This window comes from Peribacillus sp. Bi96, assembly GCF_918698115.1.
Lineage (GTDB): Bacteria > Bacillota > Bacilli > Bacillales > DSM-1321 > Peribacillus.
Map to the genome: position 1 here is coordinate 1 of NZ_CAKKLV010000014.1, position 57,671 is coordinate 57,671.

The window sequence follows — 57,671 nt, forward strand, 5'->3', positions numbered from 1 at the left end:
GAATGCCGAAGAATCCTGTTTGGCTTCCCAAAGCAACAACTAGGGCATCATAAGATAAAGTGGATCCATTGGAAAGTTTCACTTCTTTTTTATCAACTGAGAAAGACTCCACTTTTGAAATGGCAAGATCGATATCTTTTCCTTTGAAAAGTTTTTCCAAAGGAATGGAAATGGCTTGCTCAGAAATGGAACCGCCTGCAAGACGATGCAATTCGGTGATGATTTGGTGTGTTGGAAATTGATTCACCACTGTAACCTGCACTTCATCCTTATTGTAATATTCACGTACGGATAACGCAGATAGTAAACCAGCGTATCCTGCACCTAAGATGACGATTTGTTTTGACATAGTTAATCCCCCGTCCTTACTGATTGAATGTTCATGAATTTATTTTTGGTTTTTATGTTCTGAAGAGATTTCAAGGAAAGCTTGGGCGAAACGGAAAAGTTTTTGTGCTTGTGGGTCTTTCATCATTTTTAACAGACCAAATAGACCAATTACATCTTTATTCACTTCAGCACGATCTTTAGCTTCGACGGCAGTAGCCGCAAGCCCTTTCACTGAATCGACTACAGGTGTCGCGATTTCTGAAATCGCGCTGACTGTATCATTTTTCAGTACATCATCAGTCGCTACCGATTGAGCAAAATCATAAGACTTTGTTAAAATATTCACTAACTCAGTCAGCTTTGGTAATTGCTCAACTAAAGTGTTCAAGGATTCCTGTACCTCAGGCTTTAAAAGCTGATCAAGAATATCCAATTGTCCTTGGTTTGCAGAATTATTAAGTGTTTCATGTTCAGGTTTTGAGACTACTTCTACCATATCTAATTCCCCTTTAAACTTCATTTATTTTGGTTTATATGTTTTCCGCCGATACTACTAATCATACGACTCTAATCTCTTAATTTCAAATATATTTTTAGTGATATGAATATAATTTTATAGTTATAAATATGAGTTAGTAGGTGAGCTTTGTGATTTATCTTAATATTTCAAAAAAACATTAAGATTATTCTGCATGTAATATCTTTAATAGAGAGTTACTTTCAGCTTTTACTTCTGGCATATATAGCAAACTGAAGACAAACTCGATGATGATTGATAGTAAAACTTGAACGTTGTGTTGGACTCCAGGCACTCGCTTTCCGCCCGCGGCGCCTCCCTAGGACGCGTATTCCCGCAGGAGTCTCGCACACCCGTTCCAAGCAACTTTGTTTTTGAAGTTTGATAGATCTCTTTTTGACTATAAACAGTTATAATTTCACCTATTTGTTTGTTTTGCTATAATGTCCATAATCTCCTGTATATGCCATGTCTTGCCCTTGTTCCAAGAATATTTCATCTGATTTAGGGTAAATAATATTATCGGAAATGGAGATGATGCCTTTGGTAGAACGCAGAATGTTAAAGGTACGTGGAGAAATGATCGAAGTATCCTCCAGGTATTGTACGAAATATAGTAAATGGAATTGTACTGCTAAACTTCCTAATAGTTCTATAATAGCTTATTGTCGGGATAAGAATAAGCTCCGCGCTGAGACAGTTTCTATGAGTAGGCTATTAATCACTTATGATGACTATAAAATTGTTTGAAAGATTAATAAAAAAAGGCACACAAACCTGAAAATGGTTAGGTGCCTTTTTTATTGATTATTTCTGTAAGTTTAATTATTCACTTTCAAATGCGTTGTACGATTATTAATTCGGATGAAACGCCCTTGTTTATTGTATTCAGGAAGATGTATCAATGTATCGCCAGTATAGAAATAAATATGCATAACAGGTATTTGAAGAAAGCGCATGCGATACAATGGCAATATGTCCATGCCCCCATTATGTCCTCTGCCTACAATTTTTCTGCAATCCACACATTCTTTTAATGAAGAGAAAATGTCTTTTTAGCAGCGCTAATTCCTTAATGAAAAAAGAATGAAACAGATTGTTCAAAAAAAATATCAGAAAATACTGAAATAAATAGTAAAATTATGTTAATATATTTAAAAAAGTGTAATTTTTCTATTCCTAATGAATATTTTATGTTCTAAGGATCTGCATGGAGAAAATGTCGTTTTGAATACCAGAGTTGTAATCAGAAAGTGAAGTTCCAATAGGCTGAGAATAATCAGTAAATCCTTGGCCGGTTTATAAACCGCAATAACAAGTGAATAGGGTTATTATCTAGTGGTGATTTAGTTTAGTAGGTTGCTACAATAAATGAAATGGAGTTGGTAGAATGGTGAATATTACTGGATACGGCAAAGCCACACAAGAAGCATTGAATGATTTTCAGGGATTTGTAGGTTTTGAAATTCCTGCAGATTATAAACAATTTCTCCTTAAGTATAATGGCGGCTCACCTGCAGTGCAAAACAGTAAGTTTTATGTAGATGCATTAGACACCCTCGTTTGCTTAAATGTACTTTATGGATTAGATCTTGAGGAAAAAGAGTTGGATTTACAAAAATGGCATGAAGAATACAATGAACGCTTACATAAGAATTGTATTATCATAGGGAATGATACGTGTGCAGGTAAAATCTTGTTAATAAATAACGAAGAGGAAAAGGGAGTTTACTTCTGGGATCAAGGGTGGTATTCGGATCCTTCAAACCAGGAAGAAAATATTTATAAAGTTGCAGCGAGTTTTAAATCATTCATTGAGGGACTGAAAATCCCGGATGAAATCTAATTTAATGTGAATCTCCTTGATTGGTTCCTGCCATTCAAGGTTTTTTATTTATGTATTTATTAGCAATAAATGGGGTGTTATTGCATGTGCAAAAGGGGACCGCGTCATTTTATAGAGGAGGAAAAGATGTATAAAATCTTATTGGTTGAAGACGATGTAAAAATAGCTGGAATCTTGGTCAATTATTTAAAAAGGTATGGGTATGAGGTTTTTGAAGTTAAGCAAATGGAAAAAGTCTTTGCAGAGTTCCAAGAGATAAGGCCGGATTTGGTTTTATTGGATATCAATCTACCCTATTATGATGGTTTCCATTGGTGCCGACTGATGAGGACGGTTTCAAAGGTTCCCATCATTTTTATTTCTGCAAGGACAGATGAAATGAACCAGGTCATGGCCATTGAATATGGGGGTGATGATTATATAACGAAACCGTTTCATTTGGAAGTCGTACTTGCAAAAATAAAGAGTGCCCTTCGCAGGGTTTATGGCGAATATGCCGAAACATCCTCATTCCATCATCATGTAAAGGAAATGGATGGATTAACACTATATTTGGAGAAAGCGATGATTGAATATCAACACAAACAGGTACTGTTATCCCAAAATGAGTTGAAATTATTGAATTGTTTACTAAAACAGTATGACACCATTGTCTCGCGGGAAGATTTACTTGAAGCGCTATGGAATGATGACTCATTTGTTGATGATAACACTTTGACTGTCAATGTCACTAGAGTACGGAGGAAACTAGAGGATATTGGAATCAAGTCCGCCATAACAACAAGCAGGGGAAAAGGATATCGGCTTAAAATCATGCAAGGTGAAGAAAAGTGAAGTTCAAATCCTACATAAAAGACCGTCTCTATTTTATATTTTATACTGTTCTATTAGGAAGTTTGCTCATCATTACTTATGCGTTCTCCGTTCTGGAAGCGGGGAATCACATATCGATTTCTAATATTATCTATCTATTTACCCTTGCAATGTTTATGATGTTACTATTTTTAGCGATTGATTACATAAGGCATTATCGTTTTCTTAATCAGTTAGGAAGGATGAAGCAAGAAGCAGCCTTGACGTTTGAATATGCCGAAGCCTTTATGAATCCCATGACAAATGAACATAAGTTGTGGATTGAGCTTTTTCAACAAATGAATCGGGCTACAATCGAGCAATTACAAGAACAAATCAAACAGAAGGAACAATATGAGCTGTTGATTCACCAATGGGTTCATCAAATGAAGACACCTGTTTCGGTCATTTCTTTACTGATTCAAGAAGGAAAAAGGACATTTTCTGATGAAGCGATGAAAGATTATCTTAAAGAGATTGAAGATGAAAATGATCGTTTTCGCAGAGGGTTGGAAATTATATTACACGGTGCAAGGCTGCAGCGTTTTTCGGAGGATGTAAAATCGGAGCGGATTGACTTAATTAATTTAGTCAAGCAAGTGATCAACGAGGAAAAGAAACAGTTCATTCAACGTTTCATTTATCCCAAGCTTGAAACAGAGCATGAAAATGTTTATGTGCATTCGGATCGTAAGTGGCTCCACTTTGCGATTAGCCAGGTTGCTTATAATGCACTGAAGTATTCAAGGCAGGGAGCGCATGACAGCATTACGTTTCGCATCGTTGAAAAAGAGTCTGAGATTTATCTTAGTATCATGGATCAGGGCATTGGAATTGTCCCGCATGATATAAAAAGAGTGTTTGATCCATTTTTTACAGGAGAGAACGGACGAACCCAACAAGAGTCAACTGGTATGGGGCTTTATTTAGTGAAGGAGATCGTTAACAAATTTGGACATGAAGTTACCATTCAATCGACTGTATCCGTAGGGACCACAGTGGAATTTCTTTTTAAAACAAATACCTTACATGAAAGGTGACAGAATTGTAAGGCTGTTTTGCCATTATGTAATAAACTTCGATGGGGGCCTCCGGCGTTATTTTTTATACTTACAATAAGAAAGGGAGGTATTCTAGTATGTCGATTTTAAAAGCAGAGCAATTATCCAAAACTTATTTTCAAAAGCAGGGGAATTTATTTCATAAAGCATTAGATAATTTCTCCATGAATGTTCAAAAAGGGGAGTTTGTCGGGGTGATGGGTCCTTCAGGAAGCGGGAAAACCACTTTGCTTAACTTAATGGCCACGATTGATAGGCCGACAACAGGGACAGTGACTCTAAATGATCAAAATCCTAATGAATTAAACAATCATGATCTGTCTTTGTTTCGAAGGAGGGAGATTGGATTTGTTTTTCAAGACTTTAATCTCCTTGATACACTTACCGTTCGCGAAAATATCCTTCTTCCTTTAGCTTTAGACCATTATAAACAGCATGAAATGGAAGATAGGGTAAATCAGTTGGCACACTTACTTGGTATAGAAGGGATTTTAGAAAAACGGACTTTTGAAATTTCCGGAGGTCAGCAGCAGCGAACATCTTGTGCAAGAGCGATGATTCATGAACCATCCATTATTCTGGCTGATGAACCGACAGGTAATTTGGATTCCAAATCCGCCAAGCAGGTAATGGATAGCTTCACGACGCTTCAGGAGAAAAAGGGGGCATCCATCCTCATGGTCACCCATGATCCAACTGCCGCCAGTTTTTGTGACAGGATACTATTCATTAAGGACGGAAAGTTTTTTTCAGAGGTTCACAATGGTGGGGAAAGACAGTCCTTCCATCGTCGAATTTTAGATACGTTGAGCGTTTTGGGGGGAGTCTACCATGAACATTCGACTTCTCGCTAAGCGTAATATCCAAGGAAATACCCAACGTTATCTTGCTTATTTTTTCAGTATGGTCCTTTCTGTTTCAATCTTTTATATATATGCATCCTTTATCTTTCATCCAGATGTGGTCACAACGAATATCCCTGGAGGGCAGCTTGTTCGCAGGGGGCTTATAGCAGCTGAAATTGTCATCATCGTTTTCTCTGTTTTCTTTATCGCTTATTCTAATGCTGCATTCTTACAGCCGCGTAAAAAAGAGTTTGGATTGCTCACAATATTCGGGATGTCCCAAGCCCAACTTAGAAAACTGATTTACTGGGAGCAAACGATGGTATCCCTCCTATCGATCATGATCGGGGTTGGATTGGGGTTATTGTTTTCAAAGTTATTCTTAATGGTAGTTTCTTGGTTATTAGAGGTGGAGACACCATTATCATTTGTATTTGTTCCTAAAGCTTTTGTTTATACGATTGTTGGTTTCATTTTATTGTTTCAGGTACTATCGCTTCTTTCATTGTTTCAAATCGGAAATGCAAAGGTAGTCGATTTGTTAAAAGATAAACAAAAACCAAAAAAGTCACCGATTGTATCAAAGTGGTTAATTGCACTATCAGTAGTATGCTTGGGCATTTCTTATTATTTGGCGGTTACGATGAAAATGAACAATGCATATATTCGGGTATTGCCCATTTTGGTTTTCATCCTGATCGGCACTTATTTTTTATTCAGCCAAAGTATTGTCGCTCTTTGCAGGAGGCTTCATCTGAAGAAGAAGAGCTTATATAATGGAACAAATTTAATTACTCAAACAAACTTAATATTTAATATCAAGGATTATTCCAGGTTATTCTTTTTAACCTCGATCATTACTGCTGTCATTTTGACAGCTGGAGGAACACTTTTCATGTTCACAGCAGATCTCAAGAAGCAAGGGGTGGATAACATCCCGCAATCAATTGGCTGGGTTGAAAATGATGCTTCTGTTTATTCCGTCATTGAACCATCTATGGTGGAGAGATCCTTAAAAGAAGATGGATTCAAGATCCTTTACAAAGTCAATATGACAGGCGTGCCCATTACACATATGATTCCCAATATGAAAACGGGAGAACCTATTGAAGATAGGTCATTATTAATCTCGGAAAGTGATTTTAACAAAGTAGCGGCATTGAGAAAGCTAGATCCAATCAAGTTATCGGGAAAAGAAGCGGTATATATTTTTCCTTATGAAGGAATGGATTATCAATTCATACAAAAGGGGGAAGAAAAGGAACTTCACCATGGCAAACAAATCGTACGAGTAACGATGGCGGATCAGCTAAATCAAACGATAATCGCTCCCATCAAATCAGCTACCACCCTAATGGTGGTTGATGATCGATTATATAATGAAATCACGGCTGATGTGCCACTGAAAGAAATGATAAGAGCCCGCGGGTACGAAGTGAAAGATTGGGAAAAGGCAATAGAAACATCTAGGAAAATCGAAAAAATGTCGAACAATCCTGACCACAATCAATTGCAAACAAGAGCGCCTATTTATCAAAAGATGAAACAGGGAAGCATGTTGATCCTATTTATCGGCTTGTTTGTCAGTTTATTATTCTTTATAGTCCAAGGCAGCATGATGTATCTGCGTGTGTTTACGAACTTAGAAGATAAAAGAATTCAAATACATGCACTTCATCGATTGGGCCTAACAAAAAAAGAAATTCGGCAAATCTTAAGTGCGGAAATACGCATCCTCTTTTTTGCGCCTTTTGTGATAGGGATGATTCATGCAATATTTGCCTACATGGCATTAAGCAATTTATTGGGCTCCAATTTGTTTGGCTATTCGGCTATAGTCATCGCTACGTATTTTCTTCTTCAACTACTATATTATCAAGTAACGAAAAGAATGTATGAGCGGGCTGTCTTTAATACGATGAACTAAAAGCTATGATTAAATGGAATCGGGGGATATTGCTCCGATTCCATTTTCTATTTCAAGGAAATCAGCTCATTTAAACTTGAGGAAAAAACTTAGGCCATTTCATTGACGGTTCCAGGAATAGTGAATTAGTCAATACGTACTATTGTAAGAGGATTCACCCGTTATTTATGTTGGACCGGATGCTATCACAATTAAAATAAATGAATTTTGGCCTGATTAGACAGTTAACACTTAAAAAACTTGTAATATTTTCATATAAAGGGTAAAATTATTTGTTTCAAGAAACACTAATGAAACAAAGGACCCTTTCTTTTTCCATTTTCATTTATATTAAAATAATACATATATGGAAATAAAGTACCGTGTTGGAAATCATTGTTCGATGATATTAGTATACATGATAAATTTAAAGTTATAAGGTAAAAAAATAACTGGGTAATCTGTTAATTACTTGATTAATCGTAGTCTTATATGCCTGTAATTATAAATAATAATTGATTTTTCTCTATTTCTTTGCTCCTTTATATAGTAAACTCACAATAGGTTCGTTAACTTTTAGCTGCTAGAGATGAGGTAAGTTTAATCCTATGAAAAATAAAAAGTTAAGGGCATTTCTTTATTTGACCATTCTTTTATTAATTGTTTTCATTCTCCTAAATATGTTTTCTACTTATTTAAGTATTAAAAATTCTGTTCAAAAATCCGTTGCCAATCAAAACTTGGTAGCTGCTAGGTCCATTGCCGACTCAATGGATATAGAGGCCTATCAACGATTTCTTAATAACCAAGTAAAGAGCCGGGAATATGAGGATATTAAAGCTTACTTAGAGGATGCCCGTGAAAAAATCGGAGCTTTGTATGTTTATACCATTAAGGTAGATAATCCGGTAGTATCAAAGGCCATGATTACTGGCTTTTCTAAAGATCATAAAGGGGATTTTCCTATTGGTGGGGTATGTACTGTACCAGCCAAGCAGGTGAAACAGGCCTATGAAGGCAAAAGCTTTATTACTGGGATTCTAGAGGATCCGGAATATGGGGATTATTTGACTGTCGGAGTGCCAATGAAAGATCAAGGTGGTAAGATTATTGGTTTTTTAGGTATTGATGTTAGTGCTGAGGATATCAATTCCATTAATGAAAAAGTATTGAAAAGCAGTATTGCCATCCTGGTTTATAACGGGGGATTTGTTATTATGCTGCTGGTAACCTTTTTTGTCATTCAAAAATGGTATCAAAAAGAACTGACACGTGAAGTGGGGGATACGGAGGATACATATCAATCGGAATTTCAATCGCTTATTGCTTCGGTCCATTCGTTAAGGCATGACTTTTCCAATCATATTCAGGTGATACACGGCCTTCTTAAATTAGAAGAGAACGCTAAAGCACTCGATTATTTAACCGGGCTCTCAAAAGAAGTGCATTCGATTGCATCGATGAAGTTGGATGTAATCCATCCAGGCCTATCTGTCCTGTTAGAGACTAAAAGGCTCTCCGCGCAGAATTATAACATCGATATTGAGCTTGATATTTCATCTAACTCGTTCAACAGGGTCAAAACAATCGATTTGATAAAATTGTTATCAAATGTCATAGATAATGCCATTGAGGCAACGATTGAATTGCCAGAGCAAGAACGCCGAATGAAAATTGCCTGTATAGCGGATGAGGAAAAGTATACGTTTATGGTCACGAACACCGGTCAAATGATTTCCGCCTTAGACCAGGAGAATATATTCGCTAGCGGATTTTCAACCAAAAAGGCACAAAAGGGCAAGGTTCGCGGGCAAGGCTTGTTTATCGTTAAAGACTTAGTGGACAGGTATGATGGAGAGATTCGAGTACAGTCTAATGAGAAGCAGACTTCCATTACGATGATTATACCTGTAAATGGAAAAATGGGCTGATTCATTTTCAAAGGGAAGCACAATAAAAAGTCCATAAAAAGGGTGCTGAAAACCTAAAAGGAATGATTCCTAATAATATAGAAGGAATCATTCCTTTTTTTTATGACCAGGGTATTGAAGCATCGTGACCACATCTATCTTACAGCAAATTCATTCCTCAAATAATCAATCATCTGTCCAAAAAAGTACGTGTACCTAGTAAAGTCCTGTTTATGAAAATGAAGCCTTATTAATGAAGAGTTAATAGCAATGATCAAAAATTGGATGTTTCAAATTCTATAATCTTCTATGCAAAAACAACCGTTTTGGCAGGTTAAAAATGAATGTAAATAAAGTGACCTTAAGACAACCTTACCTTAATGCCTTTCCTTAAAAAGAAGTGAATAAAAGAATGGCAAATGGACATAATGGGAAGATGTTTAGCTGCTTTCATCGAGATTATGATAAGATGGAAAAAAATCATATAAGGCAGTGAGAGTGTGAAACAACAAAAAGGAAAACTTCTCGTCATCATTGGACCGACTGCTGTTGGCAAGACAAAAATGAGCATCGAGATGGCTAAGTTATTTAATGGTGAAATTATTAGCGGAGATTCGATGCAGGTATATAAAGGAATGGATATTGGGACTGCAAAAATCAAGAATGAAGAAACAGAAGGAATTCCGCACTTTTTACTGGACATTAAGGATCCGGATGAACCATTTAGTGCAGCTGAGTTCCAGGAGCGCGCTAATGCTTGTATCGAGGACATCCAAAGCAGAGGTAAACTCCCTATTATCGTCGGTGGAACAGGATTATACATACAATCAGTCATTTATGATTATCAATTTTCGGAAGCTCCATCAGACCCCGTTTATAGGGCTGGACTGGAAAAACAGGTAAGGGAGTTCGGAATCAATCCTGTTTTTGAGCAATTGCGCAAGGTCGACCCTGAAAGTGCAAATCGGATTCATCCTAATAATGTAAGACGGGTAATCAGGGCACTTGAGATTTTCCATTGTACAGGTAGTACGATGAGTGAGCAGCTGAATGATCAGCCTACAGAATTGAAATACGATACGTGCATCATTGGCTTGACAATGGAACGTGAAAAATTATATCAACGTATCGATCAACGTGTTGATGGGATGGTAGAAGAAGGGCTAATTCAAGAGGTGAAGTCATTTTATGAACAAGGATTGAGGGATTGCCAATCAATCCAGGCTATAGGCTATAAAGAAATCTATGATTATTTTGAAGGAAGAGCTTCATTGGATGAAGCAGTGGAAACTTTAAAGCAAAACTCTCGTCGATACGCCAAAAGACAATTAACTTGGTTTCGGAACAAAATGGATGTGATTTGGTTTAATATGACCGATCTCGAAGGCTTTCCAAAAAAAATACATGAAATATCTGGATTTATTGCAGGAAAGCTTTTCAATGAAGGCGAATACATAAAATTAGAGAGAAAAGAGGAGGACTAATACATGAAACAATCAGTAAATATTCAAGATCAATTTCTTAATCAATTAAGAAAAGACGGTACGTATGTGACGGTATTTTTATTAAATGGTTTCCAGATTAGAGGTCAAGTTAAAGGGTTCGATAATTTTACCGTTTTATTTGAATCAGAGGGCAAACAACAGTTAGTTTATAAACATGCGATTTCTACATTCGCTCCACAACGTAATGTTCAAATTGATTACGAGGTGAAGGAATAATCATATATATGAATGTAAAAACAGGTTTCGCTTATAGCGACCTGTTTTTTTTTGTTTGCTTTGCTCGTTTCTTTTTCAAAGAATCGATAATTTTACGTATCTATATTGAATATATATTAATGGACGGATTATTTTCCGGGAAACCGCAGGAAATGACATCACAGCAAATAAATTGCCGAATCGGAAGAGTACTTGTCGTAAATATTTTTCTGAGGGAAGTATTCTGTCAGAATAAGGCGTCTTTTGAAAGAGAATATGGCAAATTATAAGGGATTTTTGGAATACCAAAAAGTAATTAGGGGAAATTTTCGATGGGTTTAGTTATGGCTAAGCTACCTATGACTATGCCATCATAAATCGAATGAAATTGTGGAGTTAGGGGTCCAAGATGGAGAGGTGAATGCATTGGAACAACCGATCCGTATGAAAAATAACGGGCAAATCAATATTGTGTTTAATGCGGAAAACAGAAAAGCGCTACAAAAGGATCTGCCGATAAAAGAAATTTTGGTGCAAGAAATCCCCCACCAGCATGTAGCATTGAAGGAAATTGAAGATGAACTTAAATCGCTGGTAGGAATGGAAGAAATGAAACGGATGATCAAAGAGATATATGCCTGGATTTACATCAACAAGCAGCGTGAGGCAAAAGGGCTGAAGACCGGCCGTCAAGCACTGCATATGATGTTTAAAGGAAATCCTGGAACAGGGAAAACAACGGTTGCACGTTTAATCGGGAAGTTGTTTCAAAAAATGAATGTACTCTCAAAAGGGCATTTAATTGAAGCGGAGAGGGCAGATCTGGTCGGGGAATATATTGGTCATACTGCCCAAAAAACTAGGGATTTAATTAAAAAAGCCATTGGCGGGATTTTATTTATTGATGAAGCCTATTCTTTGGGAAGAGGCGGAGAAAAGGATTTTGGTAAAGAAGCCATAGATACCCTTGTTAAACATATGGAAGATCGCCAACATGAATTCATTTTAATTCTTGCTGGGTATTCGCGGGAAATGGATTATTTCCTCAGCCTTAATCCTGGCCTTCATTCCAGGTTCCCGCTTGTTGTAGACTTTCCGGATTATACGATTGATCAGTTAATGGAGATAGCTGATCGTATGCTGCAGGAAAGGGAATATTTAATGAATCGGGATGCTGAAAGGAAATTAAAAGATCACTTAATCGTATTACGTTCATTTCGAGGATCGATTTCATTCTCTAACGGCCGTTATATCCGCAATGTACTTGAAAAGTCGATTAGGGTGCAGGCAATGCGGCTTTTACTGGAGGATTCGTTTGAAAAAGCCGATTTACTGACCCTTACCAGCCAAGATTTGATTTTTGAGGATGATGAGAAAGAATGACAAAGGAAAGCCCACCAAAATGGCGGGCTTTTCAAATTTATGTTTTCGGCACCCATTTTTTATTGGGAAGGTGCCAATTATAAGTGTAAGAAAGGACTCGTAATATTGTGATGACGACAAAGAGCATATAAAGCTGCCATGACTGGGATAATACTCCGCTTCCTAAAGCTAAGCCTGCAATGATGGCCCACACTACGTAAATTTCTTTTCTGAAGACCAATGGCTTTCTTCCGGCCAGCACGTCACGGACTATTCCTCCGCCGCATCCGGTTAATGCTGCTGATACGATGATGGCACTTATTGGATGATTAAGTTCTACGGCATACATTGCGCCTTGGATAGCAAAAGCTGAAAGGCCAATGGCATCACTGAAGTTTCCCCATCTATCCCAATGTTTTGATAGGATTGTAGGAAAAACAAAAACGATGGTGATGGATATTATAGCAATGGTGAAATAAAAACTTTGATTCCATAACGTTGAAACGGGGACGCCTATCAGTAGATTCCGAATTGCCCCTCCGCCAAAGGCCGTTATGATTCCTAAAATATAAACTCCTAAAATATCATACTCTTCTTCCATGGCAATGATGGTCCCGCTAATGGCAAATGCTATTGTACCTATGAAACTTAATACTTCCCATGTCATATGAATGTTCCCTCTATGTCTTCTCAAATTTGATGTTAAAGTCAAACTTGATTTTAGCATGATTATGGACTTTTTAAAACGGGTAAAAGCTTAGTTTTCAGGAAAGTTTTATAAGTGCGAATTTTTTGTTATGATTAACTGAAATCTTCGAGAAGGTGGTGCATGATTTGGAAGGACGAATAAAGGAAAAAGCCGTGTTGATAGGGTGTCAAACAACAGAAGCTAATGAACGTTTTGATTATTCACTTGATGAGTTGGCTTCGTTGGCGAAGACGGCGAATGCTGAGGTATTACTAACCATAACCCAGAAAAGGGAAACCATCGATCCGGCTACATATATAGGAAAAGGCAAAGTGGAGGAGCTTCGGAATCTGGAAGAGGAGCTGGAGCCGGATTTATTCATCTTTAATGATGAACTATCCCCGAGCCAGATTCGAAACCTTTCGAAACAATTGGAGGCAAGGATCATTGATCGGACGCAGCTCATATTAGATATATTTGCTCAGCGTGCGCGTTCCAGAGAAGGGAAGCTGCAGGTCGAACTTGCTCAGCTCCAATACCTATTGCCGCGTTTAGTCGGACAGGGAACGGCCATGTCCAGGCTTGGGGGCGGAATCGGAACAAGGGGTCCAGGAGAAACGAAGCTTGAAAGCGACCGTCGTCACATTCGAGGCAAGATTGATGAAATCAAGCAACAATTAAGTAGCATAGTGAAGCACCGAGAACGCTATCGCGATAGAAGGAAACGGAATAAGACCTTCCAAATTGCACTAGTAGGATATACCAATGCAGGTAAATCAACGCTGTTCAACCGTTTGACGGAGGCGGATTCATTCGAAGAGAACCAGTTGTTCGCTACACTGGACCCCATGACACGAAAAGCCATTCTCCCCAGCGGCTTTACCGTGCTGTTGACGGATACGGTTGGCTTTATACAAGATTTGCCGACATCCTTAATCGCCGCGTTCCGCTCGACTCTGGAAGAAGTGAAAGAAGCGGATCTGTTGCTCCATGTGGTCGATTCCTCAAGTGCCGATTACTTTAATCATGAGAAAACGGTGCATGATTTGCTAAATGACTTAGAAGTCCCTTCCATTCCACAGCTAACGTTGTATAATAAGAAGGATAAGGTTCACGCTGATTTTGTAAGGTCTTCCAATCATCCTTCTTTATTGATCAGTGCTTATGAACCATCGGACCTGAATCATATCATGGAAGAAATTGAAAAGTACGTGATTGAAGAAATGGTCCCATATTATGTTTTCCTTCCTTCGAGTGAGGGTAAACTATTATCACAGCTAAAGAATGAAACCATATTGCGCACTCTCTCCTTTAATGAAGAAACGGAAAGATATGAATGCAAAGGTTTTTGTCTAGCTGATCATCCATTAACCGGGCAGCTAGAGAAATTTTCATTATAAAGGGGAATTTTTGATGTATCAGCAGTTAACAAATGGAGAAGTGTTAAAAAACATTGCCCAGGAAGTCGAAGCAATGATTTCTCCATTACATAAGCAAGTGGATGAACGAATTGAAGAAAATCAATTCCGGGTATTACAAAGCTATCAAGCACATAGAGTGAGTGATTCACATTTCATCCCTACGACAGGGTACGGATACGATGATACGGGACGCGATACGCTTGAATTGATATATGCAGATGTTTTTGGTGCGGAAGCTGGATTAGTACGCCCTCAGATTATTTCGGGGACACATGCCATTTCCACCGCCCTTTTCGGCATATTGCGCCCAGGTGATGAATTGTTATACATAACTGGAAAGCCGTATGATACGTTGGAAGAGATTGTCGGTATCCGGGGCTCGGGCATAGGATCTTTACGCGATTTTAATATAAGCTATAAGGCCGTTCCGTTAGCGGAAGCTGGAACCGTTGATTTTAAAGCAGTCAAGCAAGCCATTCAACCAAATACCAAGATGATCGGTATACAGCGGTCAAAAGGGTATGCTACACGTCCTTCTTTCACGATTGATGAAATCAAGGAAATGATTTCCTTTGTAAAAGAAATAAATCCTGAAATTGTCGTCTTTGTCGACAACTGTTATGGAGAGTTTGTTGAAACGCAAGAGCCATGTCATGTCGGGGCGGATTTAATGGCAGGTTCATTGATTAAAAACCCAGGTGGCGGGATCGTGAAAACCGGTGGATACATTGTCGGTAAAAAAGATCTTGTCGAAGCCTGCTCGTATCGATTAACATCACCTGGAATAGGGGCTGAAGCGGGCGCTTCGCTTTATAGTTTACAGGAAATGTACCAAGGATTCTTTCTTGCGCCACACGTCGTAGGCCAAGCTGTTAAAGGAGCCATGTTCACAGCCGCATTTTTAGAGAAAATCGGGATGAATACGTACCCTCGATGGGATGCGAAGCGCACTGATTTAATTCAATCCGTCCAATTTGATGACCGAGATAAAATGGTTGCCTTCTGTCAGGCCATTCAATATGCATCACCAATCAATTCCCATGTAACACCATATCCTGCTTATATGCCGGGTTATGAAGATGATGTAATCATGGCAGCGGGCACTTTTATACAGGGAGCAAGCATTGAGTTGACGGCAGATGGTCCGACAAGGGCTCCATATGTTGCCTACGTTCAAGGCGGGTTGACGTATGCCCATGTTAAAATGGCTGTATTGACGGCAGTGAATGCGCTTATGGATAAAAAACTGATTCAATTGTAATGGAAATTTGGCGGTACCGTAATAGGAATCCAGATCAACTGGATTTCTGCAATGAACAATAGTCGCAATATTTATTGGGTTACAAATCATTCAACTTTTCTGAAAAAAAAGACGTCATAAAATGTAACATCATATTGACAAGTTTAATAACATGATATAAGATTATATCATGATAAACAAAAGGAGGATGCTAAGAATGAGCGGCAACAACATTCGGCGTTCGATGCCTCTTTTTTCCATCGGAATCGTCATGCAGCTAACTGAGTTGTCTGCACGCCAAATTCGGTATTACGAAGAGCATCAACTTATTACTCCTATGAGAACAGATGGAAATCGTCGGGTTTTTTCTTTAAACGATATCGATCGACTACTTGAGATTAAAGACTTAATCGAACAAGGAGTCAATCTGGCCGGCATAAAAAAAATTTTCACTGTAAAGGAACAAAATTTACCTAAGACTCAAGATTTAGAACAAGCGGAAAAAATAAGGCGTGACCTAAGTGACGAGGAGCTTCGTAAGCTTCTGCGCGCTGAGCTTCTACAAGGCGGTAAGCATCGAACATCTCTACGACAAGGGGATATGTCTCGTTTTTTCCAATAAAAAATATGATTTTTAAAGAATATTAGGGGGAATAGAAATTGACAAAGTTCACACGTGAAGACATCACTCGCTTAGCGAAAGAAGAAAATGTTAAGTACATTCGTTTACAGTTCACTGATATTTTAGGGACGATTAAAAACGTTGAGATCCCAGTCAGTCAATTGGAAAAAGCACTTGATAATAAAATGATGTTTGACGGATCTTCCATTGAAGGTTTCGTACGTATCGAAGAGTCTGATATGTATCTATATCCAGATTTAAATACATGGGTCATCTTCCCTTGGACTTCCGAAAAAGGTAAAGTTGCACGTCTAATTTGCGACATTTACAATACGGATGGAACACCTTTTGATGGGGATCCCCGTGCTAACCTAAAACGTGTTCTTGCTGAAGCAAGAGAAATGGGCTTCACAGATTTCAATCTTGGACCTGAACCGGAATTTTTCCTATTCAAACTGGACGCAAACGGAGAGCCTACTCTAGAATTGAATGATAAAGGCGGATACTTTGACCTTGCGCCAACTGACTTGGGAGAAAACTGCCGTCGTGATATCGTTCTTGAGCTTGAAGAAATGGGATTTGAAATTGAAGCATCCCACCATGAAGTAGCTCCAGGACAACATGAAATTGACTTTAAATATGCCGATGCGATCTCAGCATGTGATAACATCCAAACATTTAAATTAGTTGTTAAAACGATTGCTCGTAAACATGGTTTACACGCAACATTCATGCCAAAACCATTGTTCGGTGTTAATGGATCTGGTATGCACTGTAACGTTTCTTTATTCAAAGGAAACGAAAACGCATTTTATGATAAACAAGGCAAATTGGAATTAAGTAAAACAGCTGAGCAATTTATCGCAGGGATCATTAAGCATGCTCCAAGCTTCACAGCGGTAACAAACCCAACTGTTAACTCATACAAACGTCTAGTACCTGGTTACGAAGCTCCTTGTTATGTTGCTTGGTCTGCTAAAAACCGTAGCCCATTAATTCGTATCCCAGCTTCACGTGGAGTGAGTACTCGCGTAGAGGTACGTAGTGTCGATCCAGCAGCAAACCCATACTTGGCACTTGCTGTAATATTGAAAGCCGGTCTTAACGGTATCAAAAACGACCTGACTCCTCCAGCGCCAGTTGACCGCAACATCTATGTTATGAATAAAGAAGAGCGTGAAGAAGTAGGTATCGTTGACCTGCCAGCTACTTTATTTGCTGCTTTGGAAACATTAAAAGCTGATGAAGTAATCAAAGAAGCGCTAGGTGAGCACTTGCTTGAACACTTCATCGAAGCAAAAGAAATCGAATGGGATATGTTCCGTACACAAGTTCACCCATGGGAACGCGAACAATATATGTCTATGTATTAATAGCTTTAAAGCCTTGGTATTACTGAGTTTCTCAGTTGCCAAGGCTTTTTTTATTTTTATAAAATGAAAGGGAACTGGCTGGCTGACCACATTTTGACCACATTTCAACCTATTTCATATTCAACTGGGCATAATCCATGTATTTTGAATATCCGTCCACACTTTTTTCTTCGAGTTTTTTTGACACGTGAGCATATACATCTGCTGTTGTTTGAATGGTTTTATGTCCTACGTTCCTGCACATCTTTTAAAATCCGTGGATGGTTAGGTTTAGTCTTTCTCCTAGCATTATTGTAAAAGTGGGAGAAGTAAACATTACACATTATCAAGCTTGAGCAAATACACTTATAAAGGAATTAAGGCACTCATTCAATTGGGTGCTTTTTCTTTTAGAATGAGGAATAATTCACATTTAACCGTTAAAATGTATAAAATATTACATTGTAATAGGTAATTAGTTGCGGAAACATAAGATGAATGGTATTGTTAAACTTGTGTTTTTATCCAATATAGGGAATTAAGGGTAAATTTTCAATGTTTTACAAAGTGAGTAAAGTTTTAGGTATGTTTGCACTGGTTTTTTTACTATTTTTAGTCTTGCCAACTAATTCAAAAGCAGAATCAAATGATGAAGGTTCAACACCAATTTATTTGTCAGATGAAGAGAAAGATTCATTAAAAAACTTAGGTTTTAGTGAAGAAGAAATTGATAGTATGACTGAAGAAGAGTATGAGGCATTTGCAAATATTGATGGGGAATTAACAGGAGAATCTACTGAATTCTTTCAAGTTACAGAACAACAAGATGGACAAGTAGATATCATTCCTGTTACAGAGGAACAAGCTACCCAAGGACTTTTCCATGATAAAGTTATGAGGGCTACTAAGACAGAAAAGACAAGTTGGATAAGTTTAACTTTAACATCTTCTAAATTGTCAAATGGAAATACATTATTGAAAAATTCATTTAAATGGCTAAAGAGTCCTAATGTGGGATTAAAAGATGTCCTAGCTATAACTCATTCAACATCAGCTGTAAAGGTATCTGGTACGGATAAGTTTGTTTATAAGTATACAGATGGAAGCTATCTCATCAACTCCAAGTGCAGCAGGTTGGGCAAAGAAATTTGATATAAAGGCAATTGGATCAAATGCAGCACCTAAGAACCATAATGGCTACCTATCTTACCAAGTGAAAAAAGGTAATAAAAACGATGTCAGTGCCAACGCTTATGGGTATTATACACATGTTACAGTTGGCCTAACAGGGACGATTACACTTTCAACAGGACAAGTTTCTGTCGGAGGAAACATAAAGAAAAGCAACGCAAATGTTCCTATGATAACATTTAAGTATTAAAGGCTATGTCTATTAATCTATTTGATTATTATAGATATTAGTTATAATTAAGCGGAATCGTGTGGTAAGGAGTGTAACAATGAAACTTTTCTTGAATTTAGTGCTAGGTGTAGTTATAAGTGTGGCAATATTTTTCCTATTATTAACTGCTTTTAGCGAAGATGTTGGACCATTTTTCATTATAACTGTTTTAATTGGTCTTGTTTTAGGACTACAAATTTATATTCTTAGTAAAATCAAAAACATTTAATGAGAAAAAATAACTACCCTAGGGAGTTCTAGAGATAACGAAGAATTTCTAATTGAGTTTTTTCAAAACGTCTATCAAATGATAGGCGTTTTTATATTGTATTATTCCCCATCATTTGAACAAATCTAAACGTTTAGACTTCTAGTTGGTAACGCGATTAGATATTTATTTAGGGAGGTAATTGGCAGAGTATAAGACTGAGACGCAGAAGAAGAAGTTCTATCGTAGCAGTGAATGGGAATTGATAAGACAGAAAGCGTTTAGGAAGAAGAGATTAACCAAACCAATCTACCTAAAATTGGTATAATTAAATTATAAAAGCCCTAGCGATGCTGGAACATCCTAGAGCGTGAAAACCAACTGATTTGGAGCTGATTGTAATTGAATAATAACATAGTTAAAAGTAGAAAAAAAAGTGGGATTTATCAAATTCTCAATTTAAAAAATAATAAGGTTTATATCGGTCAAACTAATAATTTGTTATATAGAAGATCTCAACACTTTAGAAGTTTGAAAGATAATAAGCATTACAATAACTATTTGCAAAGAGCCTTTAATAAATTTGGTGAAAAATTATTTGTTTTTGAAGTATTGGAATATTGCTGTACTGAAGAACTAAATGTACGTGAAAGATACTGGATTGAGGAAAAAAAAAGTGAGTATTCGGATAAAGGCTACAATGCGACATATGCAGTTACATTGTTTAATAAGTATGACAACAACAGAAAGGTCAATATAAGTAAAAGAAAACCAAACCTAGTAAATTTCACTGACGATGTAAAAAGAAAAATATCGGAATCAAATAAGAATAGATTTAAAGAAAATCCTGAGATGTTAATTTATCTGTCTGAAGCTAAAAGTACTATTGCTGTTGATGTAGTTAAAGATATAAAAACTATGCTTTATAATGATGTGAATATTAAGGAAATTGCCGAGTTGACTAATGTTGGAATAGATAAGATAAACCATATATCCAATATAAATTCATTCAGTCACATTCTACCTCAATATAATTATTACATTAAAAATCGTCATACTATTCATCAGTTTAGAAATGCTAAGAAAGTAATGTCAATGTATCGTAATGGTTGCACGTATAGAGAAATTGGAGAAGCCTTAGAATTACATCAAAGGAATGCTATTAGAATAGTAAACAAGAATAAAACTATTCATGATGATAGGTGTAGACTTAATTGTATAAATCGAAGTTTGAGAAAACAGTACTCTATTATTAAAACATTGCAAACGATGGGTAAAAATAGTGTGCAAATATCGAAGCTGTTAAGATTTTCTAGACCCCAAGTGTGTAAAATACTTAATCGTAATGAGCCAAACATAGTTACTTCATTAGAGGGGAACAGAGGAAAAATAAAACCATTCAAAGTATTATCTTATATTATTTAGCATCCTAACTTTAGGGTGTTATTTTTTTGGAGATGATGTCGTGGTATCCGAATACACAACTAGAGAACAACAAAGAGACTTTTACAAAAGCAATGCTTGGCGTGGTAATAACGGACTGAGAGAACAAGCATTAAGAAGGGATGGATATGAATGTGTTATGTGTCGTGAAGAAGGGAAGGTCACTACCAGAGACCATGCAACACTTGAAGTAGACCATATATTTGAAATTGAGATTCATCCAGAAAAAGCTCATGATTTAGATTCATTGCGAACGTTGTGCAGGTATCATCATAATAAAAGACATAACCGTTTTGGATTCGTTAAAAAAGAAAAGAAATGGAACAATGAACGCTGGTAATACCCCCCACCTAAAAATCTTTGCTAAATATTTTTTGTTTGGGACTGGACAGGGGCCTCTGCCGTCCAAAAAAAATCCAAAAAACCACCGTTATAATAGCTGGGTAAAAAAAAGAGGGGGGGTGTTTTTGTGAGTAGAGTTGTAAAAATTTCAGATTTGGAAAACCAATTGATGAACCGTATTGATCAAGACGATCTGATAGAAGTTGATAAGGTAATGCGGTATTTAGCGATTGTTAAACAAATTAGAAAGATTCAAATCACAATCAACAAAGGCGGCGTGATGACAACAACTATTAATGGAAATCAGGAATTCACTAAAGCAAATCCTGCCATAAATGAATTAAATAAGCTCACAAAAACATTAATCACTCTAGAAAAATCTATTAAATTTGAAATGTTTAATGTAAAAGATATAACCAAAGATGATGAGAAGGATAATGACGGACCAGAAGTCAGTGATTTATACTGATACATCAGAAAGAAATCAAAACAGCCTTACTTATTTTGAGTAGGGCTAATTTTTGTTTTCAAATGCAAATCATCCTAAATTATAGTAATAACCTTCTTAACTAACTCCGTAATATCATTATCATCGTTATAAACAACTTGATTTAATCGAAAATCCTTACGAGCTACAAAGTTACTTTTAATCTGTTGGATCCATATGCCACAACTGCAGCTGTCCAGTCTGGGTCTTTCTTGAAGTCATAGGCTGAGACAGAGAAGGTGCCACTTTGCAAGAAATTAGTTTCTTTTGCATGTAAGTATACCTTTAAATTTATGATCATACATTTTACTCTTTTCAGTTTATTTAATTAAATCGAGTACTATTATTCCCTTAATTACCTTCCTGAACACTTTAATTACCTTTTATTTATAGAAATGCCTTAGTAATGAATAAATATATTTTAATGTTTTTTCGAAAATGCTATTAAACAGGCATTTGTGATGTTTTATGATTTCTAGTAATGCTAAGAAGTATGTTTAGAACACAAGTTCACCCATGGGAACGCGAACAATATATGTCTATGTATTAATATCTCAAACCCTTGGCACCTCTGGTGTCGGGGGTTTTTTCTATTTCGGGCATTCATTCATAAAATCTAATGAAGTTATCAACTGCCCGATAAATGCCCGAAAAAAATCAAAAAAATTATTCAAGGACATTTTTCATATGCTCCTCGAATTTATCCATTGTGTCATGTTCAATTTTTTTACTAATATGTGAGTATACATCTGCTGTGATTTGCATACTGCCATGACCTAAACGCTCTTGAATGTATTTCATGCTTGCGCCAGCCTCTAACTGTAATACTGCATGCGTATGTCGAGTAGAGTGAATAGGCAAAGAGGGAAGCTCTGCTTTTTTTAGGATACGAGCAAATGAATTAAAAAGGCTTGATTTTGGCATGTAGTTACCATCATTTCTGCATAATACTAAATTAAGTTCATGATAGTAATCTTCTTGTAATGCCAATTTGTTTTGGTTTTGATACTACTTGTGAAAAAGTAAATCATTTGTAAGGGACTGACTTATTGTGATTACACGTTTTGAATGATAAGTTTTAACATCGCCAAAGATTTTACTTTGATCCTTACTTGCTTCTTGAAAATCAAGAGATTTATTAATATTAATTGTTTTTTCTTTTAGGTCAATGTCTTTCCATTGTAAGGCGGCTGCTTCACCTTTACGTAGACCGGTTTCAATAAGGACTTTATAAAATATCCAGTAAATATATCCATATTCATAGTCTGCTTTTAAAAAGCTAGAAATATTTTCCGAATCGATAAACTTTAGTTCACTGTTTTTATGTTCACCTTTAATCGTAACTCCAGAGCAAGGGTTCATTAAATATAGGGGAGGTTGATTATTTCTTAAATAAAAAACCTATCCTAGATGAATATCAGGTTGAAGAGTTTGAAAACAACATTCATTATGCAATGGAATATCATTTACCGATAAGATTTAGATTACATAACGAGGGAAATCCACAAGAATAGCATGGTTATTGTGTGTACATTCATCCTGTCACGAAAGAGTTAAGCATTCAGATGAGAGATAGTTCCTTTGAGAAAATCCGGTTTGATGAGATTATTGGTGTAACTGTGGAGGATTAAAATAAAAAAGCCCTTACTCACTTTGAGTAGGGGCTATTTTATGCTTTAGGGCTATGAACTAACAGGTCAGTTTAGTTGAAAATGTTATTATCCAAAATATCAACAAGATACTCTTGGTTTTTCCTGCATAAAACCCTTCAATTTGTTAATAATATGCATATCTTAAAATCAAAGGAGTGAAGTCTACTGAAAAGATATTCATTATTTAAAAAGCAAAAGATTCAAAAATCTACAGACTTCTCTGATGTACTCAAACATCTGCAAAAGTCAAAGGATTTTACAAGCTTTACACTCGATTTTGAAAATGAAGTATACTGTGTATCTTTTTTCGATACGTTAATTGATAAAGATATATTGCATAGAGATCTCCTTCCTTTTTTACATACAAATTCTTCAACTCTAGAAGGGCTCGTACACAAGTTGCCAATAGAAGGGCTTGTTTTTACGAAAAATCCTGTTGAACTCCAAAATCAACTGTTGATGGGGTTTATATCTATTACATTTAATATTCAATCTCATCAAGCAGTTTTAGTTAAAGCAGCAAATAACACTTCGAGGCAAGTTACACTGCCAGAGGTAGAGTTCAGTGTTGTCGGTCCGAAAGAAGCACTGGTCGAATCACTCGATACGAATTTATATTTAATCCGAAAACGGCTTCCAATTGCAGAACTTGCTGTTGAAGAAATAATTGTTGGTAAGTTATCTAAAACAAGAGTGGCTGTGATCCATATAGAAGGAATTGCAAATAGAGAGAATGTAGAAACAGTGATTCAGCGCATTACTGATTTAAAGGTTAATCAAATAATTGATAGCTCCTATATTTCACAAATGATTGAAGATAATAAGCATTCTCCGTTTCCCCAATTTATCGATACAGAACGGCCAGATCGATTGGCTGCAGTCCTTGGAGAAGGAAAAGTGGTGATTTTAGTCGACGGGGCTCCGCATGGTTTACTTGGTCCTTCCACTTTCGTAGAATACTTTGCGGCATTCGAAGATTATTTTCTCAACTGGACAATTGCCTCATTCTTTCGCCTTATTCGTTTTTTTGCTGTATTGTTTTCCATCTTAGTGACACCTATATATGTCGCAGTTCTCACCTATCATTATGAGTTAATCCCAAAGGATTTAGTCAGTACACTTGTGATTTCACGTAGCGGAATTCCATTTCCACCGATTTTAGAAGCATTAATCTTGGAATTAGTCATTGAACTTCTTCGTGAGGCTGGAGCTAGACTGCCGACTAAAGTAGGTCAGACAATAGGTATCGTAGGCGGTATTGTAATTGGAACGGCATCTGTTGAAGCAGGGCTAACAAGTAATGTATTATTAATTCTTGTTGCATTGTCGGCTCTTGGTTCTTTTACTACACCTGTTTATCAAATGGGTAATACCATTCGCCTAATTCGATTTCCTCTTCTTCTCATGGCTTATTTTATAGGATTAATAGGTATATCAATCAGTTTTTGTTTTTTGCTTGTACATTTATTGAGGCTTACTTCCTTAGGGAGGCCATTTCTTGAACCAATTTATCCGCCAAGGATTTATGATATGCGAGATGCCCTGATTCGTTTACCATTTTTTCTTCAGGCTAAACGTCCAATTGAAGTTCAGACGGAAGACACTATCCGATTAGAACCCAAGGAAGATTCTAAGGACTAAGTGAAAATGGAGGTTTAATACATGGCCGCTAAGAGTGATCAAATCTCAACATTTCTTGTCTTTTTTTTAATCATTAAAATCCAGATAGGCGTAGGGATTCTGGGATATCAGAGGATAATCATTCAATCTGCTGGCAATGATGCTTGGATAGCTGTCATTATAAGCGGAATAATATATTCATTTGGCATTTGGGGTATGTACAAAGTATTAAATTGTCACGATATGGATCTTATAGGCATACAGAAACGCCTATTTGGTAAGTGGCTTGGCGGTTTACTAAATATCATCTGGATACTTTATTGGCTGATGGTAGGTATTTCTGTTTTAAGATCCTATCTTGAAATAGTTCAATCATGGGTCTTCCCTCAAATAAACACATGGTTAGTGACCTCCATATTTGCTTTATTAATTTATTATGTGGTTTTAGGAGGATTTAGAGTAGTCACCGGTATTTGTTTTTTAGGGATCTGTATACCTTCTTATTTAATTCTAACTTTTTATTTCCCACTAGAGTATACTCATTTTCGCAACCTATTACCAATATGGAATCATTCTTTTCAAGACTTAGCCCTTGCATCTAAGCAAATGTCATATAGCTATTTAGGCGTGTCCACTTTAATGATGTATTATCCATTGATTAAGAATCGAAAAAGTTCACAAAAGTGGGCGCAACTAGGAAATCTCACTACTGTTTTAGTTTATTTGTTCATAACTATTTTGACGATAGGGTTTTACAGTGAAGGCCAAATCAGTAGATATATTTGGGCAACTTTGTCCTTTTGGGGCATTGTAAAAATGCCTTTTGTTGAACGGTTTGAGTACATAGGTATCGCTACATGGGTCTTAGTTTTAGTTCCTAGTGTATGTCTCTATATATGGGTTTCTGCAAGAGGGATTTCACAATACTTTAATATAGAGCAGAAAAAAATTTATGCTCTTTTATTAATATTATTGGTTGTGATAACAAATCTAATTAAAGCTAGGAAAATGATTAATCAAATTACGGATTACGTTGCAAATATAGGATTGATTATGGAAATTCCTTATGTCTTATTTCTAGTTTGTTTATCTACTGTCATTTCAAAAAAGAGGAAGATTAAAAAATGAGAATTTTATTCAAGAAATTGGCCTTAATACTTCTTTCAATTAGTATTCTCTCAAGTTGTATGGGGGTAGATAGCAAAGTGCTCGATGAAATAAATATGGCTACAGCCATAGGATATGATTATGTAGATGAGACTCATTTCAAAGCTATTGCTGTGACACCGATGTATTATCCTGATAAAACCATTAAAAATGTTACCTTTAGTTCGAAATCATCACTTAGTAAAGACGTCCGAGATGAGATGAATCAGCAATCTGAAAGACCTATCTACAGCGGAAAATTAGAGGTGGTATTATATGAAAAAAAGCTTGCAAAGCAAGGGATATTCCATCTAATTGATACATTACTCAGGGACCCTTCAATTGGAACTACTTTGAATCTCGGCATTGTCGAAGGAAGTACGAAGGATGTGTTAAGCCAGCAGTTTGGCAACATAGATAAAGGAATTTATTTATCTAAAACAATTGAACAAAATATAGAATCGGGTATGCTTCCTAAAAATAACCTCCATCTTTTTTTGTATGCGTATTATTCAGAAGGAATGGATCCATTTTTACCTATCATTAAAGCATTGGATGGGAAAGTTATTATTAAAGGGAATGCCATGTTTAATAGTAAAGGGGAATACGTGTATCAGACTAAGAGCCGTGAAAATGTTATTTTCAAAATGTTATTTGAAGATACAACAAATAAGGAGGGTTTCTCTACAAAAATTGATGGGAAAGAATTTGCTTCCGTCAATAATATAATAACAAAAAGGTCTTACAAGATTTCAAAGCCGATGACAGATACTCCAATAACGATCAAACTCGAGATAAAGGCAATGTTACGAGAATATACCGGTAAAGAAATAAATCCTAAAATGATTAAAATTATAGAAGATAAAATGTCAAAATATGTGAAGGGACGCTCGGAAGATTTAGTGCGAAATTTTCAAAAACTACATGTTGACCCTCTAGGGGTTGGCGAACAAGTACGAACAAGGACAAGAAGCTGGGATAAGAAAAAATGGGATGAAATTTATACTTCTATCCCGATAAATGTGGAGGCTAAAGTTGAAATTTTGGAATCTGGTGTGGTGGAGTAAGAAATTAAAGTCATAAAGGATAGAGAAGCCGAACGTCTGATAAGAAGAATCAAAGAAGTTGAAGAGAATGTAACTGAGATACAACTATTGCTCGCTAAAATTACGGGCAACTTTAAACGTGGTAACGAGAAACTTAGTCGAAATAAAAAAATAAATTAAGACATTTGCGGCACAGTTCGAATAAACCATGACATAAAAAAAAGTAACTATTCTCTGACAAATAGTCACTCAGGGAAAAAAAGGAGTTTGCACAAAGGTTTAATATTCAAAATATATGCTGGCATACAAATGAGGTTCCCAAAAAATATTCACGGAAACTTATAACCGTTCGCCATAAAGTTCTTTTTCTTCATTTGGATGAAAAAGAGTGAATCCTTTTGAACAAAATAAAAACCGTCTATCTATCTCGAATCCAGCTTTATTCAAAATTTCTAATGTGCCATGGGGACCTGTTCCAGAGTAACCACAACTACAACCAGAAAGGTGTAGTTCATTTCCTTTTTTGTCTATAAGAATAAGATCACTATCGACCAAAATATTGGCGTTATTAATTTCTTTAAAGATTTTTGCAATTTTAAAACGGTCAAACTGATCTTTAACAGCTTCAAATAACGCAACACTTTTATGAGTAACACCGCGATCTTCACCATAATCTTTAATGACAAATACTTCTCTTTCATACGATTTCTTATATGAGTGGTACTTTTGGTAAGTAGCGCCATTGGTTGTACAAATAATTGGCTTATCACTATTATGTTTTTTATTCGAGGATTTATTAAACATTGCATCCCTCCTAACTAGATTTTATTAAGTTTATTAAGGGAAAAAGGATATTAGTACAAACAATCTGGTAAAATGCTAAAAATTTCATTTTCTCTTAGCATCGTTAAATGGATTTAAAAACAAACAAAACTATTATGGCATAAGAATGATGCTAAATTGAATTGATTTTACAAACCTTGGAAATCAGCTTAAAGAGTTTTTCTAACCTGCTAGGACGTGCCGAAATCAGGTTAACCGTAAGCTATACCATTGAGGAAAAATGGAAGTTAGGAGTAGAGGCATCAAAGAACTATCCGAGCTTAGAAGTATTGTGAACAGCCAAAAGACGGTGACAACTAAACGGTTAAAACCATTGTTCGATGAAATTCAAAGATCATATATTCAAACAGCCAATAAGGTTAAAAGCCAGAAAGAAACCATTAAGAAAATTAATTCAAATTACTGTGTGGCAAATTCAAAGGCGGCTAGGTTATCGGTACCTGTCCAGACCCATGAGGAACTTAAAAAGGCCCATTAAGATTTAAAGTCCAAAAATATAGAAGTGAAAGAGCTTCACCAATTTAAATACAATAGGGCCAAATAAAAGGGAGGTTGGAAAGTATGGGGTATTCCCGAGATGAACAAGAGACTTCATTGTTTTTTGACAACAGTACACGCGAGTGGACTGTTTACTCTACTGTTCCTAAACACATTCGAAAACTCTCTAATTTAACAGAGTTATTCGTCATAGAATCCGAGGATGATAGACCGATAGCTGTTAAGGGAATTTTGACAGAAAAACAAGTCAGCATGAAAAAAGAACGGGTCTATACAGATGAACAAAAGGAAAGAGCAGCTGAAAGGCTTTCTAGGGCTAGAAACGCTATATAAATAAAGGGAAACAAAACTTTAAATTCAATCTGAATATAAAGGGAGCCAATAACATGACAACAGCTAAATTGAACGTAATATATTATTTAAGAAAATCCAAAAGGATGACAAAAAGGAAGTTCTTATGTGTCATGCTCAAGGGGATGAATTACCGCATGCAAATGAGTTATTAAAAATGCCTGGATCGATAACAAAGCTGAATGTGGAAGAAAGTGGTGCTGGGGAAATTGGAGCTGAATTTATATCTATCCAACGCGATAATAAGAAAACTGTCCTGAAGTTTTCTTATTATCGCGATGTGGATGGAAAAGTTAATAAATTATATTCTCATGCTGGGGCTAATGTATCTATTACTCTTCAACCTTCTCAGATGAGCATCGAGGAATTCTATGAAGAGCCACATGAGAGTGTGGAAGATAGGGTAAATCCAGACGGTACGGAAAATATACCAAATGACCAAATCGAAATGGATGAGGATTTAGTAAAACATTAATAATTCTGCACTGGGCTACTGCTTAAAGTGAAAAAAATAGCTAGGATTGCTCCCAGCATTGATGCAACCTTAGCGGATGCTGTTTCAATTAACCTACTCCTCGTCAGGATAATGTTTTAGGTAAACAACTTTTCCTGGAAGTTCGATTCTATGTTTCGCGTCATAACGACAACTTAGAACTTCAAATGAACCTTCATCCACTCTAAATGCCATAACCTGATCAAAATCATTATCTAATATAACGTATTGGTTTGGGTCCGTTTGGTGTTTATATAACGTATAAGTCCGATGAATAAATATGGACCAGTCATAGGAAAGTGAAATTTCTATTGTTTTCATTTTGTGCCCCTTACTTTTATGAAGTATTTTATACATAATAACCAGGATTTCTCCTGGCAATGGTGATTGTATCGGAGTACATATTATACTATGGAGGGGAGAATGAATGAGTAACCAATTATCCTTCTTTCCGGATGTTGATGAAAAGCAAATTCGTTCTATCGTTGTGAAAGAACTTAAATTATTTAGAGCGCTAAAGATTCAACAATTCAACAATTAAACAAACAGGAGCTTAATGAGAAAGGGATAACGATAAATATCTTTCCTAAGCTGTATGATAATGATCGAGAGAAAGAAATGAAAGTCCTTCATATGGAAAGGGCATTAAGAAAATTAAGCAAGGATACCTTAAAAAGCCAAGTCTTTCTTTAAACTTCAAGACCGAAAATGAAACTGTTGTTACAGTGCCTCCTAAGACTGAGATTGCTTCTGGAGTTAGTAAAGAACCATCTAAGAACAAAGGTGGTGCTACTATTGTATCCATTCAAAAAAACTTAAATAGCCGATATAAAGCAGGTCTTGTTACGGATGGATTCAATGGGCCAAAAACCAAATCAGCACTAATCAAAGCACTGCAAAATGAACTTAATAAGCAGTTCAATAAAAAGTTTGTTGTGGATGGTAAATGGGGAGCGAAGACGAAGGCTGCCATTGTCACTGTCGAAAAAGGTGCAAAAGGTAATCTCACTTAGATTCTATAGGCTGCACTTTATACAGAAGGATTTAAACTTGGATCACTTGAATCGATATTCGGAAAAGGTACCGAGTCGGCATTATCTAAATTCCAGAAAGCTAAAAGGATAATTGCCGATAAGAAGGCAGGTAAAGCAACTTTTACTAAATTGTTTGTAGCATAATCAAAAGTCCTTACTCAATGAATAAGGGCTTTTTTATTTAAAACGCTGTTTAAAGTACGTTCACTTAACAAGTGCATAGGATAATCTTATAAACTGTGAAGGGTTGAGAAAAATGTACTATGTTCCTTATATACATCCCTATCAATATCAATATCCTTATTATGTTAATGTACCAATGTATAACTATGTAAGAAATCCTGATTATCGGGGTGTTAATGATGCTAACCAACTGGGTTTTTTACAATCATCAAACGGAAGAAATAATATTGAGTTAAAAGATTATGGACCAAAACCATTTGTAGTAAATATAAATGAGGCTACGAAGCAAAACAATAACTATCGTACCGCTTTATGGACAGGAAAACATTTGCAAGTTACATTGATGAGTCTAAAAGTTGGTGAAGATATTGGCTTAGAAATTCACCCTAACGTTGACCAGTTTTTACGTATTGAACAAGGTCAAGGGTTTGTTCAAATGGGCAATAGAAAGGATAATTTAAACTTTGTAAAAGACGTCTATGATGATTATGCAATAATGATACCTGCTGGCACATGGCATAATGTAACCAATACAGGTAATATTCCTCTAAAACTTTACTCGATATATGCTCCTCCTCATCATCCATTTGGTACTGTTCATGTTACCAAGGCAGATGCATTGGCCGCGGAAGAAGGCAACGGTTGAGTAAAAGCATAAGATAGGATTTTATCAGATTGGCTAACCCTTATTATTTCGTAGGGTGAATAATTTGAAAACGAATGGAGAAAAGATTATTAAGGTACTATCTCCACAGGACCCCTCAATCGTAAAAAGCCCGTCTCGTAGTGGGGCTTTTTTTGTTTTGAGAAGAATAAAATGTAATCAAACGAATACACTTTTTATAATCGTTGAAACAAAATCATCACTGACCCCTTCTCCTTAATCGAGAGGGGGGTTTTTATGTACGATGAATACAAACGAATAATCTGGATACCATAAGTTTACACCTTGTTTTTGACTGTGATACATTGAAAAGCCCTTACTCGTATTGAGTAGGGGCTATTTTTTTTGTTGAAGCTCTGTTAAAGGTGTTGTTGAATTTCTTAATGAACTAAAGGGGCAGTTTAGTTGAACAAGGTATTTCAGTGTCAGTAGTGAATTTAATAAAGAGGTAATGTCAGATTATGATTGGAGGTGAAGTTTATGAAAGTACAATTGAAATGTGTTACGAGAGAAAATTGGGTAGAGGCATTAGCACTAAAAGTTAAGAAACAGCAATGTAAATTTGCACCCCCAGTAGCCGTATCACTTGCCAAAGTTTATATTAAACCAGACGGGGATAACATAGTTTATTTGCCCTTTGCCATTTATGACAAAGAGATGATGGTCGGTTTTATCATGCATGCTTACGATGAAAATACGACGAATATGTATTGGATTAACGGCTTCATAATTGATGAGAGTTATCAGGGTAAAGGATATGGTAGGGCGGCACTGTCTGAGATGGTTCATTGGATAACAAATAGGTTTAGCATTTGTAAAGAAATTCGTCTAACCGTATTTAAAGAGAACGAAATTGCTCGTGAATTATATAAACGTTTTGGCTTTCTTCCCACAGGAGATGTATATGGAGAAGAAGATGTGTGGTTTCTTCCTATAAAATAACTATGTGTCTTATGGAACTAACGGGCGCGTTATTTCCATAGGGAATAATGGATGTAAAGGAGGGTTTTTTCTGATGGGTACAATTCGTGATAGAGGACTGGGTCTATAATGCTGGAATTTCTAGTACTACGAAAACACAAAAGACTTGGAATATGGATAAAATAGTTAAATATACTGGAGTAGGTGTCGTTTACACTTATACTGATGCTTATGTGCAAGTTGCTACTAAAACTGGTACATTTAATACGCATTTTAAGGAGTAGATGACATTGAAAAATATTAGTATAGTAAATGGTGTAATTGATATCATTATTCTTGTTATAGTGGTATTTATTATTGTGAAAATTGTAAAAACAGTTGTAGAAAATTAAAGAAGAAAAAGTAGATTGTAAAGGTGAACTGAAAAGCTCGCCTTTTTCTTTAGTCTTTTTCCGTTTAGATGAGAGAATTTAAGGGATCAACTTAAGAAGTGAAAAGAAATTCACTCATGGAACATACTCTTTTGATGATTTAATCCAAGGGGTTGATGAATATTTTTGTGATTTCCTATTAGATTATTCTGTAATAATTTAGAAGCGGTGTTTCTAAGTCTTAATGTATCTGCGGTTTCCCAAGTTCCTAGATCCATTGATAAAATAAGCATCAGCTTTTTCTTGGTTAAATCACTAAAAACAAAAGGACTATCAATTTTGGTTAGGTTGATTTATGTACTCCCTTTATTCCCTAAGGGAGAGTGTTATCGACACTAACTTACACAGGTCATCCTTATTTGTTTTAATATTCAATGATGGGTTTATTTTGCCCACCAATTCATGATATTGTACTCTTGCTCATGCAGAATCTATTTTTGAAAAAGCTTTTAAACAGGCATTTGTGATGTTTTAGGATAACTGATCATGCTAAGAAGTATGTTCCGCACTCAAGTTCACCCATGGGAACGCGAACAATATATGTCAATGTATTAATACCGAAATTAGCTTGGAAACCCTTGACACCATTGGTGTTGAGGGTTTTTTTTATTTAAGAAAGAAGGAGATATTCCAGTAAATGGATTGGAGCAAGTGGAAGTTGGGTCTGGGATTATTGTGAGGGAGAATGTAACTCCTGCTTTAGAAGATGCTGGTGTTTATTATTATATAAATGCATCGTTTAAATCAGGTAGTTTATTAAAAAATAACTTAATTTCTACCGTTATATGATTGAAAACAACATGAAAAAACTAAAAGATGTTCCTTCACCATATTAAGGAATGCTGATTGAAGAAGGATAAACACTAGAAGCTCCATCAGAAGTATAAAAGCCATTCACAAACAGCGGGCAGCTTTTGTTATGTAAAAACATCCTAGATAAACAGTCAATATTAGTGAAGGTACCCGCAAAATAGGAACAAGCCTTGCGGTAGATTAGAACATCTATTATTAAAAGTTATTTTTCCTAAATTGATATTAGGATATAATAGTAATAAATGAATAAAAGGTGTGATTTTTCTGACGGAAGCACTAAAAAAGCAGCATAGAAAGTTATCTAATTTGATAATTATCCAACGGACCATTCTTATTACAATTGGTGCTTTGCTAATGGCCACGGGATTGGAAATCTTTTTAATTCCCAATCATGTAATTGATGGTGGCATTACAGGTATTTCAATTATGCTTTCTCATATTACTGGTATAAAACTAGGAATCTTTCTTTTTCTATTGAATCTACCATTTGTATATCTGGGATATAAACAGTTTGGGAAAACTTTTGCTATATCTACTATATATGGGATTATAATGCTATCCATTTTTGCGACATATTTCCATCCTATTCCACCCTTCACTGAGGATATCCTTCTTGCTACAATTTTTGGGGGCATATTCTTAGGTGTAGGTGTAGGAATAGTAATTCGTAACGGTGGTGCGCTTGATGGGACAGAAATACTTTCGATTGTAATAAGTAAAAAAGTTCCTTTTTCTGTTGGCGAAATTGTTATGTTCATCAATCTATTTATACTTGGTTCTGCTGGATTCGTATACACATGGGATAGAGCTATGTATTCAATCTTAGCTTATGTAATAGCTGCTAAAGCCATTGACATTGTTATTACTGGAATGGAAGAAACAAAGTCAGTGTGGATAATTAGCGATGAAGCAAGAGAGATAGGTGATGCAATCAATAATCGCTTAGGACGAGGTGTGACATACTTGCATGGTGAAGGTGCCTATTCTGGAGAGGACAAGAAGGTTATTTTCTGTATAATTACCAGACTTGAAGAATCTAAGTTAACTACAATTGTTGAAGAGATCGACGCTTCATCTTTCTTAGCAATTGCAAATATCGCGGAAGTACGTGGTGGACGGTTCAAAAAGAGAGATATTCATTAATGAAAACTTTTTAACAGAGCTAACATTTTGAGGTTGATTTTTGTTATGTCACCACTGGAACAAACTGTGCGGGATTATCGTAAGTATGAAGATAAGGGCTAATAAGCCCTTATACAATATTAATATCCAAAATTCCTAGGAGGACAGCATGGGTTATGCGGCGGCTTTCCACAAATCAGGTTTTGAGTATAGCATTCGTTAACTACGGATTGAGTATGCGGAAAGTAATGCTTAAACGTGTTCACATGTTTATTGACAGTTGTAGTATGTGATGGATGAACGACAGGAATCACTGTGTTCGATACATTCGTATTAACATATTGCTGTGTTGGAGAGACTTGTGCTGGAGCAACTTGAGTAGGCAGAGTTTGAGTTGGGCAATATTGCACTGGAGACACAGCCATTGGACTATAGGCTCCAATTACGTTGGAGTGTTTACCAGTTGATGCACCCATTACTCCGGGTACGTTTCCGTATGCACCCATTACTCCGGGTACGTTTCCGTATGCTCCCATTACGTTGTTGGATGCTCCTATTACATGGGGGTTATTTCCTCCACTATTACGAAAATACATTTATAATACGTCCCTTCATTAAGTTTTCGTTACCCTTGTAGTTTATGAAAAAAGGGTAGGTTTGTACTAATGAAAAAGCCTTTTAAGACAAGAATAGCATAGAACACTTTCTGTTAATTTAAGTAAGCATAACCGTGCAGAGTGAAAATTAAATAGCAATACAATAGTCGTCCCTATGGGCGGCTTTTTATTATGTATAAACAACCTAGACATACAGAGATAGAGAATGCTCAAAGGCACCATAGTTCAACGACCTTCTTCACCAGCCACTAAAACATTATCGACATAGAACTAATTTTCTTTCTCTGTGGTAAAGCGCTGATTTTTGCGCTTCAAAGATGGCTAACTGGCAAGTTGGTTGAAGATGAAGGTTTATTTAGAAGGACGTTGAAGTAGTAATTAACATAATGAAAAAAATATATAGAAGGGAACAAAAACTAATGAAATACGAATGGAGAAAACAAGAAAAGAATTTATATATTCCAAAACAAAAATCTGAACTTGTAACAATTCCAGAACAGAAATTTTTTTGGATAAAGGGAAAAGGAAATCCAATGAGCACGAATGTGCTGAAAAGATAGGTGTTCTTTATTCAGTGGCTTATGCGGTCAGAATGATGCCGAAGCAAGGATACACTCCAAATGGATATCCATTAGAAGGAATTTGGGATTTAACAGAAGAGGGAAAGAAATTAGATACATTGAATAAAGATGAATTATTATATACTATCATGATTAGACAACCAGATTTTGTAACAAAAGAAATAGTAGATAAAGCATTTGAAAATGTTGAAAAAAAGAAACCTCATCCATTTCTAAATGATGTAAAGTTCGGTACATTTCGAGATGGTTTATCTGTCCAAATGCTTCATGTAGGTCCATATGATGAGGAACCTCAAAGTTTTAAATTAATGAATGAATTCATAAAAAATAATAATCTTGAAAGAACTTCATTACAACATAGAGAAATATATCTTTCAGATTTTAGAAAAGTTGAACCTGCAAAATTAAAAACTGTTTTGAGATATAAGGTTAAGCCAATAGAATAGCATAATCTCATTACTACTAACATGCATTCAATATGGGCGTAAACAGTAGAAGTTATAGCAACGCTGCCATGACCTAATCTTTTCTGAACATATTTCATTTTTTAGCGTCATTTGAAATATCTAGCTAATCCAAAGGAGGTAAGGCCTCATTGTTCAAGAAGGTGCTAGGAGAACCGCATTTATGACAATACCCAACATTTGAAGGGAGAATATCAAGGAAATAGACGCATCCAACTTATATAAAGAATTGATTCATGTTTCATCTGTTTCGGGATCTATCGCTGAACAACTACTTGAAGAACAAGACTGATGGCACCTTTAATGCAGCCTGTTATAATTCGCCGTCAAAGGAAGCATGAAGCTGAACAAGCCTATCAAGGGTTTAGTAGAGAGGGGATTTGAGGTGGTTTCCCCTCTTAAACAGGTATATCCTCAAATTGAACCGTTTCATAATCTTAGATTTAAGCAAAGACGGTTCCCTGTAGAGGATATTGCTTCTCCTTGGATTGCCAAGCTGAGAAGAGTGATTGAATAGAACTGAATTAAAAGGTGAGATGCAATGAATGCCCAGTGATAGGGCTTGCAATTTATTCTTTATTAAAAATGAAATTTTAACTTTGTCATAAACGTTTTCTCAATTTTTTTATGCTTAGGATAATCCAAAGAAATGGCAAGTATAAAACAAGAAAGCTCACGCTGTATGGATTGATTAATTTATTTAATATGTCTAAGGCTTCGAAATCAAAAAGAAATATATTGATAAGTAATATGATTATGGACATTGCCCACAAGGGATACTTTTGCTGGACATTGAATAAGCGCTTGACCCCCCTGCTGGCTGCCCACAAAGGAATGACCATGTTGGGTATGATAACGAGGGTCCACCAAGAAATGGTTATGTATTCGAACCGTTGAATAAAGGGAAATTCAATAATACTGGACAACGATAGGGTTGGCCATAGGGTAAGGACCAACATTTTCTGTGAATAAAAAGCTTTTGAAACAACATAAATAAATAAGATCAATAACGTAGTGGCTAAGGCTCCTCCATGAGCATACTTTTGTGTTTTTTCAGCATTTTTGATGAATGGATAAAACATCAAAATCATTTCAAAACCAAGCATTGATAATGAAGTTGTTCTAGTTCCTTTCATTATTTCCAATAATGTATGATCAAAAATTGGGAGAAGATGGGTGAAATTAGCGTATTTTAAACTATATAATAAAGGTACAAATAAAATCCAGTATGAAGCTATTATAGTTACAAAGGTAATACCCGTAACTGATCGGAATCCTCCCGTAATTATATAATAAATCAGGGTCAGGAAAACCAAAGCTAACACCCAAGAGGGTACCTCGTCAAACATCCAAACATGTATGACATTTATATAGCCGATTAGGATCGTCGTGCCAAGGACAAAAAAGTAAAGAATGAATAAGAGACTGAAGAAAATTCCAATCCATTTACCAAATGCATGATGATTAGCGGAAATGATATCACCAGGAACCATACTGAAAATCTTATATATAAGCCAAATTATTATTTGAACAGCTAGTCCGGCTAATATGATGGAAATCCAGCCATCGGTTCCAGTAACCTTAGCTAAATCTCTTTGAAAACTCAACACGCCTAATCCTGTTTGCATGGAATGCACTAAAAAAAACACATAAAATGGTGATACCTTATACTTTTCATTAACACCTGCCTGGTTCATAAAGGTCCCTCATTAGTATTACTCATATATTAATAATCTGGCTTTTACAAGTGAAATCTATTCAAAAAGAATCTGTTTTGTTGTGAAATTTGAGGTGGGTCATACTGAGTCGGCAAGGTTTGTGGTGGACATTGACCAGGTCTCCATGAGTTATTATACATTTCTACACTTCACATTATTATTAATTAGGTCAATTAGAGATTATGAAATGTAATGAAAAGTGCACTAGTTTGAATGCCCCTTTTCCATCCTGGTTAATATGCATAAATGTGCTACCATGACACAAGAAAAGTAACTATCCGAGTGCTAGAATAGTTACTTTCGAAGAGGAAATATATAAAGAGTTGAACAACACATTCAAAGAAAATGCTGGAGGTTTAGGTTCCAATGAAAACCAATTGGTTGCCTACCAAAAGAAAAATAGTTTGCGAAATACCTTAACCTTAATCTTAACATTAGCCTTAACTTCAATTTCTTTTTTACTTTTTCTGCTCATTTTTTCCTCACCTTTCTATATGACATCAAATATTTTATGTATGTTGGACAAGTTATGACACGGCATGATTAAAAGTATTTAATATTTAGCATTCGACAGAAACCATTGTAAAAAGGTTAAGAGTCTTAACTATACGTTCAAAATGCAGAAGTCAAATGGAGGTTCCAACGATATGGGTTATCCCGAGAAGAACAAGGAACTTCATTGGTTTTTGACAATAGTACCGGTAAGTGGAATGTTTACTCTACTGTGCCTAAACACATTCGAAAACTCTCTAATTTAGCAGAGTGATTCGTCATAGAGTCACAGGCCAACGTGATCCTAATACAATTTTTTTTTACCTTCTGATCCCACAGCTGCAACGACTCCTGTCAAAGCCGTCCTGTTATCAAAAAAGCTCTCGATTTGGGGATTAATTTTTTTGATACTGCGAATATCTATTCAATGGGTGAAAGTGAAAAAATTCTAGGTCGTGCACTGAAGGACTATACAAAGCGCGATGATATTGTCCTTGCAACAAAGGTTCATCAAACAATGCGTCCTGGTCGTCCTAACAGCGGCGGTTTATCTCGTAAAGAAATTATGACCGAAATTGATCATAGTTTGGAGCGCTTGGGAACAGATTATGTAGATTATATATTGTTCATCGCTGGGATTATGACACACCAATTGAAGAAACTATGGAAGCTCTACATGATGTAGTTAAATCAGGAAAAGCTCGCTATATTGGTGGTAGTGCTATGTATGCTTGGCAATTCCAAAAAGCGCAACATGTAGCAGAACATAATGGCTGGGCGAAATTTGTCTCCATGCAAAACCACTATAATATGATTTACCGTGAAGAAGAGCGTGAAATGATTCCATTCTGTCGTGATGAAAAAATTGCGATAACACCATACAGTCCACTCGCATCAGGCCGTTTGACTCGTGATTGGTCAGAAACTTCTCTTCGTTCTGAAACAGACATGGTTCAACATTCAAAATATGATAGTATGATGAAAGTTGATCGCGGCATCGTAGAACGATTGGCTGAAGTCGCAAAGAATCATGGGGTCACTCGTGATAAGATTGCGTTAGCTTGGCTTCTTAATAAGGATCAGATTGTTGCACCTATCATAGGTGCCCAAAAAGAAAGCCATCTTGAAAGTGCAGTAGCTGCACTTGATATTCGGTTGACTCCTGATGAGATGAATTATTTAGAAGAGTTATATGTACCCCATTCATTAGTAGGGGCTCTTCCAGATCCAAAATTCAATAAATAAAAAAGTTAAACAAAATGAATCGTAGAACTAAGGAACAATACAATCTTTCCTTTAGGTCAAAAAGTTACCGATAATTTCATTAATGATGCATATCTTTCCATGACCTTTATGGATCCCAAACCTCTAAACGCGCCAATTGGTAACGTAACATTCGCTACAAGTGCACGAAACAATTGGCATGTGCATGAAGTCTTTCAAGTACTGCTGGTTACAGGAAGAAGGAAAAACAGTCTATTCTTTATATACATAAAAATAAAGAAAAACGCACCTGTTTAGTGACAGTGCAGTGATTAATTCGATCTTAAACCCAAATAACCCCGTTCAAGTAATTATGAACGGGGTTAAATATTTCCTTATGATATACTAATTTTTTCAATTTCAACTATAATAAAGTCGCTTAAGATCGGCAGCTGCAAATTGGAACATGAAAATAATGATCAATATTGATGCTACCGTTTATGGAACGATTCCCGTATGAATTTTCCACTGTCCACTTGATTATCCCCTCATTGCTAAAAAGAAGGGATAGGAGAACTTAATCCATTAGTTGAATTTTAATCCTTTTTTTCATGGGACCTTTATTTTGAATTTTCATAATGGAAAAGTCTTTAATTTCAGTTGTGTTGTTGACGTGGGTTCCGCCACATGCTTGCTCATCAATATCATTTATTTGGACGATTCGAATTTCGTTAAGAGAAGTTGGAAGTAAATTAATTACCGTCTTAATAGTACCTTCTTTTTGCTCGGCTTCATCTCTACTTAATATTTTCGTATAAACATTATGTGGCTGTGTCAATATCTTCTTTATTGATTGTTCTAGTTGATCAAATGGTATTTCCTGTATTAATTCAGGAGAAAAAGACAGCTCTAATCTCGCATGATCTTTTTCAATTTGACTACTTGTAGCTAAAGCATTGTAATGTTGATATAAATAACCTGAAATGACATGCAATAATGTGTGGTACTGCATATTCTGAAACCGCCAAGACCAGTCAATCTGCATCTCTACTGTTTGATTAATGTCCTGTAATGGACGTTCAAGTTCATGAATAATTTCTCCATCTATTTTTTTTACTGTTAATATATTATAGGTTTTATCACCTTGTTTAATAATCCCTCGGTCACAAGGCTGTCCACCGCCACCTGGATAAAAAATCGTTTGATTAAACACAACAAATTGTTCTTTTATTGAAACAATATTTGCCGTACATTCTTTTATATAACTATTCTCTGCATATAACTCTATCGTTGCCATTTTTTTCTCCTTTAGTCGCCTTAATATCTTCTACTAGCATTTCAACATGATCTTTTTTCGTAGACCAACTAGTACAAAATCTCATAGCACTGTGTGTAGCATCGATCTTTTCCCAGAAGGAAAATGAATACTTTTTGCCTAATTCCAAAATTACATCATCCGGCAAAATGGGAAACTGCTGATTTGATGTAGAGTCATATCGTAATGAAAATCCATTTTCAACAAATGCATCTCGAATCATGATTGCCATTTCCACGGCATGATTAGAAATTTCATAGTATAATCCATCTTCAAATAAAGTTTCAAACTGAATCCCCAAAAGTCTTCCCTTAGCCAATAATCCTCCCTTTTGCTTGATAATATATCGGAAATCCTTTTTCAGGGCATCATTTATAATGACTACTGCTTCACCAAACAGCGCACCAACTTTAGTTCCGCCAATATAGAATACATCACATAGACTTGCAATATCTTCCAATGTTAAATCGCTATCCATTGAAGCCAAACCATATCCTAATCTAGCGCCATCCATTACCAATGGCAAACGACATTCCCGGCAAACTTTACTTAATGCTTCCAATTCGACTTTACTATAAGTCGTTCCATTTTCTGTAGGGTTAGAAATGTAAACCAAGCCTGGCTGTACCATATGCTCATGAGTGACATCGTTCCAATGAGCATCATATAAATCTTTCACCTGTGCTGCTTGGATTTTCCCATCATCACTTGGTAAAGTAAGTATTTTATGACCCGTTGCTTCAATTGCGCCAGATTCATGTGCTGCTATGTGACCAGTAATTGCTGAAACTGCACCTTGATGCGGGCGCAAAATGGAAGCGATAATAGTTGTATTCGTTTGTGTTCCTCCTACTAAAAAGTGTATATCTGCATTCGGAGCATCACATTCTTTTCTAATGTAAGCCCTCGCTTTTTCACAGTGTTCATCCACTCCATATCCAGGTGTTTGTTCTTCATTGGTTTCTATTAATCGTTCTAGAATTCGCTTATGAGCACCTTCTGTATAATCATTTTCAAATCGTATCATCCTGTAATCCCTCCAAACTATCCAATTTCTTCTGAATGAACATCATAGAAGTATGGATTTCTTTAATTTCTTTTTCTGATAATCCTCGAAATAAATTCATTACTTGTTCATTAGATTTTTCATTAATCTGGTTAAAAATAGTGATTCCTTTTGGAGTTAATCGAATCAGACTAGTTCTGCTATCCAAGGTCGAATTTTCCTTGATAACTAATCCATCTTTACTTAGCTTGGCAATTATTCTACTCATATAGCTACGATCAATTTTCAGTTTATCAACTAGATTATTTGCTATACACTGCTCCAATAAACCGATTTCTAAAAGTACCCTTGCCTCTGTGAAAGAATATCCGGTATCCAAAATATGCTTATCAAATAAACCAAGAATATTGGTATAAAACCTATTGAATTTCCGAATATCTGCAATAGTATTATTATTTATACTCATTGGAAGCTCCTTTTTTTAGTGGACTATATCAACTAAAACTTTAGTTTAATTAGTGGACTTTGTCAACTTTTTTTAGTGAAGAATAAATCGTTATATACTATCCCTCCATTTTCAATTTCTTCGATTTCAGGGGTGAAGTATTTTTAGTTAACATACACAACGGCCTTTTAACTAAGGGACTTGTCCATACCATATTTTTGATAATGCATACAGTAATAATATGTTCATTTTTTATAACTTAAAATAAACGTGGAATGGAGAATCTTGATGGCCAATGGATGTAACCAGAATCCGATAGGGGAGTGTTCGGAAGCTGAAGGAATAAATACAACTGCTAATGGGACAGCCTCACATGCAGAAGGAATGAATACAATTGCCAACGGGTCTGCTTCCCATGCAGAAGGAAGTACTACAACTTCAGGTGGGAACGCTACACACACGGAAGGGTTTAATACCGAAACAACAGCTGATACGGCACATGCAGAGGGATCTACTACGACAGCAAGCGGGATAGCTTCCCACGCGGAGGGATATCTAACTACCGCCAGTGCAAATACTTCCCATGCGGAAGGAAGTGTAACAATTGCGACGGGAAACTCTTCCCATGCGGAGGGGTTCCAGACTGCGGCGTTTGCTGATACGGCACATGCAGAGGGATCTACTACGACAGCAAGCGGGGTTGCTTCCCATGCGGAAGGTTTTGCGACGCATGCAAGTGGAGTCCAATCGCATGCAGAGGGAAATAATACAACAGCAGCTGGAGCTAATTCGCATACAGAAGGATTGAATACACAAACAACGATTAGCGGTGTTAACGCGCACGCAGAAGGAGAAGGGAATACGGCTAGTGGCAGGGCCTCCCATGCGGAAGGAGGTGGAGTAGATCAAATAGGTAATCCAGCACCTACCTTAGCAAGTGGGGATGGTGCTCACGCAGAAGGCATAGGGACAACCGCTAGTGGACCTGCTGCACACGCAGAAGGATTCAATACATCTGCAAGTGGTTCTGTTGCCCATGCCGAAGGAGTTGGTACAATCTCCAATGGAATTGTTGCTTCCCATGCGGAAGGAGTCAATACAACTGCTAGTGGATTTGCTGCTCATGCCGAAGGGTTAGGCACAATTGCCAGTGGAAATTCTTCTCATGCCCAAGGGGAGGGCTCTATCTCCAGTGGGCTACGATCTCACGCGGAAGGACAAAGTACAACCGCCAGTGGGGAAGCTTCTCATGCCGAGGGTAGCAATACAAACGCTACTGCAACGGATTCCCATGCAGAAGGATTTCAGACTACCGCCAGTGGATTTGCGTCACATGCCGAAGGCAATACAACTCTAGCACAAGGTGAAAGTGCTCATGCGGAAGGATCCTCCACTATTGCAAGTGGAATAGTTTCCCATGCAGAAGGAATTAGAACAACTGCAAGCGGGGATGCCACTCATGCGGAAGGTTTTGAAAGCATAGCAAATGGATTTGCGTCCCATGCCGAAGGCCAGTCAAGAGCTTTTGGGTCGACGTCCCATGCGGAAGGCGCTTCGCTAGCTAATGGAGGAGTTTCTCATAGTGAAGGTTTGTTTACAACTGCCAATGGAGACCAATCGCATGCAGAGGGAAATAATACAACAGCAGCCGGAGCTAATTCGCACACAGAAGGATTAAATACGCAAACAACGATCAGCGGTGTTAACGCGCACGCTGAAGGAGAAGGAAATACGGCAAGTGGCAGGGCCTCTCACACAGAAGGCGGTGGTGTGGACCTACTTGGTAATCCTGCTCCCAATTTTGCTAGTGGACAGAGTTCACATGCTGAGGGAATCGGAACAACTGCAAGTGGGTTTGCTGCTCACGCGGAAGGGGGAACCGAAGATATTACGTCCCTATCTGGTCCGCAAGCTATGGGGGATTTCTCTCATGCAGAGGGTATTAGCACCTCGGCCAGTGCAGAAGCAGCTCATGCGGAAGGAAGTTCAACACAGGCCTTAGGTCCAGCATCGCATGCGGAAGGAACGAATACAATTGCGAATGTCCAAAATGCACATGCTGAGGGGAATGGAACTTTCGCTTTTGGTGTGAATTCTCATGCCGAAGGATCGAGCACCAATGCAAGTGGGTTTGCTGCTCATGCAGAAGGTAGCGGATCCACTGCAAGCGGAGATCATTCACATGCGGAGGGAGAAAATACGGTTGCTTCTCAAACAGCGGCCCATGCAGAGGGAGGAGGAAGTACCGCGAGTGGAATTGCTTCCCATGCAGAGGGAACAAATACGAATGCTTTTGGGATATCCTCTCATGCCGAGGGGAACAATACAGATGCTAATGGAGACAGTTCTCATGCGGAAGGCCAAGGGACGCAAGCCAACGGAGCAATTTCTCACGCAGAAGGGAGTCAGACACAAGCACAGGCTCCTTTCTCCCATTCAGAGGGTCTAAATACGATCGCAGCTCAAACTGGTTCTCATATTATGGGGCAAAATGGGACCACACGCTTCCCTTTTTCCTGGCATTTGGCAAACGGTCTTGCTGTTGGGCCAACGTTAAATTCCGCTGTAATCGAAGGGGCGACAGGAAATCTCTACCTCGACGGTGTTGTGTTGTCTCCTGCTGCAGCCGATTATGCTGAAATGTTTGAAACGGTTGATCGAAACCCAATTGATGTTGGCTACTTTGTTACTTTCGATGGTGCAGGTGATAAAATACGTAAAGCGAATGCTGCAGATCAGTATATTCTCGGGGTAGTGAGTGCAACTCCAGCAATGATTGCGGATGCAAGTGATTTGCGCTGGCACAACCTCTTCGAAAAAGATGAATGGGGCAGGATACAATACCATGAGGTGGTTGTACCCGAAATGAAAAATGCTGATGGAACAGTAGTACAACCAGAGTTTACAAAAACAGAACCAATATTAAATCCTGAATGGGACGCTTCAAAAGAATATATCCCACGTTTGCAAAGACCTGAATGGGTTCCTGTTGGTCTTTTGGGAAAACTTCTGGTTCGGGATGACGGTACATGTCAGCCGAATGGATATTGTAAACCTAATAATGAAGGGCTTGCAACAGCAGCAGATCATGGATACAGGGTTATGAAGCGTACGGGACCAAATCAAATATTAGTGATGCTTAACTCTATTCCTTCAATAAAAGAGATTGATATTGTTGAAAAGTTAGAAAATCTAGCAAAATTAAAAGTACAAGGATTTCTAACAGATGAGGAGTTTCAAACGCAAAAACTAAAATTATTATCGTTATAAAAGCCTGCCCTATAAAAAAACAGCCTGTTCACACGAACATGGCTGTTTTTTTAAAGTAAATCAAAGTTAGGTCTAACATTTTTAACTATCACGGTAATATCATTATCATCGTTAGATTCCATTTGACCGATTCGGAAATCCTCACTAGCAACATAGCTACCTTTTATCTCCTGAACCCAACCGTATGCCGTAATGGCTGCTCTCCAACGCACCCATCATGACAAAGTTAAATCCTTTTATTTATATTTTTTAAGTTTTTTTTCATTAGATGGGATACTTGTAGATTATCTTGATTAGAAGTGTTTTCTAGATGCTTGATAATTAATTCTTGACGTTCCACAGGATGATTTTGACTTAATTTAGCTTTCGCTTCAATTTTTGTGATTATTATTTTGAATGCTACAATCCCTTTACTCATCCCCTCGATAAAATTGGAATCTACATCATTTAAAGTGTATAGGCTATCTTGACCTTCATATTTGTTTACCATGTCATTTAATGAAACGAATATTACTTTTGGATCTTCAACAATCTCGATCTTTCCATATACATGGATAGACACATAATTCCAGGTAGGAACTGCCATTGTTGTTTCATACCAACTCGGAGATATATAACAGTGAGGGCCTTGAAAAACCAAAAGAACTTGTTGGTTTTCTATATCCTTCCATTGTTCATTTGGGCGAGCAAAATGACCATATAAAGCGTCTTCATCTTTATTTAATGTGAGTGGAAGATGGGTAGCGTACGGTTCTCCATTGTGCTGAGAAAATAAAGTGGCAAAGCTGTTCTTTTCGATAAAATCATAAATCATTTCTTCATCATTGAGTTGAAAATGTTTAGGAATATGCATCATGTTTCCTCCTATTTACTTGTTTTTTCTTTCATTCATCGCTTATATAAGATATTCTACGATGTAAATTGACATCTAAAAAGGTACAATTATATAAAAATAGACATGTCAAAGGTGATTGTAAATGAAAAATACCATTTTTGCGTTTAAGGATGACTCTCCCAAATACAAACAAATTTACGAGCAGTTTAAATTATTTATAGAGCGAGGTGACATACCAGCAGGTGATCCATTGCCCTCCATTCGCCACCTTGCCGACTCCCTTCAAGTAAGCCGCAATACGACATTAATGGCATATGAGCAGCTTGTAGCTGAAGGCTATATACGTGGAGAAGGTCGAAAAGGGTATTTTGCAAATGCTTTAGAGCCACTTTTATTTCAAGATGCTTTAGTCCCACGTCATAAACAAACAAAGTCGGTGACACCGGTCCTGATTGATTTCCAAGCAGGAGCCGTAGATCAAACCCATTTCCCCTTGAAAATTTGGAGGAGAATAGCAAATCAAGTGTTAACATTACAGGAGAGCTTTCAATATGGGGAACCCTTTGGTGAGGTATGCTTGCGTGAACAAATCGCGACATATTTACTCCAATCTCGTGGGGTGAAAACAGATGCAAATTCGATTATCATCGGCAGTAGTACCCAACAAATGTTGATTCATCTTGGACAAATCCTGAAGGGTGATTTCCCAAGCATTGTCGTAGAGGACCCAGGGTATGATGGAGCTAGGGAAGCTTTTCAATTCCATCAATTTACGCTGGAAACATTACCAGTTTATGAAACAGGTGCTGACCTTTCAAAATTAGAACAAATGAAGTCACGGTTAATCTATGTAACACCCTCCCATCAAAGTCCAATTGGAGTGAGTATGTCCATTCAACAAAGGCAAATGCTTATTCATTGGGCTAACAAGATGCAAGGATATATTATCGAAGACGATTATGATAGTGAATTTCGCTATACGCAACAACCATTTCCAGCACTTTCTTCCATTGATTCAACAAGAGTTATTTACCTAGGGAATTTCTCAAAGTCCTTTCTTCCAGGACTACGTCTAAGTTATATGGTGCTGCCAGAGCTACTTATAAACCGTTATAAAGATCAATTTCTTCATTTCGAGAGTACCACTTCTCTTCTTAGCCAGCTTACAATGGCTAAATTTATGGAAGAAGGAGAATGGAATCGCCATATTAAACGTATGCGTCTTGTATATAAGCGAAAAATGCAGTGCATTGTTTCCGAATTAAAAAAGTACTTCAAACAAAATATATCCATTATTGGGGAGCAGTCTGGTTTGTACTTATTAGTTAAGATACGTTTGAATCGTTCAGAAGAATGGCTAATTGAACGTGCTTCCTTTTTGGGTGTTAAAGTGTATCCTACCTCCATTTACTTCATTAAAAATCATTCTGATGAAACAGTTCTTAAATTTGGTTTTAGTAATCTTACTTGCGATGAAATCCAGTTAGGCGTGAAGCTTTTAAAAGAGGCTTGGTCATAAAAAGCACTCCGTCCGTTAGTTGATTTCAAAGAAAAGTACTTGTTCATCACAAAAACTTTGGAATAACAGCAGATTGAAGTGAAATTTGATGTTGATATAGTGAAGGTCTCGTTTTTAGTTAATCGAACAAAAAGATGCACTGCAAACAGTAATATTTTTAAAGGCTGTTCGCAGTGCTTTTTTTAAGACCATACCCATATTCAAACAATCCCGATTATTACAGTAATAAACAGTATAGAAAGAAATAAGGGCATTAATGCAATAGAATATTTCAATTGCAGGACGGTGAAGTGGCCCTTATAGGTCGGCTGATTACTGGCTTTACCATGTGCAATAAATGCAAAGTAAAAACAGCTACGTTCATTTGGAGGTTAAAAATAGTTATATTTGCATCTGAGTGCTTTTTCTTTTGGACATAGAAGGTGATGGAGAATCGATTGAATAATGCCTGGGCAATAGGGGTGTGCAAATGAAATAAGAAAATCGCTCATTTGTTGAACCTACAATTGTAGAAGGAATTAATACAGAAGATGAATTGAAAAGAGATGCTTCTAAAGAAGAGATAGACAAAGGCGATTACACAGATGTAACCACTTTGTCTTTGGATAAAAAAGGTGATTTCAAGAGTTAGGACTTTTGGATTTACTTAACCAGGTCTATAGATTAACGGTAATTTCATAATATTATTCACTTATGTTTAGCCCTCAATCGTGTTAATTTTCTCTTGTGAGTTTTTATTGCTGTTTCTTTACCTTTTAGGCTTTTAGTAATTACTCCATCGCTTTCTACAACAACCAAATTATTGGTTCCGTCTTGATAATTCCTATAGCTAATATACATAATTACCATCCTCTCTTAATACAGCAATGATAAAATGTTCCTTTTCATTCTTCTAAAATAATTATAGGGTATGTTTTTTAAGCCTGTGTTAAAAAACAACAAAGATTGCGAAAACAGCATTGAAAGCTAAAGCTAATTCATCTGTAAAGATTTTTGATTTTATGATAGTGGAGGATTAATAAAAAAAACCCTTCTCAAAAGAGAAGGGCTAATTCGTTATCCGTTTTGATATTTTACTTCATTAATACGTTATCCCTTTAGCTTCTTTCATAAATAAAGAAGGTATAAACCCCTTGTTTGGAGAATATTTTGACAAAAGGGGGTTGTATAATTGCGGAATAATATTGAAATGGATTTATCAAAAGAGGATATTTTAAAAATGATTGTTCAACACCTGGGAGTATTCCCTTTAACTAGTCTAGGGGCTATTAGAGAAGTGATTAGAAGTTCTTTGAAACAGCGTGGGTTTATTAGAGGGGTAACCGAACATTTAAGTGCTGCAACTATACCATATAACCGAAAAATAACTGAAGAAGATATTCGTTTAATAAATGATTGCATATATGACCTTTTATATAGCCGCGTTATCACACCAGGTATTAATGATGATAATCAAGATTTACCTTGGATTCGTGTATCAGATAAAGAAAAACTTAAAAATATATGTATTTAACCAATTATCGATAGACTTGATCAGGCTGTAGGCATTAGGAGTTCTATCTGAAGGTACGAGACTCCTGCGGGAAAAGCGCGTCTAGGGGAGAACCCTTTAGGCGCAAGAAGAGGGCGGACCGCCAGCGGAAAGCGAGTGCCCTACGTTCCAATCAACGTTTACATTGTAAAATCCATAAAAAAACTGTAGGCTAACTCGATTTTCATCGAGTTTGTCTACAGTCTGGGGGAGAGCACATATTAATATGTGCTCTTCTGTCATCACTAATTAATAGTTTAAGTACAGTTCTGCACATTCTCACTAAAATTGAATGGTGAATGACGTTTCATTTGTTCCTCACTAATTGAGGATGCTTTTTTAAAGAAGTTACAATAGATTCCTGTCTAACAAAATTCCCATTTGTTCTGCCACGACTTGAGGTGGATCAGGTATACCTTTCGTGAAATAAGATTCCACTACACCTACGACAGCTGATCCAAAGAATGTAAGAATAACATCTTTACTTAATCCTTGATTTGTTCCTTCTGATATATTTACATCGCTCTTTAATTCTTCAATGACAAATTCCAGGAACTGACTCCGAAAAGCGGAAGCTCCTTTACTCTTTAACATCGTCGAAAAGAATAAATAATTACTTTCAAAGTATTCAAACCAAATAATATTCCCATCTTTAAAATCCATTTCGGACGCGGATTGGCAGAGTTTTCTTAGTTCGTTAATATGTTCTTCAATGAGTTTATCCAGTAGATCAAACTTATCCATGTAGTGATGATAAATGGTTCTTCGGCCAACATTCGCCCTGTCAGATATATCCTGTATCGTAATTTGATCGAAATTTTTTTCAGACATTAGTTCAATAAAAGCTTTTTTTATGGCTTCTTGAGATTTGAGTATTCTTCTATCCACCCTAGACATTGTGAGAGTCACCAAACTTTCATAAAAATAATTACACAATTTTATTAAAATTGAGCAATAAGGCACAAATTGTGATCATTTGATTATTGCAGACATCAAGTTTTCATTTTATATTATACACAGATGTGCGATATCGCATCAATATGTATTTACTATCGGGGCATTATATTTATCCACCTCAGCATAAGAGAATAGTGAATTGAAAAAAGAAAGAAGGGATAAAATGTCAAATCCAAACGACCTTACTCCTGCACAGAAAATGATCGGAGAGTTTGCTCCCAAACTTGTACAATTAAACGATGATGTTTTATTTGCGGATGTATGGGAGCGTAAGGAGCTTTCTCCTCGTGAACGTAGTTTAATAACTGTATCTTCTTTAATAGCTGGTGGAAATACAGAACAACTAGGATTTCATTTCAATAAAGCAAAAGTAAATGGCCTTACTGAAGAAGAACTTATTGAAGTCATTACCCATCTTGCTTTTTATGCTGGTTGGCCAAAAGCGATGTCAGCCATAACGGTGGCTAAAGAATTGTTTTCGGAAGAAAAGTAAAAATAATGTTTAAAAAGTAGTAATAAAGAAAGGATGTTTTGTATGTCTAATATTAAAGATAAAGTTGTCATTATTACGGGTGCTTCTAGTGGTATTGGAGAAGCTGCTGCAAAAGAACTTTCATCTAAAGGTGCGAAGCTAGTATTAGCGGCTCGTCGTGAAGACCGATTGTTGAAATTGCAAGAAGAACTTCAAAAGAATGGCGGACAAGCTATCTATAAAGTGACGGATGTGACTGCCCATGAGCAATTGGAAGAGTTAGCCGAGTACGCTCTTAAAGAGTTTGGTAAAATCGATGTACTAGTTAATAATGCAGGAGTCATGCCACAATCATTTATGTTCAAGAAAAAAATCGAAGAATGGAATATGATGATCGATGTGAATATTAAAGGAGTTCTTTATGGTATTGCTGCCGTTCTACCTACCATGCGGGAACAGAAGTCTGGACACATCATTAATCTTTCTTCCATTGCTGGGCATCATGTCTTTGCTGGTGGATCAGTATATTGTGGTACCAAACATGCAGTGAGAGCAATCACTGAAGGTTTACGTCAAGAAGAAGCAATTAGTGGTACAAATATCCGTACAACAAATATCTCTCCAGGAGCAGTGAGCACGGAATTGACAGAGGGTATCACGGATGTAGAGATAAAACAGGCCTACGATGAATTGTACAAAGGCGCAATTGAACCAGAAAGTATTGCACGTGCGATTGCTTTCGCGATTGAAGAACCTGCAGATGTTGCCATTAATGAAATGATTATTCGACCTACAAAACAACAGGCTTAATAGGTGATCAGTTTTTGGAGAATGAATTGCACACGAGCGAGAACATCGTCCTAAATACAAAAGTTTTGGCCAATATATGTGATGTCATTGGGAAAGTCTTGCTGGAAGAAATTTTGAACACTCTACACCTCATTCAGAGAAGGCAAAAGGTTTAACAAAAGATGAAACTGCTGTAATCATCACTCATCTTTCGTTCTAGAAAGGTTAGCTCAAAGCTTGGTTTGCATTTAACATCGCAATCTATAAAAATTAAAAGAAAGCAGGTTTTATAAATGGCATATGAAGAATTAAGCAATAGCACAATCTTTCCATTGGGAGAAAAAGTTGAAGCAAACTTTATCGGGGATGCATACTTACAAATGGTGTTTACTGATGAAACACCACTCAATACTTCAATCGGGAATGTAACCTTTGCTCCTGGTGCTCGCAATAACTGGCACTCTCATAAAATTGGGCAAGTTTTGCTAGTTACTGGTGGTGAGGGTTGGTATCAAGTAGAAGGAAAACCAGCTAAATTACTCAAAACGGGGGACGTTGTGAATATTCCGCCGAATGTAAAACATTGGCATGGTGCAACAAAAGACAGTTGGTTTGTACACTTAGCAATGACACCGGGAGAAACGGAATGGTTAGAACCTGTCGATGATGAAACGTTTAATAAATTATAAAGGAATGATGCAGCGAGTCAATTGACTTGATGCGTTATTCCTTTATGAAAGTGGAAGTACCTAATCATTCAAATGAAGAACTTGGTTAATTTGAACAGAATGAAATAATCGACACCCACCGCAGCATTTGATATTCTTACATGCGCTTGGCAAATCTGAACTACTTGGTTAAAAGAGAAGACATTGCTTCAATTAAGGAACAAGGAACTAGTTGTTTTTAGAGGATTTTAACGCGTAATGAATAGAGGGGTAAGAAGAGAGAAGCATTCCTTCAAATATATATAAAAGCCCTTCTCTGATTTAGAAGGGCTAATTTTGGTTTAGTCTAAGAGAACTATGATCATTGCATTTTTATAAATGCTTACTCAATTAATTGTAGTTTTCACCGGAAAGATGGGTTTCAAACATATCGATAATTTCAAGAAAACGTTCGGCTTCACGGAAAACGTGATCTGCCAATAGTGGATGGATAATGCTCTTGATTTTGCATTCCTCGATTAAATCCCTGGCGGTTTTCTTAAAGTCCCGAAGCGATACAACAGACACACGATTCTGATCTAAAAATTGATCCAAAAGAGGGGCTGTTTGAGATTGTGGTTTCATGGACTCTAAGTCTACAGCCTGAAAGACTAATTGATCAAAATCATTGCTGAAGTTCCGCGCCATATCTACAAGCTTTCTTTCCGATGGATCGAGGAGATGTCCGATAAATTTTGCGTGGTCTGCCATTATTCTTAAAAAGAAAACATTTTCTTTGATAATAGCATCTGCAAGAGGTTTCAATTTTCCTTCATTTAATTCTTTTAATCGTTTTCTAAAATAATTGGCTTCCCGGCTTGTATGATCGACTAAAAGTGGGAAATTGTTTGCCCCAGGCAATTTACAAGTAAGGATCAATCCTAATACTTTCCTTTTAAATATAAAAATCCCCGTTGCGGCTTGTTGAACTTCCGAATTAAATCTTCTAATCTGTTCTGGGTCAGTTTGATTTGTAAAAGAATGAGATTGCTGTTCTATCCGTTCAAATACATGATAAAACTGATTAGCTTCTTCAATTAGCTGTGTATCCTCACACCTGAAACCCAGTCTTAGAAATAACGAATGCTCCTTCATTATTCTTGACCAAAAACGAATTTCATCCAACGAGCGTGCTACAAACATTCCAGATGTATTTCTCATATTAAATTCCTGTGTATTCTCACTCATAAAAAATCCCCCTTATTTCAAAACCATCTTTAAAATCTTATTAACAAGGGGTCAATAGTATACTGCTATGTTACATATTAAATATAGCCTGTAATTATTAAGGTCATTTATCCAACACTTGAGCCTAACCTACAATCACCGTAATGAAACATTTATCCACCGTAGAAGCACTACATAACCGGATGCAAGATGTAGATGAAGGGAAAAACCAAAAGGGGAAAATTTAATATAGATCATCTAGACCCCCGAAAAGAAGATACCCGTGGTTAAGTTTCCTAAGGATGGATATTACTGAAAAAATATTTAATAAAAGAATTATGTGAATTTTCAAACATGTGGAAATAGAAACAATAATGGTTTAATATTAAAGGAATATTTTTTTTGGAAGAAGGCGGTTTATTCATGCATCAAGAGGGTGAAAAGCTTCAAAGAGGTTTAAGTAATAGACACATCCAATTAATTGCTCTTGGCGGGGCAATTGGAGTTGGCCTTTTCTACGGGTCTAGCGAAACGATTCAGTTGGCGGGGCCGGCAATTCTTCTTTCATATATAGTTGGAGGATTGGTTATTTTTACAATCATGAGGGCTTTGGGGGAAATGGCCGTTGAAGAGCCAGTCTCAGGTTCCTTTAGTTCCTATGCGAACCGTTATCTGGGCTCTTTCGCAGGTTACTTAACCGGATGGACCTATTGGTTTATGTGGGTAGTGGTCGGAATGGCTGAAATTACGGTTGCTGGTGTTTATGTGAACTATTGGTTTCCAGATATCCCTCAGTGGGTTACGGCACTTGTGGTTCTTATTGGCATTACCTTGATTAACCTGATTAACGTAAAAGCGTTTGGGGAGTTTGAATTCTGGTTTGCGATGATTAAAGTTATCGCGATTATCGGGATGATTCTTGCAGGATTAGGAATCATACTCTTTGGTATCGGGAACGAAGGACAGCCAATAGGATTTGAAAATCTATGGGCTCATGGCGGATTTATGCCAAATGGAGTTAAAGGCATATTATTTTCATTAGTTATGGTAATGTTTTCCTTCGGTGGGGTAGAATTGATCGGAATTACAGCAGGGGAAGCTGAAAATCCTAAAAAGTCGATTCCTTCTGCCATTAATAACGTAGTTTGGCGAATTCTGATTTTTTACATTGGTGCGCTAGGCATTATGATGGTCTTATACCCTTGGAATAAAGTTGGCTCAGAAGGAAGCCCATTTGTTCTTATTTTTGATCAAGTTGGTATTCCAGGAGCAGCCCATATTATTAATTTTGTTGTTTTGACAGCAGCATTGTCAGCATTTAACAGCGGACTGTTCAGTACGGGGAGAATGCTTTACAACTTATCTCTGCAAAATAATGGCCCAAGATACTTTAGGAAGCTAAGCAAACATGGTGCTCCGATAAGAGGCATTTTGTTTTCATCTTCTTTCCTATTAGTTGCGGTCTTTTTAAACTATATTGTTCCCGAAAAAGTATTTATCTATATTTCTGCGGTTGCAACGGTTGCGGTCATAACTAGCTGGACAATTATTTTGATTACACAATTAAAGTTCAGACAGTCCAAAACCAATGATGAAGTGAAAAAACTTAAGTTTAAAATGCCGCTACATCCGTTTTCTACTTATATAGCGCTCACTTTCTTAGCACTTGTAATTGTATTAATGGCCTTTATTGAAGGCATGCGGGTGGCCTTAGTTGTTGCACCAATATGGTTTGGTGTTCTTTATGTAGGATTTAGATTAAAAAAGAAAGATTCATCTGGAAAAATCAATTAAAACAAAAGCAAGATAAGATAGGTGACATTAAATGAGGTTATCGCCTCTGCTTGTTGAGAAAGTAGTATTTCTCAACAAGCTTTTTTTAATTCTTCATTCCCCCCTCCAAAAATTGGTGTGCTGTTCATATTCCCGCTTGCAGTGAGTAGCACTGCTCACTTGCAATAAAACTTCTATTTGACTAAATCTTTAGGAATAAAAGGTGGATTTTATCATCTTCCACAATAGGCCGTGGCTGATGAAGGTGGTTCGATTTTCTAACCAACTTGGTGCAATGGTTCTATAAAGAGCTGTGATAGCAGCTTTATTTGTATTTCAAGAAAAATCACGAAATTAAGACAGATTACCCTGCATTTGTTTGTGCGTTGTAATTTCTGGGCAAGAATAAAGACGAAAATAATAAACCAATAGCTTTGAATAAATGAAAGGCATTTTGGTTCAGATCGAGTATCAAAAGCAGGGATAGTAGCCTGGAATGGTAGCTGATAGAGGAAGAAAATATAGATTTTTATACCAAGTGCTTTACACCTGTTTCGGGGGAGTTTGGCATTCGACTAATCAGAGGGGATTTTTAGCTTTAATGATTAAATGGTGCAGAATATTCTTAAATTCACAATGAAGGTAATTGGTTAATTAAATCGTTATTTTTTAACTAGAAAGGGTAATATGAATCAGTAAGAATCTTTAATAGGCTGTTATAAAAGATAAATCATGAGAATCTCAATAGGACTACCGGTAAACAGTGGTTTTAAGAATGACCCATTAGATTGACTCTCTTTTCATGCGGTTCTTAAAATGTTGCGATTCAAGAATGATGAAAAATATGAAGGACCAAGCTGATATCAACAAAAGGAAACCCTTTGGGAAGCCCTTACCAATAATATAAGTAAGTAATAAAATAATCCGTTATCAAAGGTATAGAACAGAAAGAAGGAATAAGAATGGGAGATTTTCTAGTAAATAAAGCAGGTGCTAAAATTTTTAATGACACCAATAAACACGAAATTCTTAAAGTTCCAGTATTACTAAACGAAAAATCAAAAGGGGTCATCCATCAGGTTCTTTGTCTAGGTTATTTGGGAGGACAAAGAGAACCTATCATCACTATTAAAGAATCAAGTGGAGAAGTTGTGGCATATCGTTTACCTCATAATTTATACGGATGGGTTGCCAATCTAATGGGATTGAAATTAGAGGGAGTTGATATGTTTCCTGCAAAAGTTGAATTCGGCATATTAAAAGATAAAGCATCCGCGAAAATTTTATAGAGGCATCGGCAACATTTAGTGGTACTTCTAGCTTGCTTTTTACTGCCAGGCTTAGCCACAAACAAAAGGTAAATGCATAGCACTAAGCTTGTTTAAGATTAGCCACGTTAAGTATGTTGTAATAGGAAAGGGTGATAAGGATGGAAGCCGTTGAAATCTAATGGAATGAATCATTCATTTGGTAGCACGATAAAGAATTATTGAAACAATAGGATAACTATTGGTCATTAGAAGTTGCGGCTAAACTGATAAAAAGAGACAGCAGTACCGGAATAGTTTCAGGATAAGTATAGATCTTAAATTGATTAAACCGTAATTTTGGTGGGGGAGTATTAGTTATGTCCTATAGTAAGAAAAAAACCCTTCGTTTTTTGATTTGGGCAGGCTGAGTGAAAAAAGTGAATAAACAATCATATAAGGTCAATTCTATATACAAGAATGATAAAAAGGAGATTACATCGTGAAGCCATATGAAATAAAAAATATGATTATTGATGACGATTTTGATGGTGAAGAAACGGTTACAGCTGATTTTACTCACAATTATAAAGATTATAGCGTTACTTTAAAAAAAGCAGATCTTGAAATAATAAATACATGGGTTTTTGAGGATGGTTCATCTCTTCCAGCAAATTTATCAGGTACTATCCTTGAATCAATAAGGGAAGATATTAAAAAGAGAATCTAGTCATATGTACTTGATCTTTTTTGAAGTCATTCCGCGGAAAGCAAGTGCCCTACGTTCCAATCAACGGACAAATTGTAAAAGCCATAAAAAAACTGAAGACAAACTCGATTTCTATCGAGTTTGTCTTCAGTCTGAGAGGGACCAAACAATTTTGGTCCCTCTTGGAGATTCTTTTTATTAATTGCTATTTATTATTGAAGGTAAAAGCTAGGATCATTTTATGGCTGGATAAACTGCTTCAAAGTATGGTTGAGTAGCGTATTGGTTATACCATACATCTGCGATAAGGTCAGGGTCGCCTTCTGTACCTGGCTCAATAAGTGTTGCAATTGATAAATGACCAACATAAATTCCCTGCTCTTTTAGAATGTTGTGCAAGTTGGTTGCGTAGTTGCGAATTCCAGACATGACAATTCCTGCGTTACCAAGTTGAGGAATTGGATGCATGGAAGTAATTCCTGTGGTGAAAAGAATCGCACCAG

Annotated in this window: 56 protein-coding genes and 4 pseudogenes (1 of these 60 running past the window's edge); 42 read left to right on the forward strand and 18 right to left on the reverse strand. The window is 36.6% G+C overall.

From position 1 onward, the window contains the following. From LQ203_RS16810 to LQ203_RS27530, 3 genes are all read right to left on the reverse strand, one after another. A partial coding sequence (locus LQ203_RS16810; RefSeq protein ID WP_230159516.1) for an FAD-dependent oxidoreductase occupies positions 1-349 on the reverse strand: 349 nt, incomplete at its 3' end. 39 nt (positions 350-388) lie between these two features. Beyond that, positions 389-826 carry a DUF1641 domain-containing protein gene (locus LQ203_RS16815; protein WP_230159517.1) on the reverse strand — a complete coding sequence of 146 codons (438 nt, stop codon included), beginning with the start codon at positions 824-826 and terminating at the stop codon, positions 389-391. A gap of 187 nt (positions 827-1,013) precedes the next feature. Further along, positions 1,014-1,142: a hypothetical protein gene (locus LQ203_RS27530; RefSeq protein WP_290370602.1), complete on the reverse strand. Its 129-nt coding sequence runs from the start codon at positions 1,140-1,142 to the stop codon at positions 1,014-1,016. Positions 1,143-2,237: 1,095 nt separating this feature from the next. Between LQ203_RS27530 and LQ203_RS16820 the strand changes: the two genes are divergently transcribed. The 9 genes from LQ203_RS16820 to spoVK all read left to right on the forward strand — a co-directional run bounded on the left by LQ203_RS16820 (position 2,238) and on the right by spoVK (position 12,350). Further along, positions 2,238-2,693, forward strand: a complete 456-nt coding sequence (locus LQ203_RS16820; RefSeq protein WP_230159518.1) for an SMI1/KNR4 family protein — start codon at positions 2,238-2,240, stop codon at positions 2,691-2,693. A gap of 126 nt (positions 2,694-2,819) precedes the next feature. Continuing rightward, positions 2,820-3,527, forward strand: coding sequence for a response regulator transcription factor (locus LQ203_RS16825; protein ID WP_230159519.1), 708 nt, complete (start codon positions 2,820-2,822; stop codon positions 3,525-3,527). Then, positions 3,524-4,585, forward strand: coding sequence for a sensor histidine kinase (locus LQ203_RS16830; protein ID WP_230159520.1), 1,062 nt, complete (start codon positions 3,524-3,526; stop codon positions 4,583-4,585). Before LQ203_RS16825 ends, LQ203_RS16830 begins: the two co-directional genes overlap by 4 nt. A gap of 98 nt (positions 4,586-4,683) precedes the next feature. Beyond that, positions 4,684-5,460, forward strand: coding sequence for an ABC transporter ATP-binding protein (locus tag LQ203_RS16835; RefSeq protein WP_230159521.1), 777 nt, complete (start codon positions 4,684-4,686; stop codon positions 5,458-5,460). Then, positions 5,438-7,378: an ABC transporter permease gene (locus LQ203_RS16840; protein ID WP_230159522.1), complete on the forward strand. Its 1,941-nt coding sequence runs from the start codon at positions 5,438-5,440 to the stop codon at positions 7,376-7,378. Before LQ203_RS16835 ends, LQ203_RS16840 begins: the two co-directional genes overlap by 23 nt. Positions 7,379-7,965: 587 nt before the next feature. Then, complete coding sequence (locus LQ203_RS16845; protein WP_230159523.1) at positions 7,966-9,288, forward strand: ATP-binding protein; 1,323 nt, start codon at positions 7,966-7,968, stop codon at positions 9,286-9,288. A gap of 479 nt (positions 9,289-9,767) precedes the next feature. Beyond that, positions 9,768-10,751 carry a tRNA (adenosine(37)-N6)-dimethylallyltransferase MiaA gene (miaA, locus tag LQ203_RS16850; RefSeq protein WP_290370603.1) on the forward strand — a complete coding sequence of 328 codons (984 nt, stop codon included), beginning with the start codon at positions 9,768-9,770 and terminating at the stop codon, positions 10,749-10,751. Between the two features lie 3 nt (positions 10,752-10,754). Further along, positions 10,755-10,988: an RNA chaperone Hfq gene (gene hfq / locus LQ203_RS16855; RefSeq protein WP_034313436.1), complete on the forward strand. Its 234-nt coding sequence runs from the start codon at positions 10,755-10,757 to the stop codon at positions 10,986-10,988. 405 nt (positions 10,989-11,393) lie between these two features. Next, entirely contained in the window at positions 11,394-12,350 is a 957-nt protein-coding gene (gene spoVK / locus LQ203_RS16860) for a stage V sporulation protein K (protein WP_230159524.1), read from the forward strand. Between the two features lie 37 nt (positions 12,351-12,387). Here spoVK and LQ203_RS16865 read toward each other — a convergent pair whose 3' ends face one another. Then, positions 12,388-12,996 carry a trimeric intracellular cation channel family protein gene (locus tag LQ203_RS16865; protein ID WP_230159525.1) on the reverse strand — a complete coding sequence of 203 codons (609 nt, stop codon included), beginning with the start codon at positions 12,994-12,996 and terminating at the stop codon, positions 12,388-12,390. Between the two features lie 167 nt (positions 12,997-13,163). Between LQ203_RS16865 and hflX the strand changes: the two genes are divergently transcribed. The 10 genes from hflX (at position 13,164) to LQ203_RS16915 (ending at position 21,516) form a co-directional block, all read left to right on the forward strand. Beyond that, the gene (gene hflX / locus LQ203_RS16870) at positions 13,164-14,417 is read left to right on the forward strand and encodes a GTPase HflX (RefSeq protein ID WP_230159526.1); all 1,254 of its coding nucleotides are present in this window, start codon (positions 13,164-13,166) and stop codon (positions 14,415-14,417) included. Between the two features lie 13 nt (positions 14,418-14,430). Next, a complete protein-coding gene (locus LQ203_RS16875) occupies positions 14,431-15,699 on the forward strand; it encodes a methionine gamma-lyase family protein (RefSeq protein ID WP_230159527.1) in 1,269 nt (422 codons plus the stop codon). Positions 15,700-15,895: 196 nt separating this feature from the next. Next, positions 15,896-16,300 carry a MerR family transcriptional regulator gene (locus LQ203_RS16880; RefSeq protein ID WP_230159528.1) on the forward strand — a complete coding sequence of 135 codons (405 nt, stop codon included), beginning with the start codon at positions 15,896-15,898 and terminating at the stop codon, positions 16,298-16,300. Between the two features lie 38 nt (positions 16,301-16,338). Beyond that, a complete protein-coding gene (glnA, locus tag LQ203_RS16885) occupies positions 16,339-17,673 on the forward strand; it encodes a type I glutamate--ammonia ligase (protein WP_230159529.1) in 1,335 nt (444 codons plus the stop codon). A gap of 534 nt (positions 17,674-18,207) precedes the next feature. Next, complete coding sequence (locus LQ203_RS16890; protein WP_230159530.1) at positions 18,208-18,804, forward strand: hypothetical protein; 597 nt, start codon at positions 18,208-18,210, stop codon at positions 18,802-18,804. Next, on the forward strand, positions 18,752-19,033 hold the full coding sequence (locus tag LQ203_RS16895) for a hypothetical protein (protein ID WP_230159531.1): 282 nt from the start codon (positions 18,752-18,754) through the stop codon (positions 19,031-19,033). The genes LQ203_RS16890 and LQ203_RS16895 overlap by 53 nt, the downstream gene beginning before the upstream one ends. Positions 19,034-19,112: 79 nt before the next feature. Next, positions 19,113-19,283 carry a hypothetical protein gene (locus LQ203_RS16900; protein ID WP_161804942.1) on the forward strand — a complete coding sequence of 57 codons (171 nt, stop codon included), beginning with the start codon at positions 19,113-19,115 and terminating at the stop codon, positions 19,281-19,283. A 381-nt stretch (positions 19,284-19,664) separates the two neighbouring features. Continuing rightward, a complete protein-coding gene (locus tag LQ203_RS16905) occupies positions 19,665-20,687 on the forward strand; it encodes a GIY-YIG nuclease family protein (RefSeq protein WP_230159532.1) in 1,023 nt (340 codons plus the stop codon). Positions 20,688-20,727: 40 nt separating this feature from the next. Beyond that, positions 20,728-21,045 (forward strand): HNH endonuclease signature motif containing protein, encoded by a 318-nt coding sequence (locus LQ203_RS16910; RefSeq protein WP_230159533.1) that lies wholly within the window; start codon positions 20,728-20,730, stop codon positions 21,043-21,045. Positions 21,046-21,216: 171 nt separating this feature from the next. Next, a complete protein-coding gene (locus tag LQ203_RS16915; RefSeq protein WP_356714694.1) occupies positions 21,217-21,516 on the forward strand; it encodes a P27 family phage terminase small subunit in 300 nt (99 codons plus the stop codon). A gap of 163 nt (positions 21,517-21,679) precedes the next feature. On the opposite strand, the gene LQ203_RS16920 is transcribed toward LQ203_RS16915, so the two are convergent. Beyond that, positions 21,680-21,835 (reverse strand): hypothetical protein, encoded by a 156-nt coding sequence (locus tag LQ203_RS16920; protein ID WP_230159535.1) that lies wholly within the window; start codon positions 21,833-21,835, stop codon positions 21,680-21,682. Between the two features lie 365 nt (positions 21,836-22,200). Next, positions 22,201-22,893, reverse strand: a pseudogene (locus LQ203_RS16925) (site-specific integrase); the annotation flags it as partial. 44 nt (positions 22,894-22,937) lie between these two features. On the opposite strand from LQ203_RS16925, the gene LQ203_RS27685 reads away from it, so the two are divergent. The 4 genes from LQ203_RS27685 (at position 22,938) to LQ203_RS16940 (ending at position 27,019) form a co-directional block, all read left to right on the forward strand. Then, on the forward strand, positions 22,938-23,048 hold the full coding sequence (locus tag LQ203_RS27685) for a hypothetical protein (protein WP_356714696.1): 111 nt from the start codon (positions 22,938-22,940) through the stop codon (positions 23,046-23,048). 375 nt (positions 23,049-23,423) lie between these two features. Then, positions 23,424-24,827, forward strand: coding sequence for a spore germination protein (locus LQ203_RS16930; protein WP_230159633.1), 1,404 nt, complete (start codon positions 23,424-23,426; stop codon positions 24,825-24,827). Positions 24,828-24,848: 21 nt separating this feature from the next. After that, complete coding sequence (locus LQ203_RS16935) at positions 24,849-25,934, forward strand: GerAB/ArcD/ProY family transporter (RefSeq protein WP_230159536.1); 1,086 nt, start codon at positions 24,849-24,851, stop codon at positions 25,932-25,934. Further along, positions 25,931-27,019 carry a Ger(x)C family spore germination protein gene (locus LQ203_RS16940; protein WP_230159537.1) on the forward strand — a complete coding sequence of 363 codons (1,089 nt, stop codon included), beginning with the start codon at positions 25,931-25,933 and terminating at the stop codon, positions 27,017-27,019. The genes LQ203_RS16935 and LQ203_RS16940 overlap by 4 nt, the downstream gene beginning before the upstream one ends. A 318-nt stretch (positions 27,020-27,337) precedes the next feature. Here the strand turns inward: LQ203_RS16940 and LQ203_RS16945 are convergent, their stop codons facing one another. After that, positions 27,338-27,802 (reverse strand): hypothetical protein, encoded by a 465-nt coding sequence (locus tag LQ203_RS16945; RefSeq protein ID WP_230159538.1) that lies wholly within the window; start codon positions 27,800-27,802, stop codon positions 27,338-27,340. A gap of 259 nt (positions 27,803-28,061) precedes the next feature. Here LQ203_RS16945 and LQ203_RS16950 point away from each other — a divergent pair, with 259 nt between their 5' ends. The 3 genes from LQ203_RS16950 (at position 28,062) to LQ203_RS16960 (ending at position 29,165) form a co-directional block, all read left to right on the forward strand. Further along, entirely contained in the window at positions 28,062-28,319 is a 258-nt protein-coding gene (locus LQ203_RS16950) for a hypothetical protein (protein ID WP_230159539.1), read from the forward strand. A gap of 83 nt (positions 28,320-28,402) precedes the next feature. Then, positions 28,403-28,672 carry a hypothetical protein gene (locus tag LQ203_RS16955; RefSeq protein ID WP_230159540.1) on the forward strand — a complete coding sequence of 90 codons (270 nt, stop codon included), beginning with the start codon at positions 28,403-28,405 and terminating at the stop codon, positions 28,670-28,672. A 124-nt stretch (positions 28,673-28,796) separates the two neighbouring features. Next, positions 28,797-29,165 carry a hypothetical protein gene (locus tag LQ203_RS16960; protein WP_356714663.1) on the forward strand — a complete coding sequence of 123 codons (369 nt, stop codon included), beginning with the start codon at positions 28,797-28,799 and terminating at the stop codon, positions 29,163-29,165. Between the two features lie 93 nt (positions 29,166-29,258). On the opposite strand, the gene LQ203_RS16965 is transcribed toward LQ203_RS16960, so the two are convergent. Next, positions 29,259-29,504, reverse strand: a complete 246-nt coding sequence (locus tag LQ203_RS16965) for a hypothetical protein (RefSeq protein ID WP_230159541.1) — start codon at positions 29,502-29,504, stop codon at positions 29,259-29,261. Between the two features lie 404 nt (positions 29,505-29,908). Between LQ203_RS16965 and LQ203_RS16970 the strand changes: the two genes are divergently transcribed. The 4 genes and pseudogenes from LQ203_RS16970 to LQ203_RS16980 all read left to right on the forward strand — a co-directional run bounded on the left by LQ203_RS16970 (position 29,909) and on the right by LQ203_RS16980 (position 32,006). Then, positions 29,909-30,196 (forward strand): hypothetical protein, encoded by a 288-nt coding sequence (locus LQ203_RS16970; RefSeq protein WP_230159542.1) that lies wholly within the window; start codon positions 29,909-29,911, stop codon positions 30,194-30,196. A 24-nt stretch (positions 30,197-30,220) separates the two neighbouring features. Next, positions 30,221-30,361, forward strand: a pseudogene (locus LQ203_RS27690) (peptidoglycan-binding domain-containing protein); the annotation flags it as partial. A 112-nt stretch (positions 30,362-30,473) separates the two neighbouring features. Beyond that, positions 30,474-31,046, forward strand: a complete 573-nt coding sequence (locus LQ203_RS16975) for a cupin domain-containing protein (RefSeq protein ID WP_230159543.1) — start codon at positions 30,474-30,476, stop codon at positions 31,044-31,046. 498 nt (positions 31,047-31,544) lie between these two features. Continuing rightward, positions 31,545-32,006, forward strand: coding sequence for a GNAT family N-acetyltransferase (locus LQ203_RS16980; protein ID WP_230159544.1), 462 nt, complete (start codon positions 31,545-31,547; stop codon positions 32,004-32,006). A 574-nt stretch (positions 32,007-32,580) separates the two neighbouring features. Here LQ203_RS16980 and LQ203_RS16985 read toward each other — a convergent pair. Then, a pseudogene (locus tag LQ203_RS16985) lies at positions 32,581-32,694 on the reverse strand (IS1595 family transposase); the annotation flags it as partial. A 799-nt stretch (positions 32,695-33,493) separates the two neighbouring features. On the opposite strand from LQ203_RS16985, the gene LQ203_RS16990 reads away from it, so the two are divergent. After that, complete coding sequence (locus tag LQ203_RS16990) at positions 33,494-34,372, forward strand: YitT family protein (protein ID WP_230159635.1); 879 nt, start codon at positions 33,494-33,496, stop codon at positions 34,370-34,372. A 119-nt stretch (positions 34,373-34,491) separates the two neighbouring features. Here LQ203_RS16990 and LQ203_RS16995 read toward each other — a convergent pair whose 3' ends face one another. Continuing rightward, positions 34,492-34,947, reverse strand: coding sequence for a CotD family spore coat protein (locus LQ203_RS16995; RefSeq protein WP_230159545.1), 456 nt, complete (start codon positions 34,945-34,947; stop codon positions 34,492-34,494). Positions 34,948-35,476: 529 nt separating this feature from the next. On the opposite strand from LQ203_RS16995, the gene LQ203_RS17000 reads away from it, so the two are divergent. Next, on the forward strand, positions 35,477-35,995 hold the full coding sequence (locus LQ203_RS17000) for a GyrI-like domain-containing protein (protein WP_230159546.1): 519 nt from the start codon (positions 35,477-35,479) through the stop codon (positions 35,993-35,995). A gap of 620 nt (positions 35,996-36,615) precedes the next feature. Here the strand turns inward: LQ203_RS17000 and LQ203_RS17005 are convergent. Beyond that, positions 36,616-37,710, reverse strand: coding sequence for a GerAB/ArcD/ProY family transporter (locus LQ203_RS17005; RefSeq protein WP_230159547.1), 1,095 nt, complete (start codon positions 37,708-37,710; stop codon positions 36,616-36,618). An 871-nt stretch (positions 37,711-38,581) separates the two neighbouring features. Here LQ203_RS17005 and LQ203_RS17010 point away from each other — a divergent pair. Beyond that, positions 38,582-39,468, forward strand: a pseudogene (locus LQ203_RS17010) (aldo/keto reductase); the annotation flags it as partial. Positions 39,469-40,003: 535 nt separating this feature from the next. Here the strand turns inward: LQ203_RS17010 and LQ203_RS17015 are convergent. The 3 genes from LQ203_RS17015 to LQ203_RS17025 are packed head-to-tail and all read right to left on the reverse strand — an operon-like array spanning position 40,004 to position 42,213. Then, positions 40,004-40,723 (reverse strand): alanyl-tRNA editing protein, encoded by a 720-nt coding sequence (locus LQ203_RS17015; protein ID WP_230159548.1) that lies wholly within the window; start codon positions 40,721-40,723, stop codon positions 40,004-40,006. Next, complete coding sequence (locus LQ203_RS17020) at positions 40,692-41,768, reverse strand: aminotransferase class V-fold PLP-dependent enzyme (protein WP_230159549.1); 1,077 nt, start codon at positions 41,766-41,768, stop codon at positions 40,692-40,694. The genes LQ203_RS17015 and LQ203_RS17020 overlap by 32 nt, the downstream gene beginning before the upstream one ends. Continuing rightward, entirely contained in the window at positions 41,755-42,213 is a 459-nt protein-coding gene (locus tag LQ203_RS17025) for a MarR family winged helix-turn-helix transcriptional regulator (protein ID WP_230159550.1), read from the reverse strand. Before LQ203_RS17025 ends, LQ203_RS17020 begins: the two co-directional genes overlap by 14 nt. 267 nt (positions 42,214-42,480) lie before the next feature. Between LQ203_RS17025 and LQ203_RS17030 the strand changes: the two genes are divergently transcribed. Continuing rightward, positions 42,481-45,462 (forward strand): peptidase G2 autoproteolytic cleavage domain-containing protein, encoded by a 2,982-nt coding sequence (locus LQ203_RS17030; protein ID WP_230159551.1) that lies wholly within the window; start codon positions 42,481-42,483, stop codon positions 45,460-45,462. Positions 45,463-45,688: 226 nt separating this feature from the next. On the opposite strand, the gene LQ203_RS17035 is transcribed toward LQ203_RS17030, so the two are convergent. After that, positions 45,689-46,315, reverse strand: coding sequence for an FMN-binding negative transcriptional regulator (locus LQ203_RS17035; RefSeq protein ID WP_230159552.1), 627 nt, complete (start codon positions 46,313-46,315; stop codon positions 45,689-45,691). 124 nt (positions 46,316-46,439) lie between these two features. Here LQ203_RS17035 and LQ203_RS17040 point away from each other — a divergent pair, with 124 nt between their 5' ends. Beyond that, a complete protein-coding gene (locus LQ203_RS17040; RefSeq protein WP_230159553.1) occupies positions 46,440-47,816 on the forward strand; it encodes a PLP-dependent aminotransferase family protein in 1,377 nt (458 codons plus the stop codon). Positions 47,817-48,987: 1,171 nt separating this feature from the next. Further along, positions 48,988-49,329, forward strand: a complete 342-nt coding sequence (locus LQ203_RS17045) for a hypothetical protein (RefSeq protein WP_230159554.1) — start codon at positions 48,988-48,990, stop codon at positions 49,327-49,329. Between the two features lie 366 nt (positions 49,330-49,695). On the opposite strand, the gene LQ203_RS17050 is transcribed toward LQ203_RS17045, so the two are convergent. Further along, the gene (locus LQ203_RS17050; protein WP_230159555.1) at positions 49,696-50,244 is read right to left on the reverse strand and encodes a TetR/AcrR family transcriptional regulator; all 549 of its coding nucleotides are present in this window, start codon (positions 50,242-50,244) and stop codon (positions 49,696-49,698) included. A gap of 223 nt (positions 50,245-50,467) precedes the next feature. Here LQ203_RS17050 and LQ203_RS17055 point away from each other — a divergent pair, with 223 nt between their 5' ends. From LQ203_RS17055 to LQ203_RS17065, 3 genes are all read left to right on the forward strand, one after another. Further along, positions 50,468-50,797 (forward strand): carboxymuconolactone decarboxylase family protein, encoded by a 330-nt coding sequence (locus tag LQ203_RS17055; protein WP_230159556.1) that lies wholly within the window; start codon positions 50,468-50,470, stop codon positions 50,795-50,797. A gap of 42 nt (positions 50,798-50,839) precedes the next feature. Then, a complete protein-coding gene (locus LQ203_RS17060) occupies positions 50,840-51,586 on the forward strand; it encodes an SDR family oxidoreductase (protein WP_230159557.1) in 747 nt (248 codons plus the stop codon). A 272-nt stretch (positions 51,587-51,858) separates the two neighbouring features. Continuing rightward, positions 51,859-52,254 (forward strand): cupin domain-containing protein, encoded by a 396-nt coding sequence (locus LQ203_RS17065; RefSeq protein WP_230159558.1) that lies wholly within the window; start codon positions 51,859-51,861, stop codon positions 52,252-52,254. 369 nt (positions 52,255-52,623) lie between these two features. On the opposite strand, the gene LQ203_RS17070 is transcribed toward LQ203_RS17065, so the two are convergent. Further along, complete coding sequence (locus tag LQ203_RS17070) at positions 52,624-53,460, reverse strand: DUF2935 domain-containing protein (protein ID WP_230159559.1); 837 nt, start codon at positions 53,458-53,460, stop codon at positions 52,624-52,626. A gap of 402 nt (positions 53,461-53,862) precedes the next feature. Here LQ203_RS17070 and LQ203_RS17075 point away from each other — a divergent pair, with 402 nt between their 5' ends. The 3 genes from LQ203_RS17075 to LQ203_RS17085 all read left to right on the forward strand — a co-directional run bounded on the left by LQ203_RS17075 (position 53,863) and on the right by LQ203_RS17085 (position 57,189). Next, positions 53,863-55,233 carry an amino acid permease gene (locus LQ203_RS17075; protein WP_230159560.1) on the forward strand — a complete coding sequence of 457 codons (1,371 nt, stop codon included), beginning with the start codon at positions 53,863-53,865 and terminating at the stop codon, positions 55,231-55,233. Between the two features lie 941 nt (positions 55,234-56,174). After that, positions 56,175-56,501: a hypothetical protein gene (locus LQ203_RS17080; RefSeq protein ID WP_230159561.1), complete on the forward strand. Its 327-nt coding sequence runs from the start codon at positions 56,175-56,177 to the stop codon at positions 56,499-56,501. 460 nt (positions 56,502-56,961) lie between these two features. After that, entirely contained in the window at positions 56,962-57,189 is a 228-nt protein-coding gene (locus LQ203_RS17085; RefSeq protein ID WP_230159562.1) for a hypothetical protein, read from the forward strand. Positions 57,190-57,402: 213 nt separating this feature from the next. Here LQ203_RS17085 and LQ203_RS17090 read toward each other — a convergent pair whose 3' ends face one another. Further along, a protein-coding gene (locus LQ203_RS17090; protein ID WP_230159563.1) for an SDR family NAD(P)-dependent oxidoreductase crosses the window boundary here: on the reverse strand, positions 57,403-57,671 show its 3' end. The gene runs 391 nt beyond the window's last position; only the last 269 of its 660 coding nucleotides appear in the window; the start codon falls outside the window, past its right edge; it ends in the stop codon at positions 57,403-57,405.

Excerpts from the sequence above, each read along its gene's own strand:
- LQ203_RS17065 (WP_230159558.1), top strand. The coding sequence starts at position 51,859 with ATGGCATATGAAGAATTAAGCAATAGCACAATCTTTCCATTGGGAGAA.
- LQ203_RS16920 (WP_230159535.1), bottom strand. The coding sequence starts at position 21,835 with ATGATCATAAATTTAAAGGTATACTTACATGCAAAAGAAACTAATTTC.
- LQ203_RS16935 (WP_230159536.1), top strand. The coding sequence starts at position 24,849 with ATGGCCGCTAAGAGTGATCAAATCTCAACATTTCTTGTCTTTTTTTTA.
- LQ203_RS16820 (WP_230159518.1), top strand. The coding sequence starts at position 2,238 with ATGGTGAATATTACTGGATACGGCAAAGCCACACAAGAAGCATTGAAT.
- LQ203_RS16890 (WP_230159530.1), top strand. The coding sequence starts at position 18,208 with ATGTTTTACAAAGTGAGTAAAGTTTTAGGTATGTTTGCACTGGTTTTT.
- LQ203_RS16955 (WP_230159540.1), top strand. The coding sequence starts at position 28,403 with ATGGGGTATTCCCGAGATGAACAAGAGACTTCATTGTTTTTTGACAAC.
- LQ203_RS16840 (WP_230159522.1), top strand. The coding sequence starts at position 5,438 with ATGAACATTCGACTTCTCGCTAAGCGTAATATCCAAGGAAATACCCAA.
- LQ203_RS17020 (WP_230159549.1), bottom strand. The coding sequence starts at position 41,768 with ATGATACGATTTGAAAATGATTATACAGAAGGTGCTCATAAGCGAATT.
- LQ203_RS16915 (WP_356714694.1), top strand. The coding sequence starts at position 21,217 with ATGAACCGTATTGATCAAGACGATCTGATAGAAGTTGATAAGGTAATG.
- LQ203_RS17015 (WP_230159548.1), bottom strand. The coding sequence starts at position 40,723 with ATGGCAACGATAGAGTTATATGCAGAGAATAGTTATATAAAAGAATGT.
- LQ203_RS16835 (WP_230159521.1), top strand. The coding sequence starts at position 4,684 with ATGTCGATTTTAAAAGCAGAGCAATTATCCAAAACTTATTTTCAAAAG.
- LQ203_RS17025 (WP_230159550.1), bottom strand. The coding sequence starts at position 42,213 with ATGAGTATAAATAATAATACTATTGCAGATATTCGGAAATTCAATAGG.
- LQ203_RS17070 (WP_230159559.1), bottom strand. The coding sequence starts at position 53,460 with ATGAGTGAGAATACACAGGAATTTAATATGAGAAATACATCTGGAATG.
- LQ203_RS16845 (WP_230159523.1), top strand. The coding sequence starts at position 7,966 with ATGAAAAATAAAAAGTTAAGGGCATTTCTTTATTTGACCATTCTTTTA.
- LQ203_RS17050 (WP_230159555.1), bottom strand. The coding sequence starts at position 50,244 with ATGTCTAGGGTGGATAGAAGAATACTCAAATCTCAAGAAGCCATAAAA.
- LQ203_RS16875 (WP_230159527.1), top strand. The coding sequence starts at position 14,431 with ATGTATCAGCAGTTAACAAATGGAGAAGTGTTAAAAAACATTGCCCAG.
- LQ203_RS16940 (WP_230159537.1), top strand. The coding sequence starts at position 25,931 with ATGAGAATTTTATTCAAGAAATTGGCCTTAATACTTCTTTCAATTAGT.
- LQ203_RS17030 (WP_230159551.1), top strand. The coding sequence starts at position 42,481 with ATGGCCAATGGATGTAACCAGAATCCGATAGGGGAGTGTTCGGAAGCT.
- LQ203_RS16960 (WP_356714663.1), top strand. The coding sequence starts at position 28,797 with ATGTGTCATGCTCAAGGGGATGAATTACCGCATGCAAATGAGTTATTA.
- LQ203_RS16975 (WP_230159543.1), top strand. The coding sequence starts at position 30,474 with ATGTACTATGTTCCTTATATACATCCCTATCAATATCAATATCCTTAT.
- LQ203_RS16965 (WP_230159541.1), bottom strand. The coding sequence starts at position 29,504 with ATGAAAACAATAGAAATTTCACTTTCCTATGACTGGTCCATATTTATT.
- LQ203_RS17035 (WP_230159552.1), bottom strand. The coding sequence starts at position 46,315 with ATGCATATTCCTAAACATTTTCAACTCAATGATGAAGAAATGATTTAT.
- LQ203_RS17055 (WP_230159556.1), top strand. The coding sequence starts at position 50,468 with ATGTCAAATCCAAACGACCTTACTCCTGCACAGAAAATGATCGGAGAG.
- LQ203_RS16880 (WP_230159528.1), top strand. The coding sequence starts at position 15,896 with ATGAGCGGCAACAACATTCGGCGTTCGATGCCTCTTTTTTCCATCGGA.
- LQ203_RS16815 (WP_230159517.1), bottom strand. The coding sequence starts at position 826 with ATGGTAGAAGTAGTCTCAAAACCTGAACATGAAACACTTAATAATTCT.
- LQ203_RS17060 (WP_230159557.1), top strand. The coding sequence starts at position 50,840 with ATGTCTAATATTAAAGATAAAGTTGTCATTATTACGGGTGCTTCTAGT.
- LQ203_RS16825 (WP_230159519.1), top strand. The coding sequence starts at position 2,820 with ATGTATAAAATCTTATTGGTTGAAGACGATGTAAAAATAGCTGGAATC.
- LQ203_RS17075 (WP_230159560.1), top strand. The coding sequence starts at position 53,863 with ATGCATCAAGAGGGTGAAAAGCTTCAAAGAGGTTTAAGTAATAGACAC.
- LQ203_RS16950 (WP_230159539.1), top strand. The coding sequence starts at position 28,062 with ATGGAAGTTAGGAGTAGAGGCATCAAAGAACTATCCGAGCTTAGAAGT.
- LQ203_RS17040 (WP_230159553.1), top strand. The coding sequence starts at position 46,440 with ATGAAAAATACCATTTTTGCGTTTAAGGATGACTCTCCCAAATACAAA.
- LQ203_RS16995 (WP_230159545.1), bottom strand. The coding sequence starts at position 34,947 with ATGTATTTTCGTAATAGTGGAGGAAATAACCCCCATGTAATAGGAGCA.
- LQ203_RS17080 (WP_230159561.1), top strand. The coding sequence starts at position 56,175 with ATGGGAGATTTTCTAGTAAATAAAGCAGGTGCTAAAATTTTTAATGAC.
- LQ203_RS16895 (WP_230159531.1), top strand. The coding sequence starts at position 18,752 with ATGGAAGCTATCTCATCAACTCCAAGTGCAGCAGGTTGGGCAAAGAAA.
- LQ203_RS16865 (WP_230159525.1), bottom strand. The coding sequence starts at position 12,996 with ATGACATGGGAAGTATTAAGTTTCATAGGTACAATAGCATTTGCCATT.
- hfq (WP_034313436.1), top strand. The coding sequence starts at position 10,755 with ATGAAACAATCAGTAAATATTCAAGATCAATTTCTTAATCAATTAAGA.
- LQ203_RS16945 (WP_230159538.1), bottom strand. The coding sequence starts at position 27,802 with ATGTTTAATAAATCCTCGAATAAAAAACATAATAGTGATAAGCCAATT.
- LQ203_RS17005 (WP_230159547.1), bottom strand. The coding sequence starts at position 37,710 with ATGAACCAGGCAGGTGTTAATGAAAAGTATAAGGTATCACCATTTTAT.
- LQ203_RS16900 (WP_161804942.1), top strand. The coding sequence starts at position 19,113 with ATGAAACTTTTCTTGAATTTAGTGCTAGGTGTAGTTATAAGTGTGGCA.
- LQ203_RS16980 (WP_230159544.1), top strand. The coding sequence starts at position 31,545 with ATGAAAGTACAATTGAAATGTGTTACGAGAGAAAATTGGGTAGAGGCA.